Source organism: Pseudoalteromonas sp. S554 (assembly GCF_005930865.1).
GTDB lineage: Bacteria > Pseudomonadota > Gammaproteobacteria > Enterobacterales > Alteromonadaceae > Pseudoalteromonas > Pseudoalteromonas marina.
Map to the genome: position 1 here is coordinate 1 of NZ_PNDV01000029.1, position 45,397 is coordinate 45,397.

At 39.2% G+C, this 45,397-nt stretch carries 39 protein-coding genes and 4 tRNA genes; 17 read left to right on the forward strand and 26 right to left on the reverse strand.

The genetic code is table 11. The features are described 5' to 3' along the window. Positions 1-2: 2 nt before the first annotated feature. The 4 genes from CWB65_RS07115 to CWB65_RS07130 all read right to left on the reverse strand — a co-directional run bounded on the left by CWB65_RS07115 (position 3) and on the right by CWB65_RS07130 (position 490). Positions 3-78 (reverse strand) — tRNA-Thr (locus CWB65_RS07115). 78 nt (positions 79-156) lie between these two features. Continuing rightward, positions 157-232 (reverse strand) — tRNA-Phe (locus CWB65_RS07120). A 49-nt stretch (positions 233-281) separates the two neighbouring features. Further along, a tRNA-Thr gene (locus tag CWB65_RS07125) sits at positions 282-357 on the reverse strand. A gap of 57 nt (positions 358-414) precedes the next feature. Further along, a tRNA-Phe gene (locus CWB65_RS07130) sits at positions 415-490 on the reverse strand. A 339-nt stretch (positions 491-829) separates the two neighbouring features. Here CWB65_RS07130 and CWB65_RS07135 point away from each other — a divergent pair. After that, complete coding sequence (locus CWB65_RS07135) at positions 830-3,604, forward strand: ATP-binding protein (protein ID WP_138740267.1); 2,775 nt, start codon at positions 830-832, stop codon at positions 3,602-3,604. A gap of 63 nt (positions 3,605-3,667) precedes the next feature. On the opposite strand, the gene CWB65_RS07140 is transcribed toward CWB65_RS07135, so the two are convergent. Together CWB65_RS07140 and mutY are read right to left on the reverse strand one after the other, a co-directional pair. Further along, complete coding sequence (locus CWB65_RS07140) at positions 3,668-3,940, reverse strand: oxidative damage protection protein (protein ID WP_006794326.1); 273 nt, start codon at positions 3,938-3,940, stop codon at positions 3,668-3,670. A gap of 34 nt (positions 3,941-3,974) precedes the next feature. After that, positions 3,975-5,036 carry an A/G-specific adenine glycosylase gene (mutY, locus tag CWB65_RS07145; RefSeq protein WP_138740268.1) on the reverse strand — a complete coding sequence of 354 codons (1,062 nt, stop codon included), beginning with the start codon at positions 5,034-5,036 and terminating at the stop codon, positions 3,975-3,977. A gap of 162 nt (positions 5,037-5,198) precedes the next feature. Between mutY and trmB the strand changes: the two genes are divergently transcribed. From trmB to arcA, 4 genes are all read left to right on the forward strand, one after another. Continuing rightward, positions 5,199-5,924, forward strand: a complete 726-nt coding sequence (trmB, locus tag CWB65_RS07150) for a tRNA (guanosine(46)-N7)-methyltransferase TrmB (RefSeq protein ID WP_006794328.1) — start codon at positions 5,199-5,201, stop codon at positions 5,922-5,924. Between the two features lie 45 nt (positions 5,925-5,969). Beyond that, positions 5,970-6,995, forward strand: coding sequence for a methyltransferase (locus CWB65_RS07155; protein WP_138740269.1), 1,026 nt, complete (start codon positions 5,970-5,972; stop codon positions 6,993-6,995). 147 nt (positions 6,996-7,142) lie between these two features. Further along, positions 7,143-8,747 (forward strand): sensor histidine kinase, encoded by a 1,605-nt coding sequence (locus CWB65_RS07160; RefSeq protein ID WP_138740270.1) that lies wholly within the window; start codon positions 7,143-7,145, stop codon positions 8,745-8,747. A gap of 452 nt (positions 8,748-9,199) precedes the next feature. Continuing rightward, a complete protein-coding gene (gene arcA / locus CWB65_RS07165; protein WP_138740271.1) occupies positions 9,200-9,916 on the forward strand; it encodes a two-component system response regulator ArcA in 717 nt (238 codons plus the stop codon). A 7-nt stretch (positions 9,917-9,923) separates the two neighbouring features. On the opposite strand, the gene arcB is transcribed toward arcA, so the two are convergent. Further along, the gene (gene arcB, locus CWB65_RS07170; RefSeq protein WP_138740272.1) at positions 9,924-12,242 is read right to left on the reverse strand and encodes an aerobic respiration two-component sensor histidine kinase ArcB; all 2,319 of its coding nucleotides are present in this window, start codon (positions 12,240-12,242) and stop codon (positions 9,924-9,926) included. Between the two features lie 214 nt (positions 12,243-12,456). On the opposite strand from arcB, the gene folE2 reads away from it, so the two are divergent. The 4 genes from folE2 to CWB65_RS07190 all read left to right on the forward strand — a co-directional run bounded on the left by folE2 (position 12,457) and on the right by CWB65_RS07190 (position 15,843). Beyond that, positions 12,457-13,377 (forward strand): GTP cyclohydrolase FolE2, encoded by a 921-nt coding sequence (folE2, locus tag CWB65_RS07175; protein ID WP_138740273.1) that lies wholly within the window; start codon positions 12,457-12,459, stop codon positions 13,375-13,377. Between the two features lie 106 nt (positions 13,378-13,483). Then, positions 13,484-14,077: a DUF2726 domain-containing protein gene (locus tag CWB65_RS07180; RefSeq protein WP_006794335.1), complete on the forward strand. Its 594-nt coding sequence runs from the start codon at positions 13,484-13,486 to the stop codon at positions 14,075-14,077. A gap of 113 nt (positions 14,078-14,190) precedes the next feature. Further along, positions 14,191-14,898, forward strand: a complete 708-nt coding sequence (gene mtnN / locus CWB65_RS07185; protein ID WP_006794336.1) for a 5'-methylthioadenosine/S-adenosylhomocysteine nucleosidase — start codon at positions 14,191-14,193, stop codon at positions 14,896-14,898. Next, positions 14,899-15,843 (forward strand): cobalamin biosynthesis protein CobD/CbiB, encoded by a 945-nt coding sequence (locus CWB65_RS07190; protein WP_138740274.1) that lies wholly within the window; start codon positions 14,899-14,901, stop codon positions 15,841-15,843. A 67-nt stretch (positions 15,844-15,910) separates the two neighbouring features. Here the strand turns inward: CWB65_RS07190 and tyrS are convergent, their stop codons facing one another. Next, positions 15,911-17,110: a tyrosine--tRNA ligase gene (gene tyrS / locus CWB65_RS07195; protein ID WP_006794338.1), complete on the reverse strand. Its 1,200-nt coding sequence runs from the start codon at positions 17,108-17,110 to the stop codon at positions 15,911-15,913. 323 nt (positions 17,111-17,433) lie between these two features. Here tyrS and CWB65_RS07200 point away from each other — a divergent pair, with 323 nt between their 5' ends. Further along, complete coding sequence (locus CWB65_RS07200) at positions 17,434-18,747, forward strand: peptidoglycan DD-metalloendopeptidase family protein (protein WP_010556536.1); 1,314 nt, start codon at positions 17,434-17,436, stop codon at positions 18,745-18,747. A 148-nt stretch (positions 18,748-18,895) separates the two neighbouring features. Here CWB65_RS07200 and CWB65_RS19860 read toward each other — a convergent pair whose 3' ends face one another. The 5 genes from CWB65_RS19860 to CWB65_RS07220 all read right to left on the reverse strand — a co-directional run bounded on the left by CWB65_RS19860 (position 18,896) and on the right by CWB65_RS07220 (position 23,378). Further along, on the reverse strand, positions 18,896-19,072 hold the full coding sequence (locus tag CWB65_RS19860; RefSeq protein ID WP_170865578.1) for a hypothetical protein: 177 nt from the start codon (positions 19,070-19,072) through the stop codon (positions 18,896-18,898). Positions 19,073-19,084: 12 nt separating this feature from the next. Further along, entirely contained in the window at positions 19,085-20,056 is a 972-nt protein-coding gene (locus tag CWB65_RS07205) for an aldo/keto reductase (RefSeq protein WP_138740275.1), read from the reverse strand. Positions 20,057-20,195: 139 nt separating this feature from the next. Then, positions 20,196-21,326, reverse strand: coding sequence for a sodium ion-translocating decarboxylase subunit beta (locus CWB65_RS07210; RefSeq protein ID WP_138740276.1), 1,131 nt, complete (start codon positions 21,324-21,326; stop codon positions 20,196-20,198). Between the two features lie 13 nt (positions 21,327-21,339). Further along, the gene (oadA, locus tag CWB65_RS07215) at positions 21,340-23,121 is read right to left on the reverse strand and encodes a sodium-extruding oxaloacetate decarboxylase subunit alpha (protein ID WP_006794343.1); all 1,782 of its coding nucleotides are present in this window, start codon (positions 23,119-23,121) and stop codon (positions 21,340-21,342) included. 11 nt (positions 23,122-23,132) lie between these two features. Then, on the reverse strand, positions 23,133-23,378 hold the full coding sequence (locus CWB65_RS07220; RefSeq protein WP_138740277.1) for an OadG family protein: 246 nt from the start codon (positions 23,376-23,378) through the stop codon (positions 23,133-23,135). A gap of 512 nt (positions 23,379-23,890) precedes the next feature. On the opposite strand from CWB65_RS07220, the gene CWB65_RS07225 reads away from it, so the two are divergent. From CWB65_RS07225 to CWB65_RS07235, 3 genes are all read left to right on the forward strand, one after another. Next, complete coding sequence (locus CWB65_RS07225) at positions 23,891-24,064, forward strand: DUF1328 family protein (protein ID WP_006794345.1); 174 nt, start codon at positions 23,891-23,893, stop codon at positions 24,062-24,064. Between the two features lie 51 nt (positions 24,065-24,115). Beyond that, positions 24,116-24,307 carry a hypothetical protein gene (locus CWB65_RS07230; RefSeq protein WP_006794346.1) on the forward strand — a complete coding sequence of 64 codons (192 nt, stop codon included), beginning with the start codon at positions 24,116-24,118 and terminating at the stop codon, positions 24,305-24,307. Between the two features lie 130 nt (positions 24,308-24,437). Continuing rightward, complete coding sequence (locus CWB65_RS07235; protein WP_138740278.1) at positions 24,438-24,905, forward strand: YcxB family protein; 468 nt, start codon at positions 24,438-24,440, stop codon at positions 24,903-24,905. 51 nt (positions 24,906-24,956) lie between these two features. On the opposite strand, the gene csrA is transcribed toward CWB65_RS07235, so the two are convergent. From csrA to CWB65_RS07265, 6 genes are all read right to left on the reverse strand, one after another. Beyond that, positions 24,957-25,148, reverse strand: a complete 192-nt coding sequence (gene csrA, locus CWB65_RS07240; RefSeq protein WP_004587515.1) for a carbon storage regulator CsrA — start codon at positions 25,146-25,148, stop codon at positions 24,957-24,959. Positions 25,149-25,239: 91 nt separating this feature from the next. Further along, positions 25,240-26,457, reverse strand: coding sequence for an aspartate kinase (locus tag CWB65_RS07245; RefSeq protein ID WP_138740279.1), 1,218 nt, complete (start codon positions 26,455-26,457; stop codon positions 25,240-25,242). Positions 26,458-26,463: 6 nt separating this feature from the next. Then, positions 26,464-29,064, reverse strand: coding sequence for an alanine--tRNA ligase (alaS, locus tag CWB65_RS07250; protein WP_138740280.1), 2,601 nt, complete (start codon positions 29,062-29,064; stop codon positions 26,464-26,466). A 19-nt stretch (positions 29,065-29,083) separates the two neighbouring features. After that, the gene (locus CWB65_RS07255) at positions 29,084-29,536 is read right to left on the reverse strand and encodes a regulatory protein RecX (protein WP_006794350.1); all 453 of its coding nucleotides are present in this window, start codon (positions 29,534-29,536) and stop codon (positions 29,084-29,086) included. Beyond that, positions 29,536-30,324 (reverse strand): BPSS1780 family membrane protein, encoded by a 789-nt coding sequence (locus CWB65_RS07260; protein ID WP_008129389.1) that lies wholly within the window; start codon positions 30,322-30,324, stop codon positions 29,536-29,538. Before CWB65_RS07260 ends, CWB65_RS07255 begins: the two co-directional genes overlap by 1 nt. A 77-nt stretch (positions 30,325-30,401) precedes the next feature. Beyond that, positions 30,402-31,025: a GTP cyclohydrolase II gene (locus CWB65_RS07265; RefSeq protein WP_006794352.1), complete on the reverse strand. Its 624-nt coding sequence runs from the start codon at positions 31,023-31,025 to the stop codon at positions 30,402-30,404. Positions 31,026-31,625: 600 nt separating this feature from the next. Between CWB65_RS07265 and CWB65_RS07270 the strand changes: the two genes are divergently transcribed. After that, the gene (locus CWB65_RS07270) at positions 31,626-32,738 is read left to right on the forward strand and encodes an energy transducer TonB (RefSeq protein WP_138740281.1); all 1,113 of its coding nucleotides are present in this window, start codon (positions 31,626-31,628) and stop codon (positions 32,736-32,738) included. Positions 32,739-32,797: 59 nt separating this feature from the next. On the opposite strand, the gene CWB65_RS07275 is transcribed toward CWB65_RS07270, so the two are convergent. The 3 genes from CWB65_RS07275 to CWB65_RS07285 form a co-directional block, all read right to left on the reverse strand. Beyond that, on the reverse strand, positions 32,798-33,310 hold the full coding sequence (locus CWB65_RS07275) for a hypothetical protein (RefSeq protein ID WP_008129036.1): 513 nt from the start codon (positions 33,308-33,310) through the stop codon (positions 32,798-32,800). A gap of 95 nt (positions 33,311-33,405) precedes the next feature. After that, positions 33,406-33,855: a low molecular weight protein-tyrosine-phosphatase gene (locus tag CWB65_RS07280; RefSeq protein WP_138740282.1), complete on the reverse strand. Its 450-nt coding sequence runs from the start codon at positions 33,853-33,855 to the stop codon at positions 33,406-33,408. Positions 33,856-33,876: 21 nt separating this feature from the next. After that, complete coding sequence (locus CWB65_RS07285; protein WP_008129031.1) at positions 33,877-34,383, reverse strand: DUF3087 domain-containing protein; 507 nt, start codon at positions 34,381-34,383, stop codon at positions 33,877-33,879. A 146-nt stretch (positions 34,384-34,529) separates the two neighbouring features. Between CWB65_RS07285 and CWB65_RS07290 the strand changes: the two genes are divergently transcribed. From CWB65_RS07290 to CWB65_RS07300, 3 genes are read left to right on the forward strand one after another with little or no spacing between them, the layout of a single operon-like run. Next, positions 34,530-35,165 carry an energy transducer TonB gene (locus CWB65_RS07290; RefSeq protein ID WP_138740283.1) on the forward strand — a complete coding sequence of 212 codons (636 nt, stop codon included), beginning with the start codon at positions 34,530-34,532 and terminating at the stop codon, positions 35,163-35,165. Positions 35,166-35,179: 14 nt separating this feature from the next. Then, positions 35,180-35,770, forward strand: coding sequence for a sigma-70 family RNA polymerase sigma factor (locus CWB65_RS07295; protein WP_138740284.1), 591 nt, complete (start codon positions 35,180-35,182; stop codon positions 35,768-35,770). Then, complete coding sequence (locus tag CWB65_RS07300) at positions 35,757-36,368, forward strand: hypothetical protein (RefSeq protein WP_138740285.1); 612 nt, start codon at positions 35,757-35,759, stop codon at positions 36,366-36,368. Before CWB65_RS07295 ends, CWB65_RS07300 begins: the two co-directional genes overlap by 14 nt. Positions 36,369-36,421: 53 nt before the next feature. Here CWB65_RS07300 and CWB65_RS07305 read toward each other — a convergent pair whose 3' ends face one another. From CWB65_RS07305 to CWB65_RS07320, 4 genes are all read right to left on the reverse strand, one after another. Continuing rightward, positions 36,422-40,321 (reverse strand): YobI family P-loop NTPase, encoded by a 3,900-nt coding sequence (locus tag CWB65_RS07305; RefSeq protein WP_138740286.1) that lies wholly within the window; start codon positions 40,319-40,321, stop codon positions 36,422-36,424. 294 nt (positions 40,322-40,615) lie between these two features. Further along, positions 40,616-41,992 carry a Na+/H+ antiporter NhaC family protein gene (locus tag CWB65_RS07310; RefSeq protein ID WP_006794362.1) on the reverse strand — a complete coding sequence of 459 codons (1,377 nt, stop codon included), beginning with the start codon at positions 41,990-41,992 and terminating at the stop codon, positions 40,616-40,618. Positions 41,993-42,169: 177 nt separating this feature from the next. Then, positions 42,170-43,822: a penicillin binding protein PBP4B gene (gene pbp4b, locus CWB65_RS07315; protein ID WP_138740287.1), complete on the reverse strand. Its 1,653-nt coding sequence runs from the start codon at positions 43,820-43,822 to the stop codon at positions 42,170-42,172. Between the two features lie 9 nt (positions 43,823-43,831). Further along, positions 43,832-45,007 carry an exo-beta-N-acetylmuramidase NamZ family protein gene (locus CWB65_RS07320; RefSeq protein WP_138740288.1) on the reverse strand — a complete coding sequence of 392 codons (1,176 nt, stop codon included), beginning with the start codon at positions 45,005-45,007 and terminating at the stop codon, positions 43,832-43,834. Positions 45,008-45,397: the final 390 nt, after the last annotated feature.

Sequence of the window (45,397 nt, forward strand, 5' to 3'; positions counted from 1 at the left end):
AATGGTGCCGACTAACCGAGTCGAACGGTTGACCTACTGATTACAAGTCAGTTGCTCTACCAGCTGAGCTAAGTCGGCACACTAAATTATTTGAAAGGCAGTTTTGAACACGGGTCAAAAACAAAAAAGCCCTGCATAAGCAAGGCTTTGTATAAATGGTGCCTCGACCCGGAATCGAACCAGGGACACGAGGATTTTCAATCCTCTGCTCTACCAACTGAGCTATCGAGGCACTTAAACAGTGCTAATTAAATGTTGTTAAAACACTTAATTAAAATAAATGGTGCCGACTAACCGAGTCGAACGGTTGACCTACTGATTACAAGTCAGTTGCTCTACCAGCTGAGCTAAGTCGGCACACTAAACTGTGTGCTAAGGCACTTAATCAATTTTAAAGATTGATAAACTTATAAATGGTGCCTCGACCCGGAATCGAACCAGGGACACGAGGATTTTCAATCCTCTGCTCTACCAACTGAGCTATCGAGGCACTTAAACAGTGCTAATTAAAAATCTTAACCGATTTTTAATGTAACTCCCAACAATATCTACTAAGTCAGCTGTCTGGGCGTGCGGCGTATTAAACGAGTTTTGCCCTTACAAGTCAACTTTTTTTTTATCCTTTACGACTGTTTGAACGGTTTTCAAGCAACTCAGTACATTTTTTATTGATAACGTACATTTTTACCACAAACCAGTCTATATATATGAAATATTATAACTAAATCAGACTAAAACCGTAGTGAATTATTTTTGGTAAATGGTACGATTAGTTCAGATACCTATGCTAATAGCTAAAGTAGCAAAAACACATCAATGGGAACATTCAATGCAGAGTAAATTCTCTTCGCCGGTAAAAGGGTTATTACCACTTTTTTTTATATTTAATATTGCAATTACCGCACTTGCTGTATTTGGTTACTCGTTCTACATCAAAAACGATACACAAACAGTTAAACCTGAGCCATCGGTAAATATTAAAACACTCGCATCTACATTAAATCAGCCTATGATCGACGCGCTAACAATGTATGGCCAAGACAAGGTTAAGCAATTACTCGACTTAACATCCTCTTTAGATGATGAATTTGAATATACTCTTTATCGTTTCAGCGCGACTTCTGATACACAACTCGTTTATAGCAATAGCGAGACCGCACCTGAGTCCATCAAAATTGCACAATATAATGAGAGCACAGGTGTATTGCATCATATTCTCTTGCTTAACGATCAGCCAATTGGTGAGCTAATTATAAAACAAGAGTTAGCTTCACCACCATTAAGCATGCAAGACTCTCAGGTAATTGCATATGGTGTTGCAATCGCAACTGTTATTTCTTTATTTATCTTCGCGTTACTTTTTAACGTATACATTAATGGCCGTTTACGTAAAAGCACTGACTCACTCTCGCAAGAACTTCAGGCTATTACAGAGCAAGGTAACTACAATAGTAATGTTAATGAACAGCTAGATATTGGTTTAGGCTCTGTAGCACAAAGTATAAATGTACTACTTAAGCAAGTGCAAACAGCCCTTAGCGATAACGAGTCGGTACAAAAAGAACTGAAAAAACTACAAAATGGTTTAGAGTCAGAGGTGAAAAACCGCACTATTGCACTCGAGCGAGAAACCTTAAAAGCTCAAAGAGCTAGCGAAACTAAAACTACCTTTTTGGCTACTATGAGCCACGAAATCAGAACGCCTATGAATGGTGTTATTGGTACTATCGATTTGCTTCGTCAAACAGACCTTGATGGTGCTCAGCATCGCTTAAGTACTATTATTCGCGAATCAGCATTCTCACTACTGAGTATTTTGGATGATATTTTAGATTTTTCTAAAATTGAAGCTGGTAAGCTTAACATAGACCCAATCCCTTTTTCAGTGAGCGATACCCTAGAAGAAGTAACTCGCGTTTTATCGTCGGTCGCTAAAAAACGAGAACTTGATTTAGAACTATCAATTGCGCCAGATATTCCAGTAAATCTAGTCGGTGACAGCGTACGTGTGCGCCAAGTACTTTATAATTTATGCAGCAATGCAATTAAATTCACAAGCACCGATGAAAAAACCCAAGGCCATGTGAGAATTTCGGTTGAGGTTGCGCATAACACCGCCGACCACTTTACCTTGCGCTTTTGCGTAACCGATAACGGCAAAGGGATGACACAAGCTCAGCTAAGAGACATATTTAGCCCATTTGTTCAGGCTGAGAGTTCAATAACCAGAGAGTTTGGTGGCACAGGGTTAGGGCTTTCTATTTGTAAGAGTCTAACAGAGTTAATGTTAGGTACTATTCATGTAAATAGCCATGCAGGTATTGGCAGTGAATTTACCGTTGAGCTGCCTTTTAGCACCTCTGGTAAAATAAAATATGCTCATAAAAATGCCTTAGACGGCAAACCAATTATTGTTGTAAGTAACAACCTTCAACGCGAAAAAATAATGTACCGTTATTTATCGTTTATGGGTGCAAAAGTTATTTACGCGCACACAGAAAAAGAAATTGAACAACACCAAAACACAGAGGGTGCTATTTGGGTTGCTGACGGCATAGATAATATTGATGATATTAACTCTTTATTGAGGCGGTTATTGTACTCACTTGAGGATTACAATCAGCAAGTAGTCGTATTAAGCAAACTAGATGAAGCGGCCATTAATCATAAAAACATATTTTACATAAATGCGTCTCCACTTTGTAAGTCAAACTTTATGCTTTCTATTTTGGTTGCCGCAGGCTTACATCAACCAAAACAAATTAAAAAAGCAAAATCGCTAAATAACTATTTAAATATTGAGCAAGCTCGAGAATCAAATAAATTAATTTTGCTTGTTGAAGACAACCTTCTAAACCAGCAAGTTTTAACCGACCAATTGCATATATTAGGGTATGGCGTAGAGGTTGCCAACAATGGCGAAGAAGGCCTAGATATGTGGAGAAAGAACAATTTCTCACTTATTTTAACCGATCTACACATGCCAAAAATGTCGGGATACGACATGGTTGAAAAAATTCGTAACGAAGCTGAATTACTAGAAGCTATAGACGCACAACCTTATATAGTTGCAGTTACCGCTAACGCTCTCAAAGGTGAAAAAGAACGCTGTTTAGCAGTAGGTATTAATGACTTTATTACAAAGCCTATAGAACTCAATGCGCTTGAAGATACTTTAAAACGCTGGAGCGACAAGCAAGCTCCTAAGCAAGCGCTAGCTCCTCAACAAAACACTGCATTGCCAATAGATATGGATGCAGTCGCCAAATACGTAAATGGCGATAAAGCAAAACAACTTCGCTTTTTCAAAATGTATTTAGAGCAAAGTCAAAGTTTAATTAAATCAATAAATTCAGGCGTTATGGTTAACGACCTAGCAGAAATAATTGAGGGTTGCCATCAACTCAGATCTATTTCTAAAACCATTGGGGCAGAAACAGTTGGTAAGCTTGCCGGTGCATTTGAAGATAAATGCAAAGCGGACGAACTAACAACTGATGAATTAATTGATTTACGCGACCAGTTAGAAATTGAATATTCTAAAGCGGCTCAGTTTTTAAAAGAGCAAGTTAGAAAGGCTGAGGAACAAAACGAAGAGTTTTAGCAGTTAATAGCTAAATAATTAGCAATAAAAAAGGGGCTTTTAGCCCCTTTTTTAATAAGTTATTTATTTTTCTGGCGGTCTATAGCCTTCAATTTCTACGTCTTTACCTTCAAACAGAAAGCCAACCATTTGCTCTTCTAAAAATGTACGATGCTCTGGGTCCATCATATTTAAATGCTTTTCGTTAATTAGCATAGTTTGTTTATGTTGCCATTGAGCAAAAGCTTCTTTAGAGATGTTATTAAAGATCTTTTCACCAAGCTCACCCGGGTAAAGTTGAAAACCAAGGCCTTCGGCTTCTTTTTGTAACTTTTGACAAAATACAGTACGTGCCATAATTAATTTCTCTTAAGCGTTAAATGCAAACAGTTTAACCTATTGGTGCAATTTGTTTAACCAACTTTTTAGTTGGTGCAGCCAAACCCACTTCTACTGATTGATCTAGCGGGTACCAAACTAGCTGGCGTTCGTTAATCACATCCGGGATTTGTTTAAGATTTAATATATGTGGGTTAATAGTCAGCTCAAAGTGAGAAAATACATGGGTGAATGGTACCAATGGCTCAAGTTCTGATTTAAAGCCATGTTGAACTAAAAAGTCATTTAGCTGTTTACGCTCAGCAAACTCAAAAAAACCAAACAATCCCCCCCAAATACCAGAGCTAGGGCGTTTTTCCATAAGGACCTTATCGTCACATTTTATAATTAGCTGATGACAGCTTTTTTTAGGCACTGCTTTTTTTGGCTTAGAATGAGGAAATTCTTTAACCTTACTAGCATTAAACGCACCGCAGCGGCTGTTTAACGGGCACGGCTCACAATCAAAGCGGCTACGTGAACATAAGCTTGCACCTAAATCCATCATAGCTTGGTTGAATTCAGTCACATTATTTTTAGGTGTTAATTGCGACGATAAATGCCAAAGCTGGTTTTCTACTTTTTTTACCCCATACCAGCCCTCCACCATAAAATAGCGTGCCAATACTCGCTTTACATTACCATCTAAAATAGGGTGATGCTGACCAAGCGATAATGACAATACAGCCCCTGCTGTAGAGCGCCCAATACCGGGCAAATCCATAACTTCCTCAAGCGTTTGAGGAAACAGCCCGTTGTATTTATCGCGAACTATCTTTGCTGTTTTATGAAGGTTTCGCGCGCGGGCGTAATAACCTAAACCAGTCCAGTGGTGAAGAACCTGATCTTCTTCGGCATTCGCCAAAGCGATAATATCAGGAAAGCTTTTCATAAATTTTTCAAAGTATGGGATCACAGTAACAACTTGAGTTTGCTGGAGCATAACCTCAGAAACCCACACTTTATAAGGTGTTTTACCCAATTGCCACGGCAGTGTTTTTCTGCCATGAAGGTGATACCAATCAACTACTTGTTTTGAAAACCAGTGAGACTGCTCTTTATTTAAGTCCAACATATTATACTTTTACTCATGCTCAATGGCGGGTCAGTCTATTGCAGTGAGTAAAAAGATCAAGCTATAGAGGCTGTAAAACCAGCTAATACTTGTGATTGAGGCCATCGTCAGGGATAATATGCAACCATTTTTAAACACATTGTTTTGTCAGGCCAATTAGATATGAGTGAATCAAGCAATACCAACCTAGAGCAAGCTAAGCAAGAAGGTAAATACATCCGCACCATTCGCAGTTTTGTAAAACGCGAAGGTCGATTAACCAAAGGCCAAGCCGCTGCAATCGAAAAATGCTGGCCAACAATGGGCTTAGAGCATAAAAACGGCATGCTTGATTTAAGCCAAGTATTCGGCAACAACAATGATGTAGTCCTAGAAATAGGCTTTGGTATGGGCAAGTCGCTTGTCGAAATGGCTAAAAATGCTCCACACCTAAACTTTATTGGTATTGAAGTACACCGCCCAGGCGTTGGTGCATGTTTAATGGATGCCGACGAAGCGGGCGTAACTAATTTACGTGTGTTTGAACACGATGCTGTAGAAGTGCTTGCTGATTGCTTAAGCGATGAGAGCCTAACTACATTGCAATTATTCTTCCCAGATCCATGGCACAAAAAGCGCCACCATAAACGCCGTATTGTACAAACTGAATTTGCTGAAAAGCTTCGCTCAAAATTAAAAATAGGCGGTGTTTTTCATATGGCTACTGATTGGGAGAACTACGCAGAACATATGCTAGAAGTAATGCAAGCGGCTCCGGGTTATAAAAACCAATCAGAAACAAACGACTACGTACCTCGCCCAGATTTACGTCCTCTTACCAAGTTTGAGCAACGCGGCCACCGATTAGGTCACGGCGTTTGGGACTTAATGTTTGAGCGCACCAAGTAATTACACATTTATATTAATTTAACACATAGTAAGGCAAAGCCATTTATGAGCGTATTAACCAACCCAAGTTTACTGTTACTTCGAAATAGCGAGGCATTAACGGGTAAATCTATATTGGTGGTCAACTTTGTTCAAGATGGCTTTTTAGCTGAGCTTAAAACGCTGAATCCAAATAGTAAAATTACAGCGTTTAGCTATAACCATGCTAATGGTGAATTTGCTAAAAACACTCATGGCGTTGATGTGAGCGTTAACCACACCATTACCGGTAGCGACTATGACTTAGTTATTCTTTATTACCCTAAGTCAAAACCAGAATTGCTAATGGCGCTTGATAATATACGCGCGGTAATAACAAGCGATGCCGAGTTATTAGTGGTTGGCGAAAATAAGAGTGGTGTTAAATCGATTGAAAAACAATTAGCAGGCAAAGCTCAATATAGTAATAAGATTGATTCGGCTAAACACTGCGTACTTTACTCATTTTCTCAAATTGAGCTTAATGCGCAATTTGATATTAGCCATTACCATAAAACATTTACCGTTAGTATTGCCGATACATCATTTTCAGCTATCAGCGTACCTGGCGTGTTTAACCATGGCTGTTTAGACGCTGGTACCAAAATGCTACTCGAAAACGCGCCTTCACCTAAACAAGGTAAAGTACTCGACTTTGGTTGCGGTGCTGGCTTAATTGCGACCTTTCTGGGTTTAAAAAATACAGCGCTTGAATTTGTATGTAGTGACGTAAGCGCACTTGCAACCTATGCAACAACTCAAACTTTAAAGTTAAACGGGGTAACTGGTGAGACAATTCTCAGTGATGGCCTTAAAAATATTAGTGGTAAGTTTGATTTAATAGTGAGCAACCCGCCGTTTCACACAGGAATTGCAACAGACTACAGCGTTGCTGAAACGTTTTTAGCTAACGCAAAACAACATTTAACTAAAAACGGAAAACTAACCATTGTGGCAAACAGCTTTTTAAAATATCCGCCAATTTTAGAAACACAATTTGAAACTTATCAAACTGTATTCAAAAACAATAAATTTGCCGTTTATAGTAGTTAAATTTTTTATATTTTAAGTTGAGCATTCTGCGTGCTCAACTTAGCAATAAAATATTACCTATTATTTTTATTTTTTTGTACCACAGTGTTTCTTCTTTGCTAGACTAATAAAATAATAAAACTCAATGACTCAGGCGACACTCAAATAATGCCTAGAAAAGTTCATCAAAGCAGTATTCGTAAAGCACTCATAAATCTAATAATGCTTATAACTGCTATTTGCTTGTCATTATCGATTTCTATATCGACCTACCTAAGTGTTAAAGAACAAAAACAATTAATAGTGAGTAAGCTCGTTATTTTGGCGGAAATAGTTGCTTTTGACGCTGGAAAATCAGTTTTTGAAGATGACAGAGAAACAGAAGAGAAACGCCTTAAATACTTTGAAAAAACTCCTTTAGTTAAAAACATACATGTATATTCTATTGTGCAAGCATCTCAAAAACCTGTTTTTTTTATAAGTTTTAATGCAAAAAAAACGCCACCAGTCCCCCTCAGAATCGATAGCATTGAAGAACTAAAAACACCACGTATAACCCACGAAGATATCGAACTAATAAAGCCAATTTTCCATAATGAAAAGCTTGTTGGTCATGTATACATGCGTGGAAGTCTTGAAAGCTTAGACGATTATATAAAACAAAAAATAGTTGTAGATATCTTACTGACTTTACTGATACTTGTTGTTGTGTATTTTATCGCAATAAATGTTCAAAAAAGAATAGCTCGACCGATAGAGCGGCTTAGCATGCTATTACAAGACGTATCAAAAAATCATAACTACGATGTACGCGCACCAGTAACCGACGTAAAAGAAATATCAGCGCTTTCTAACAGTTTAAACATCATGCTTACACGCACCCAAAAACAATTGACTCGCCATGAAAAAGACAAAGAAGAAATTAAACAGCTTAACCAAGGGCTAGAAGAAAAAGTAAACCAACGAACCATAGCCCTTCGAGAGGCAAATCAGGAGTTATTATCAACCCTTGAGCGTATGCATCAGTATCAAACGCAGATTGTTGAAAATGAAAAAATGGCATCGCTTGGTCAAATGGTTGCCGGTGTTGCACATGAAGTTAACACCCCAATAGGCCTTGGTATTACAAGCTCTACTTTGCTGCGCGATAAGTTAGCCGATTTACAAATTAGCTTTGATGATAAAAAACTGACTTCAAATCAATTAAAACGCTTTATTGACGACGGTATTGAAAACCTAGATTTGATTTACCGTAACTTAAACCGTGCAGCCGACTTAATTTCAACCTTTAAAAAGGTAGCGGTTATTCAAGATGATGACGTAACTACCTACATTAATATTCATAAGTTAATAACAGATGTTTTGACATCAATAAGCTCAGAGCTTGAAGAGAAAAAACCGGTTATAAACATAAATTGTGCGACCGATTTAACCGTAGAAAGCAAGTCAGAACCATTACAACAAGTACTTATACAACTAATAACAAACTCACTACTACACGGGTTCGTTGGTAATGAAAATAATGAAATACAATTTGATGTAGAGTTAACAGGAAAAAAACTCACTATTATTTACAGCGATAACGGCCAAGGCGTAGATAAAAAAATTAAACACAGAATATTCGACCCATTTGTAACCTCAAAAAGAGGACAGGGGGCAAGTGGCTTAGGCATGCACCTAGTTTACAATTTAGTAACCCAAGCTTTAGGCGGCCATATTTTAATTGATTTAGAAAAAAAACGCGGTGCGCGATTCATCATAACCATCCCTTAAAAGTGAAGTGACCAAACACATATATTTACTTGTATTCCTTGAATTACTACTTATTGACCCTATTTATGCTTCATGTGGTAAACAAGTGTAATAGTTATCGTTTATATAGCGCAATTTTTTGAACTTTATTACTTTTGCGATATCACATACATTGATGAAAGATTAGATAGTGATATAATTTAACTTTGAATTAGTCTGATTATTTAACAGCTTTGCGTAGTCAGCCGGTCCATAAATTATCAAAGTAAATGAACTTCATACGTGTATTGATCGATTTAACAGTAGTTTTTGCACGGGCTTTTTGAGCAAACTTTGAACTCTTACTGTTTTATTTTTATCCAACTTGTTTTTTCTTGTTAACAATTGGATATAATCCTATAATCTCTAGTAGTCGGATTTATACTAAATACCGATTTTTTGTAAATAAAATATTCCAAAAAGGTTAATTAATAATGCAAACGCCAGTCATTCTAATCGTAGAGGATGAAGACGTAACTCGACTAAACCTCGTTAGTTTATTTGAAGCTGAAGGTTACAAAGTTATTGAAGCCATTGATGGCGATGACATGCATGACAAGCTTACAAATAACGACGACGTTAATCTCGTAGTTATGGATATCAATCTTCCAGGCAAAAACGGCCTTATATTAGCCCGTGAATTACGCCAAAAACGCAAAGTAGGCCTTATTTTCTTAACAGGTCGTGATAACGATGTTGATCGTATTTTAGGGCTTGAAATTGGCGCTGATGATTACATTACTAAACCATTTAACCCTCGTGAATTGACTATTAGAGCGCGTAACCTTATTACACGTACTGGCCTAAGCGATGATGAATCAGCGCTTGAAACTAATGGTGTTATTACATTTAACGGTTGGGAATTAGACGAAAATAGCCGCTGTTTAACTTCTCCTAATGGCGATGCTAGGCGCTTGCCTAAAGGTGAGTACAGAGCACTGCGATTAATGCTTGATTCTCCAGGTCGTATCTTTAGCCGTGAACAACTAATTAAACATATGACAGGCCGTGAGCTACGTGCAAACGACCGTACTGTTGATGTAACTATTCGCCGTATTCGTAAGCATTTTGAAAGCGATAATTCTACATCAGAGCTTATCAGCACCATTCATGGTGAAGGCTACCGCTTTATTGGTAAAATCGACAGCTAATTAGCGTTTATTCTAATTGCTGTAGAAATAAATGAAGGGCACGTTGTCCTTCATTTATTTTATCTGCCAACACCAGCAGCCACTCCTCAAGCACTTCATCACTCTCATCTATCGCGCCATATTCCATTACTTTTGCATGCAGTTGAACATCGTTCAAACCAACAGAACCTGCGGCACCTTTAAGCTTATGCGCAACCGATTTGTACTCTTCCCTGTCGCCTGTATTTAATGATGTAAGCAATTCTTGTTGATATTGCGGATTTAGCTTTTCAAACAACTGACTGCTGCGCCTAAACACAACTAACCCCATAGAGTTAACAAAGTCTTCTATTGTTTCAATATCTAGCAAATGCGCATCAATACTTTTAAGTGCTTCGTCGGTTACTTTTAGCTGTGGCTCGTTGCATTGAGCTTGCTTAATATCAAATAAGTCAGCGAGCATTTTATCAAGCTTTACTGTATTAATAGGTTTAGCTAAAGCGCCTTGAATAGAAATACCTTCAAGCTCTTCTTCTGCACTTCTCACATTAGCGGTTAGTGCAACAATAGGCAGGTTATCAAAGTGGCTATCAGCACGGATTTGCCTTGCAACTTCATCGCCATTTATATCGGGTAGCTGCATATCAAGTAATACTAAATCTAGGTCGTCTTCGGTATCAACAAACGAAAGTGCATCTTCGCCCGTTTCAGCCCATAGCACTTCATGTCCGCGTTGCTCCAATAAATTAGTGGCTATTTCGGCGTTAAGTGGTACGTCTTCAACGAGTAAAATATAAAGCTCTCGGCCAACATAGCTTTGCTCTGTAGGCGCAATACATAAGCTCAGCGGTATTTGCACTGTAAAGCAACTGCCCTCACCCTCTGTACTGTTTACTGTAATACTGCCTTTCATAGCCGTGACTAGCGCTTTAGTTACCGCAAGACCAATACCTGAACCTATTGCATTAGTGCCTTGTAAATCAGGTGCTTTATAGTACATGTCAAAAATACGAGAAAGCTGCTCTTGTGGAATACCTTGCCCTGTATCTGAGATTTTAATAACTAACCATGGGCCTTCAGGGCGATTTTCACGGCTACATTCGAGTGTGACTTTGCCATGCTGGGTAAATTTCACTGCATTGTTTATCAGGTTCCAAACCACTTGGCGTAAACGAGTAGGATCAAGCAGTGCATATATATCAAGCATGCCATTTCGCTCAATATCAAACTCAAGCCCTTTTTGCTCAGTTATTAACCCTGCAAAATTCACAACATCGTTTATAAAATCAGATACATTAATAGAGTTGGCGGCAATATCGAGCTGCTCTCTGTCTATTTTATCTAAATCTATAATGTCGTTAAAAATATTACCGAGCGTTTCAGCACTTGAAAAAACCGTGTTACACCAACTGCGTTGCTGCTTATTTAGATCGGTATCGAGCAACATACGTGTTAAGCCCACAATACCGTTAAGCGGGGTACGCAACTCATGGCTTAACGTGGCTATAAATTTCCCTTTATCTTTATATGCGGTTTCAAGCGCCTCAGCCGCTTCTTTACGGCTCGTAATATCACGCCCAAAACCAAGTAAACCTATGTAGTCGCCTTCATCGTTTATAAAAGGAAGCTTTCGTAACTCAAACCAGCGCGTTGCACCATCAACTTCATAACCTACATCGATGGTGAGTGCTTTGTGAGTTTGCTCTACCTCTTTATCTGTGCGTAATACTTCAGATAAAAAGTCGTTTGGGAATATTTGTTCAACCGTTTTACCTATAAGCTCACGGCTTGATTTACCCATTACTTCTTCAAACATTTTATTGCAGCCAGCAAATACCCCATTGTTATCGCGGTAATAAAATAGATCGGGGGATGAATCAACAATTGAGCGTTGCAACATGCTTTGCTGAGCAAGCTCTTGCTGTGTTTTTTTACGCTCGGCAATTTCTCTACGCAGTTCTTCAATGGCGCGATGCTTAGCATGAAAAGCCATTTTACGTTCATCTATTTCAATATTAAGCCGACTAATATTATCTTTAAGTGTTTGGTTTAATAGTTTTTCTTGTTTAGTTGCGCTATCTAAGTAAGCGTAGGAAGCATCTAACTGACGAATTGAATTAATAAGTACGCTTATAATTAAAGGTGACACAACAGCTGAAAAAAATACCACGGCCAAAATATCTACAAGAAACAATTCGCCTATAGCTACGTAGTAAAACATGCTCGATAAAATAAGAGACGCCGCTAAAAATAAAGCGTAACAAATGGCAGCTGTTTTAAACTCACCAAATCGCGCTATTGAACTTGAAAGCACCCGAACCCAAGGGCTCAAAGAATAATCGGTCATACGTAGTTTTATCTCTTTGCTGTTTGCTTAAATATAAGAAAGGCAATGCTATTTACAGATTTTAGCATTTTTCTATTCGCTATTTTCATGTTGTGCGACAAAAACAGAAAATATTCATATGCAATTTTAGCGGGCAGTAAAGTCCTCGTTTCAGCCATTGATTATTTCGTGTAAAATAACGCGCCTTATCATTGCCAATAACGAGTAACATAGCATGCAAACCAATATGCCCGATATAGCTGACACCGCTCCTGCATTACAAACAGGTAAATTAGACTGGGTTGGCATGGGTGAAATTGAACTGCCATTTATTTTTGAATCGCGTGATTTAAGCCCTGTTACTGTTAATGCCAAAGCCCGCGCATTTGTTAACTTGCACAAAGAAGACGCCAAAGGCATTCATATGTCGCGCTTATTTTTAGCGCTTGATTTACTCTCGACAGAGCAACAAGTAAATCCTCAAACAATTAGCCAAGCACTAAATACGTTTATATCTAGCCATGAAGGGTTGAGTAATAAGGCACAGATTGAGTTTAAGTTTGAGCTACCACTTCGCCGTAAGTCTCTATTGAGTGGCAAAGCTGGCTGGAAAAGCTATCCAATCACACTTACAAGTACAATTGAAGATAATATCATTAGTTACGAGCTAACCGTTGATGTTACCTATTCATCAACTTGCCCTTGCTCGGCGGCTCTTGCACGCCAGCTAATACAAAATGCATTTAGCGAAAAATTTAAGCAAGACACGCTCAACCAAAAAGAGGTACTTGAGTGGCTTGGCACAACACAAGGCATTGTGGCAACCCCTCACTCGCAGCGCTCAATTGCTAACGTAAAAGTTAAACTCAATAGCAACATTAATGAGTTTGATGTAGTTAACTTAATAAATACCCTTGAAGGCGAGCTTAAAACGCCAGTGCAAGCGGCAGTAAAGCGTGAAGATGAACAAGAATTTGCCCGTTTAAATGGGCAAAATTTAATGTTCTGCGAAGATGCCGCGCGTAAAATTAAAGCAATATTAGAAACAGACGGTTACGCAGATTACTGGCTACAAATAAACCATTACGAATCGCTTCACGCCCACGACGCAGTGGCGGTTGCTGTTAAAGGTATTAATGGCGGGTATAAGGCATAAAACACCTGCGTTAACTTAAATCACCATTCGGTAAATCACATACAATATTTGGGCACGGTACTTGCTTTAACAAAACAGTGTCAATTTGTTGTTATGGAGTTACCGTATGGAATTCGCTTTATTGTCGATTTTAGTATTAGTGGTAGGTGCATCAATTGCCGCGTCAAAATTTAGTGACGACGGCGGTAATCCTTATCCTTTTAAACGTAAACAAAGTGTATTTACGCAAGTAGAAAGCGCCTTTTTAAACCTGTTAGAACGCGCTATTGGCGATCAATATAAAATAGTGAGTCGAGTTAAGCTTATTGATGTGATCGACTGTAAAGAAGGTTTATCACCTAAATCAAAACGTGCCGCTATTGCTAAAGCCAAAAATAAGCAGCTTGATTTTGTGTTAATCGACAAAGAAAAAATGACCATCGTAGCAGCTGTTGATTTAGTAAATAACGCAAATAAAGATGGCCACAAAGCCCAGCGCGACTGGTTTGTAAATGGGGCCTTAGAAGCTGCAGGCATTCCACACATTCGCATGAAGGTAAAAGCGGGCTATCGCCCATCAGAAGTACGCGATGCCATTATGTTCAAACTGGGTAAACCAGCACCAACAGCACAGCGCCCATTACGTAACCGAGTTCACAAACCTGCTGTTTTATCTCCCTCACAAGCTAAAGCCCATTCAACAGCATTAGCCGAAATATAATTATCAGGTGACTAAATTTGCATTAAAGCGAGCATTTTAAATGTCTCGCTTTTTTGTTTTTTATTGCTAACTTCACGTATAATCAAGCTATTCAAACTCAGGAATCAAACACTATGAATGTTGGTATTATTGGCGCAATGGAGCCAGAAGTTAAAATTTTGCGTGAAGCAATGCAAAACCCAGCTATTTTAACTAAAGCAGGTTTTACATTTTACACTGGTGAATTAGCGGGCTGCACAGTAACTCTTGTTCAATCAGGTATTGGTAAAGTAGCATCAAGCATTGCAACTACATTACTTATTGATAATTTTAAGCCTGATTGCGTAATTAACACCGGCTCTGCTGGCGGTTTTGATCCATCATTAAGTGTTGGCGATGTCGTCATATCGTCAGAAGTTCGTCACCACGATGTTGACGTAACTGCATTTGGTTACGAAATTGGCCAAGTACCACAAATGCCTGCAGGTTTTGCTGCACACCCTAAATTAGTTGAAGCAGCCGAGCAAACTATTGCACAAATTAGCGAAGTTAAAACGTTAGTTGGCCTTATTTGTACTGGCGATACCTTTATGTGTGATCCTGTTCGTATTGATAAAGCCCGCAGCGACTTTCCTTCAATGCTTGCTGTAGAAATGGAAGGTGCGTCTATCGCGCAAACCTGTCATACGCTTGAAACTCCTTTCGTTGTTATTCGTTCAATGTCTGATATTGCTGGCAAAGAATCGCCACAGTCGTTTGAAGAATACTTAGAAACAGCATCAATCAACTCATCTAAAATGGTTGTTGCTCTGCTTGAAAAGCTAACAGCTGTAACACTGTAAATGCTTAGCAATATTGTTCAAAACCATTTGGACTTTATTGTATTTATAATAGCGCTCCTTGCTGAGCGCTTTTTACCACTTGTTAGTTGGTACCACCCGAATACCGTTTTAGTGGCCGTATTTAGCGCCATGGGCAAACGTATTTATAATAAACAAAATACAAACAGCTACCACTATTTAGCAGCCATACTTGCAAGCGTGCTGGTGCTCAGTGTTATTTTACTAATTGTTACCTTGCTACTTGAATTTGCATTTTACCCAGAGCTACTTGCGGGCCTTATTTTATACCTTTGCCTTGAAAGCCAAAGCCTCAATAAAAAAGCCCTTCGTATTGCAAAGCTCACTAAACAAAACCAAAAGTCAGCCGCACGCGAGCTATTAAAACCACTGCTTGCTCGTGAAGTCAGCAAGCTTTCAACCACAGGAATTATTAAAGCCCTCATTGAAAGCTTAATACTTCGTACTGCTCGTTATTACTTTGTGGTTATATTTGTTTTTTTACTTTTAGGGCCAGTTGCAGTACTTGGTTACCGACTACTTACCTTGATGCAGCAAGCATGGCGTGGTGATATTTCACCAAACAGCGAATTTTTAAGACCATTAAAGCTTGTTTTATTTGTTATTGAGTATATCCCGGTGCGTTTACTTACACTCACAATTGCTGCGAGTAAGGCCACAAAGCAAAGTGTTCACTACATAAAACACTATGGCCAACACTTCTATCAAACAAATACAGGCTGGTTACTCAGTGCATGCTCTGCATCACTTGGCGTGCAACTAGGTGGACCCGCTATGTACTTTAATAAGCGGCATAACAAAATGCGGGTTGGTACTGATAGGTTACCTAACGCTGACGATGTACCAGCGGTTTTAAATCGGCTTAATCAGGCGCGCGCCTTTTGGGTACTCGTTATTGTGTGTATTGAAATTCTAAAAAGCATTTGAGCTTTACTTAGTAAAAATTGAGTATAAAAAAACCAGCCTAAGCTGGTTTTTTTTATTACCCACACACTTAAGCTACGGTAATGTTTGCAAACTTACGTTTACCTACTTGATAAATAGCGGTTGTGCCTTTTGCTATTTCTAGTTTGGTATCGGTGATTTTTTCTTCACCGTTCAGTTTAACTGCACCTTGTTTTATCATGCGCATCGCTTCTGATGTGCTTGCAACTAAATTAGCTTCTTTTAATAAGTTAGCGATTAAAATAGTGTCTTCTGCAATGGTTACTGTCAGCTCAGGAATTTCATCTGGCAGCGCTTTTTTCTGAAAGCGTTGAATAAAATCGTTGTGCGCAGCTTGTGCATCTTCTTCACTATGAAAACGTGCAATTAGCTCTTTAGCAAGTTCAATTTTGATATCGCGCGGGTTAGTCCCCTGCTCTACACGTTCTTTTTGTGCTGCTATTTGCTCAATCGAAAGGCCACTTAGTAAATCGTAGTAGCGCCACATTAAAACATCACTAATCGACATAACTTTACCAAACATGTCATTTGGTGCATCAGTAATACCGATATAGTTACCTAAAGATTTAGACATTTTTTGAACGCCGTCAGTACCTTCAAGTAATGGCATCATTAAAACAGTCTGTGGCTTTTGGCCCTCAACTTTTTGAAGCTCACGACCCATTAGTAAATTAAAGCGCTGATCGGTACCACCCAGTTCTACGTCAGATTCTAATGCAACCGAATCCCAACCTTGCACTAACGGGTATAAAAATTCATGTATTGCTATTGGCTGCCCGCCATTGTAACGCTTTTTAAAGTCATCACGTTCAAGCATACGCGCAACTGTTTGGTTTGCAGCTAATTTAATCATGCCTGCAGCACCCAGCTTTTCCATCCACGTTGAATTAAAAGCAACGGTTGTTTTTGCCGGATCTAGAATTTTGAAAACTTGTTCTTTATACGTTTCAGCATTGGCAAGAACATCTTCGCGGGTAAGCGGTTTACGCGTCACATTTTTACCGGTTGGATCACCAATCATTCCTGTAAAATCACCAATTAAGAAAATAACTTCATGACCTAAGTCTTGAAAAGTTTTCATTTTATTAATTAGTACTGTGTGCCCTAAGTGTAAATCTGGCGCTGTTGGATCGAAACCCGCTTTGATTTTTAACTTTTTGCCCGACTTTAGTTTTTCAACTAACTCGTCTTCAATTAATATTTCTTCTGCACCGCGTTTTATCTCTGCAAGAGCGGTTTGTAAATCCACAGTCTATTACTCCAAAATTCTGCCAACAAAGAGGGCTACTAGTTGTTTTGTATAACCTTAGTTTAACAAGGGCTAAATCAAACTTATATGTGCAACTAACATAACAAATTTCTACCTAATTAAAACAACTTTTTAAGTGATTAATGCAACTAAATAAAATGCGCACAGTCTGAGATAAATTAAGCGCTAAAAAGGCATATAAAGCCCGATTTTAGCGTAATTCAGCGCGATTTAAAATCTACAAAGCACTGGTATTCGCACAATATTAGGTATATCCTGCAATATTATGTATTTATTATCTTGACAGCAGAAAAAGGCACGTTATGGTTCACGTGGTTAATACCCTCCCCAAAAAACACAAATTGCTTATCTTATGTTTGGTTTCTGCTATTGCCGCTTTAACGTTTCTTCCATCTGAGAAAGCAACAGCGTCTAAAGACAACAATGCAAACGCATTAGAGATTGGCAAACGCTACGAGCTTCAAGTGAAAGTCGATGACAACGAAAAACTTACCGAGTTAAATTCAGAGCAAGCAGCAGAAAAGCTTCCAGAGTACGATTTAGTCGACCACAAAGTAAAAACGGGTGACAACTTAGCAATTATATTTAAACGCGCGGGCTTTTCAGCGCAAACGCTTCATAAACTAATCAACACAAACGCAGAAACCCGCAAGCTAACTAAAATTCACCCAGGCGAAGTACTGAGCTTTGCAACAGGTAAAGACGGCGCACTTGAACAATTGCGTTACGTTATTTCTAAAACAGATACGCTGTATGTAACCTTAGACGACGAAGGTAACTACAATACAGCGATAGATAGTAAAGAAATAGAAACCCTGACCAAAACAGCTGGCGGCGAAATTTCTAGCAACTTTTGGACTTCTGCAATTGCAGCGGGTTTAAGCGAACGCCAAATTATGAACTTTGCTGATATTTTTGGCTGGGATGTGGATTTTGCTAACGACATTCGTAAAAACGATCAATTTGGCTTAATTTACGAGTCTCACTATGTTGAAGGCGAATTTATAGGTACTGGTAAAATTATAGCGGCTGAGTTCATTAACCAAGGACAGCGCTTTACAGCAATTAGACATACTGATGGAAACTTCTACACCCCAGAAGGCCGCAGTATGAAAAAAGCATTTTTACGTGCCCCCGTTAATTTTAAGTATATTAGCTCGAGTTTTAATCCACGTCGCTTACACCCAGTTACTGGGCAAGTAAAAGCACACCGTGGTATTGATTACGCTGCACGAACTGGTACGCCCGTTGTTGCATCGGGTAACGGTAAGGTCGTTAAGGCAGGTTACAGCAAGTACAACGGCAACTACGTATTTATTAGCCATGGCACACAGTATGTCACTAAGTATTTACACCTTAATAAAAAGCTTGTTAGAACAGGTCAAAAGGTTAAACAAGGTGATAAAATTGGTACTGTAGGTGCTACAGGTCGTGTAACTGGCGCGCATCTACATTATGAGTTTTTAGTTAACGGTGTTCACCGTAACCCTAAAACGGTTAAATTACCAAAATCAGAGCCTTTACCACGCTCTGAGCTTGCTAAGTTTAAACCTATTGCTGATAACTTTATTGCTCAGTTAGAGCGTAACCGCGAGTTACAACTGGCACTTAAGTAATCAGGCTATCACTGTATTAAAAAGCCCTTGCAGGTTTAACCTACAAGGGCTTTTTTGTGCTTTTTATTTATTAATAATAGTTAGCTCACACAGGGTGCTCTATATTAAAGGCTACTAATCTTAATTTTCCTACAATAGCGATACACGCCTAATTCATTAACACATAAATAAGCTGGATAACTAAAGACCCCATCACTAATGGCCAAATATATTTGCTGTATTTTGTTGCCCCTTCCAGCCCCATTTTGCTTTGATACTTTTCAAGTAATGGGATCAGTATTGCCAATGCTACAAATAAACAAACTAAAATAATAATTACATTCATTGAAAACCCTTTTTATGGTACTTCGCAGCCTTTAGCGCTTTCGTATAAGGCATACCAATGCTCTCGGCTTAAATGAACATTTATAGCCTCACACGATGCCTTAATACGCTTAGCATTAGTAGTGCCAATAATGGGTTGAATCGACGCTGGGTGGCGCAGTAGCCATGCAAGTACAATAGCCTCTGCAGAGGTACCATAAATTGCAGCAAGTTTATTTACTAAAATACTTGTGTTGATATCGGCTTGCGACGCATTTGATAAATCACCGCCGGTATACAAACCTTGGCACAAGCTCCCCCAACTTTGTATTTGAATGTCAAAGCTGCGGCAATATTCAATATTACCAGGCGTAAAGTTAATGTCTTTCCCGTCGCTATTGCCAGCATACAAGCCTTCATCTATAAATTGATGTTTTTGTAAGCTGGCCTCTATTTGGTTAGCTACAATAGGCATATCAAGAGCATACTGCAAAAAGTTCATTTGGTGTTGCTGCATGTTTGATACGGCAAAATGTTTTACTTTGCCACTTTCTTTTAAACAGCTAAATACACGTGCAACTTCATCAACTTCCATCAAAGGATCTGGGCGATGTAACATGAGTACATCAAGGTATTGCGTATTTAATCGCTTAAGTGAGTTTTCTACAGACTGTTCAATCCAATCGGCTGAAAAGTCATATCGCTTAGGCCCTTGTTCATCAGCAAACTTTATACCGCATTTAGACTGAATGTATATGTGCTCTCTCAGCTCTGGGCGCTCACTGAGTGCTTGACCAAATACCTGCTCTGCTTTGCCAAAAGTGTATATATCTGCGTGATCAAAAAAATTAATACCGCCTTCAATCGCGTTATCAATGCACTCGTGGGTTTGTTTAAGGTGCGTGCTGGTAATCGGGTCTTTATTCCAACCGCCTCCCAACCCCATACATCCAAATACAAGTTTACTAACATTAGGTAAGTAGTGAGCTAATGGAGTGTGAAGCATAATGACTATCCTTAAAATTGCGAAGAGCCACCACTTTAAACAAAAACTTCAAAACAAGAAACCATTAACGAACAGAAGTTTCGGACAAAAAAAAGCGCAGTAAACTGCGCTCAATGGTTGGTTGAAATCTAAAATCAATTTAGCCAACAAGTGCCAACAAAATACCTGCGGCAACAGCACTGCCTAAAACGCCCGCCACATTAGGGCCCATTGCGTGCATAAGTAAAAAGTTATGTGGGTTATTTTCAAGCCCTACTTTATTAACTACACGCGCAGCCATAGGAACGGCTGACACACCAGCGGCACCAATTAACGGGTTGATAGGTGTTTTAGATATTTTATTTAAGCCTTTAGCCATAAACACACCTGATGCTGTACCAATACCAAAAGCAAGCGCACCCAGCACTAAAATACCAATAGTCTCTACTGTCAAAAAGTCATCTGCAGCGAGCTTAGAGCCAACCGCCAACCCTAAAAATATAGTGGTTATATTGATAATTTCGTTTTGCGCACTGTTACTTAAGCGGTCAACAACACCCGATTCACGCATTAAGTTACCCAAACAGAACATACCTACTAGCGGTATTGCCGCTGGTAAAAACATGGCTGTTGCAGTAAGTACCATAAGTGGAAAAATAATTTTTTCCTTTTTAGATACTTTACGTAGCTCAGGCATTTTAATTTGTCGCTCTTCTGGTGTAGTGAGTGCACGCATAATAGGGGGCTGAATAATTGGAACTAGCGCCATGTATGAATAAGCCGCTACCGCAATGGCACCTAGTAAATCAGGTGCTAATTTTGAGGCTAAAAATATTGCCGTTGGACCATCAGCGCCACCAATAATAGCAATAGCCGATGCATCTTGAAGGGTAAACTCAAAACCCGGAATAAAGTTGAGTAGAATTGCGCCAAATAAGGTCGCAAAAATACCAAACTGAGCCGCAGCTCCCAGCAATAACATACGAGGGTTTGCTATTAACGCACTAAAGTCAGTTAGTGCACCAACCCCCATAAATATTAATAGTGGAAAAATACCGGTATCTATACCCACATAGTAAACTGAGTACAAAAGCCCACCAGGGTCTGATAGTCCAGCAACCGGAATATTAGTTAATATCGCGCCAAAGCCAATTGGTAATAAAAGCAGTGGCTCAAAGTTTTTAGATATCGCTAAAAACAATAACAAACAGCCTACTGCAATCATTATCAAGCCAGGAAACGTAAAGTTAGCAAGGCCAGTAGCATGCCAAAGGTTTAAAAGACCTTCCATTTACATTTACTCCTTAAGCCAGCGCAATAATTGCGTCGCCCGTGGTCACTGAGTCACCCTCAGACACAAGCACTTCAGCAATGGTACCAGTATGCATTGCGCGAACTTCAGTCTCCATTTTCATGGCTTCCATAATCACAACAACATCACCTTCGTTTACAACTTGGCCGGCTTTTACTTTTATTTTAAAAATATTACCTGCTAAAGGTGCATTTAGCGTTTCACCCGAAGCCACTGAAGCAGACTGAGGTAAGTGCTCAGAATCTTTTAACGTTACCTCTTTAAGCTCACCGCCTTGCGCTACGACAACGTCGTAAACCTTACCGTCTACCTTAACGCTGTATTGCTCAGCCTTAACACTGTTACCTTTGGCTGACACCTTAGCTGGTGACTTACTTGAATTATCTTCTACGCTAGGGACTGGTTCAAACGCATCTGGGTTGTTACGGTTTTTGATAAACTTCAAACCAACCTGAGGGAACAGTGCATAAGTAAGTACGTCGTCAATTTTATCATCAGCGAGTGTTAAACCTTGTTCTTGCGCTTCTTTTAATAGCTCAGCTTCAAGCGTTTCAAGTTCAGGCGCAATATTATCAGCTGGGCGACACGTAATAACGTCGCTACCATCAAGTACTCGCTCTTGTAGCTCTTTATTCATTGGAGCTGGGGTTAAACCGTACTCACCTTTTAATACACCTGCGGTTTCTTTTGTGATTGTTTTGTAACGCTCACCGGTTAATACGTTAAGTACTGCCTGCGTACCTACAATTTGCGACGTTGGTGTAACAAGTGGAATAAAGCCTAAATCTTCGCGTACACGCGGTATTTCAAGTAACACTTCGTTAAGCTTATCGGCAGCACCTTGTTCTTTAAGCTGGTTTTCCATGTTAGTTAACATGCCACCTGGTACTTGAGCCAATAAGATTCGTCCGTCAACCCCTTTAAGGCTACCTTCGAATGCAGCGTATTTTTTACGTACATCTCTAAAGTAAGCAGCAATTTCTTCAAGTTGGTTTAAATCGAGTTCGGTATCGCGTGCGGTACCTTCAACAATCGCTACAATTGTTTCTGTTGCTGAGTGACCGTAAGTCATACTCATAGAAGAAATAGCGGTATCAAGCATATCAATACCGGCATCAATAGCTTTTTGATATGTAGCGGTGCTTAAACCTGTTGTAGCATGGCACTGCATAGCGATTGGAATAGACACCGTTTCTTTAAGCGCTTTTATAAGCTCTTCTGCATCGTACGGTTTTAATAAACCCGCCATATCTTTAATACAAATTGAATGACAGCCAAGCTCTTCTAGTTGCTTAGCTAAAGTTAGCCACATATCAAGTGTATGAACAGGGCTTACCGTGTACGAAATAGTACCTTGAGCATGAGCACCTACTTTTACAGCCGCTTTAATCGCAGTTTCTAAGTTACGCACATCATTCATTGCATCAAAAATACGGAACACGTCAACGCCATTTTTATGTGCGCGCTCTACAAACTTTTCAACTACATCATCAGCATAATGGCGGTAACCTAATAAGTTTTGACCGCGTAATAGCATTTGCTGTTTAGTGTTTGGCATCGCTTTTTTTAGCGCACGAATACGTTCCCATGGATCTTCACCTAAATAGCGAATACACGAATCAAATGTTGCCCCACCCCACGACTCAATTGACCAATAACCTGCATCATCTAGTTTGCTGGCAATCGGTAGCATGTCGTCTAAACGCATACGAGTGGCAAGTAATGACTGATGAGCGTCACGTAGAACCAATTCTGTTAATTTTAATTTAGCCATGTGTGAGCCCCTTATTTGTTATTTAATTTGTACTGAGCAATGGCAGCACTAATAGCAGCGATGTGCTCATTTGGCACACCTTGAGATTTAAATGATGGTGATTTAACTGGAGCCGCAACGTCAGCAGGGCTAAAACGCGCCACCAAGTTAGACATAATTGTAACTGCGCCAATTAATATTGAAAGAAAGACAAACACCCCAACCATTCCTGTTAGCATTAAGCTACCAGCAGTTGCAAGTACAGCACCTATATCCATTCTTCTCCCCTTGAAACCCATATCGAAAAATAAAAAGTCGATTTAGTTAAATATTTATTCACTAGATAATAACAAAACAAATACCTTTGTCTAGCCATTGTAAATTGGTAAAACCAATTAAAATAAAAATAACATATAACCAAATTTATTAACCACAGTAAAAACCCTTACTCATCAACACCCCATAATACACAGAAAAAATACTCACTATATCTATAAGCTATAGGTAAAGTTTAAACAAAGCCTATTTTTGCGTACTCTACTAAACCTACTGTGAGTCATAAAATGTAGAGAAAATAAAATTTGTTAATTGGTCTTACCAAACATAGCTTTTCGGTGGCGATATATTTTTGTGTGTGAATAAGTTACACAACCCAACGTAAAAGTTACCAATCAAGCAAACTCAAAAACACAGAGAAAACACATAAACAACTGATATTAAACAAAAATATATCTTGGCACGCAACTAGCATTAACTATTGTGTACAAATTTGATAACCAAGGAGAAAACAATGTTACGCTGGACAATCACATTTTTAGTTATTGCTTTAATCGCTGCAGTGTTAGGTTTTGGTGGCATCGCGGGTGCAGCAGCTGGCATAGCAAAAATTATATTCTTTATTTTTATAGTACTTTTAGTTATTTCGTTAGTTTCAGGTGCGCTGCGTGGTAAATCGCCCAGGTAGGCATATACTCAACTAACACTACAATTTTATTTATTTACAAGGAATTACACTATGAACTCTACAACTTTAAAAGCAGCACTAATTGGTCTTTTCGCAAGTTTTTTCATCATGGGTTGCCAAGATAACAACGCAGAAGAAGCTGGTGAACGTATTGATGAAGTAGTAACAGATGTACAAAACTCTGTTGAAGATACGTGTGAAGAAGTAAAAGAAGGCGTAAACGCTGAAGAAACTAACTGTTAATAGTTAGTATATTAAAAAAACGGCCACCTGGCCGTTTTTTTGTGCCCGAAATAAATGCACGCATTATAAAGCTGCTCATTTATAAGCGAACTTGCTAAAATATATAAAACGATTTTTAAAGCAAGGCACTATGTCATTTTCAACTACCTACACACTTGATAAACCCTACTTTTATGAATGCTTTGACGAGTCACTTCCTTACAGTAAACGCGCGCAGCCTAAGTATTTTTTACTGGTACTATTAGTTTCGCTTGGTTTATTTAGCATTTACGGTTTAGCTGATCATTATTTAGGAACATTTTTGATCATGGTTGCTGTACTCGAATGCGTTGCTTTTTATTATCGCAGGCCATGGTGGGTAACCAGACAAATGTTTAGCAGAGCATCAGGCTCAGAGGTTACGCTCACTTTTGATGATGAAGGCATTAAATCGGCAAACCATTACAAAAGCTACCAGCTCGCTTGGCAAGACATCACTGAAATAATCGAAACACCACAGGGCTTATTGATAAAAAATAAAAACAACATGCAATATATCTCTAAGCAAATACTCACAGATGAAATGCTCGACTTTATAAACAAAAAAGCCACTCAATGAGTGGCTTTTTGGCTTAGCTAAATAAATTATTTAGTTAAGTATACGTGTTGATTAAGCATTGCCCGGATTAGGGTTAGACTTTTCAGCTTGTATACGCATGTAAATCTCTTCACGATGCACTGAAACGTCTTTTGGTGCATTTACACCAATTCGAACTTGATTTCCTTTAACTCCTAAAACGGTCACTGTTACTTCGTCACCGATCATAAGGGTTTCACCTACTCTACGAGTTAGTATTAGCATTCTCTTGCTCCCATGTTCCAATAAAAATTATAAGATTCCGCTTATCCATATTAATGAAAAATAGACTAAAAAGTAAGTAAAAACTCACTATCTATCTACTTTCCGTTAAAAATACTTTGTGTAATGCACGAACAGCCAGTTCGAGGTACTTTTCATCTATTAAAACTGAAATTTTAATCTCTGATGTAGACACTAAAACTACATTAATATTTTCATTTGCTAAGGCATCAAAAAATAAACTAGCAACACCCCAGTGCGATTTCATTCCCATACCAACAGCAGATACTTTTGCAATGGTTGTTAGCCCGATTATATTTTCAGCACCTAAAGACACCTTTTGCTCGGTTAGTAACTCTAGTGCTTGCGGGTAGTCGTTCGAATGCACAGTAAAAGCATAGTCTATTTTTTCAAAGATATGATTAACTTGATTAATCATATCTATTTCGATGCCGTTATCAGCAAAAAGTTTCAATATTTTTACAAGATTTTGAGTGCCGCTTTGCACACCCTGTACCTTAATTAAGCACTCATCTGTATTAAATGCAATACCCGAAACAACTTTACTTGGCATATCGTCTTCCTCAAACGTAATCAATGTTCCTTCATCGGGGTTAAAGCTCGAAAGCACCCTTAATGGAACATTGTGTTTACCTGCCGCCTCAACAGAACGAATATGCAATACTTTAGCACCTAAGCTTGCTAACTCTAGCATTTCAGCAAAGGTCACTTGGCTCATTCTTCGTGCGTTAGGTTCAACCCGAGGATCTGTAGTATATACGCCGTCAACATCAGTATAGATCTGACATTCATCAGCTTTTATAGCCGCAGCTATTTCTACAGCCGACGTATCAGTACCGCCTCTGCCAAGGGTTGTTATATTGCCTTCAACATCACGCCCCTGAAATCCGGCAATAATAGCAATACGGTTATGCTCAAGTTCATGCTTTAAACGTGTAGCTGCAATGTCTGTAATGCGGGCTTTACCGAACATATTATCGGTTTGAATATTAACTTGATCAGCTAATAGGCTAACGGCTGAATGGCCGCGTTTGATAATAGCCATAGCCAATAACGAAACCGATACTTGCTCGCCGGTACTAATTAGTACGTCGAGCTCGCGGTTACTAGGACGGGAATCTATTTGTTTGGCAAGGTTAATTAAGCGGTTGGTTTCTCCCGACATAGCCGAGAGCACTACAACCACTTGATGACCTTGTTGCCTAGTTTTAACAACAAGGTCGGCGACCGCTTCTATTCGCTCTATTGAGCCAACCGACGTGCCGCCATACTTCTGTACAATTAACGCCACTTAGGCTTAAGTACGCTCAGTTAACCAAGCAGTAACGCTATCAAGTGCAGCAGCAAGGTTTTGTGGCTCAGAACCACCTGCTTGTGCCATGTCAGGGCGACCACCACCTTTACCGCCTACTTGAGAAGCCATGTGGTTTACAAGCTCACCGGCTTTTACTTTACCAGTTAAGTCTTTAGTCACACCGGCAATTAGACTTACTTTTTCACCGCTGGCAACACCGAGGGCAATAACACCTGAGCCAATCTTGTTTTTAAGGTCGTCAACCATACCACGAAGCGCTTTAGACTCAGTGCCTTCAACATTTGCAACCAATAGCTTAACGCCATTAATTTCTACAATCGAATCAAGTAACGATGCACCTGCTGCGCTCGCTAGCTTATCGTTAAGCTGAGCAATTTGCTTTTCAAGGCCTTTAGACTTCTCAAGAAGCGCAGTTACTTTTTCAAGTACTGATGCGCTATCGCCTTTCACAAGCGCTGCTACATCGCTAAGCTGTTGCTCTTGCTCACTTACATAAGCAATCGCATCTGCGCCAGTTACTGCTTCTATACGGCGAACACCTGCAGCAATACCGCTTTCAGATACTATTTTGAATAAGCCAATATCGCCAGCGCGTTCAACGTGTGTGCCACCACAAAGCTCAATTGAGTAATCGCCAATGGTGACTACGCGTACTTCGTCGTCGTACTTTTCGCCAAACAGCGCCATAGCACCTTTCGCTTTAGCATCATCAATAGCCATAAGCTCAGTATTAAGTGCAAAGTTACGGCGAATTTCGTCGTTAACTACACGTTCAATGTCACGAAGTTCGTCTTTAGTTACGGCTTCAAAGTGCGAGAAATCAAATCGTAAACGATCCGATTGAACTAACGAACCTTTTTGGCTTACATGTTCACCTAATAACTGACGTAATGCTTCGTGTAAAATATGCGTAGCTGTATGGTTTTTCTTGATGTTCTCACGACGATCATCATCAATAGTGGCATCCACTTTATCGTTAACACCAATACGGCCTTGTACTGTACCGTGGTGCGCAAATGCATTACCTAGTTTAGTAGTGTTAGTCACATTAAACTCGCCACCAGCCACTGTAATTGTACCGGTATCACCCGTTTGGCCACCAGATTCTGCGTAAAACGGTGTGCGATCTAGTATTACAATGCCTTCTTGGCCATCTTCTAATAACTGTACGGCCTCACCACCGGCAAACACTTCAACCACTGTCGCGCTGTAATGCGTGCTGTCGTAGCCTTTAAAGTCAGTGTGTTTATCTGATTTTAACTGCTCGTTGTAATCGGCACCAAATTTACCAGCTTGCTGCGCAGTTTTTCGCTGTACAGCCATGCATTCTTCAAAGCCTTTATGATCAATGGTCATTTGGCGCTCACGCGCAACATCGGCGGTTAAATCGGCAGGGAAACCATACGTATCGTAAAGTTTAAATACTAAATCGCCTGGGATCACATCGCCCTTAAGGTCGCTTAAGCTTTCTTCTAAAATAGCTAAGCCACGCTCAAGTGTTTTACCAAATTGCTCTTCTTCAATACGCAGTACTTTTTCGATAATTTCTTGTTGCTTAGCAAGCTCTGGGTACGCTTGACCCATTTGCTCAATAAGTGCAGCAACTAATTTAAAGAAAAACGCGCCTTGTGCGCCAAGCTTATTACCATGGCGTACCGCACGGCGAATAATGCGACGAAGTACGTAACCACGGCCTTCGTTAGATGGCATAACACCGTCGGAGATTAAAAACGCACATGAGCGAATATGATCCGCTACTACGCGAAGCGACTTATCGTCCATATCTTGCGCGTTAGTGACACTCGCCGCCGCTGCAATTAAGCCTTGGAATAAATCGATTTCGTAGTTTGAATGCACGCCCTGCAAAATAGCAGAAATACGCTCAAGGCCCATGCCCGTATCAACAGATTGCTTAGGTAATGGCAGCATAGTACCGTCGCTTTGACGGTTGTACTGCATAAATACGAGGTTCCAAATTTCGATAAAACGGTCGCCGTCTTCCTCTGGAGAGCCTGGAGGACCACCCCAAATATGCTCACCGTGATCGTAAAATATTTCAGAACACGGACCACATGGGCCTGTATCACCCATAGACCAAAAGTTATCTGAGGTAGCAATACGAATAATGCGATCTTCACTTAAGCCAATATCTTTTGACCAGTACTCAAATGCTTCTTCATCATCGTGGTAAATAGTAACAAGCAGTTTTTCTTGAGGTAATTTAACAACCTCAGTTAAAAACTCCCACGCAAACTTAATTGCTTCTTGCTTAAAGTAGTCACCAAAACTGAAGTTACCTAACATTTCAAAAAATGTGTGATGGCGCGCCGTGTAACCCACGTTTTCTAAATCGTTATGTTTACCACCGGCACGCACACAACGCTGCGAGCTTGTTGCACGTGTATATGGGCGAGATTCTGCGCCTAAAAATACATCTTTGAATTGCACCATACCGGCATTGTTAAACAATAACGTGGCATCGTTACCCGGAATAAGCGAGCTTGAAGGAACAACTTGGTGTTGCTTGCTGGCAAAAAAGTCTAAAAACTGTTGCCTAATTTGTGCGGTAGTCATGTGCTGCATGTGAAAATCTCACCTGTATTTACTGTGATTGCATTGCAAAATCGATTTGTTCGTAGCTAAAACCTCGATACATTAAGTAGCGCACGCGCTTAGCCTTGTCTTTGTAATCGAGGTTTGCCGGTGTATTTGAATATTTTTTGTTATACGCATCCTGCGCAAGCTCAAACCAGTCTATTTCAAGCTCTTCAACTACTCTTTCAAGTAGCGAACGGTCAATCCCTTTGCCCATGGCCTCGCTTTGAATTCGCTTAAGCCCATGGCATTTAAAAATGTGTTTTCTTACAAAGCCTTCACAGTAACGTTGCTCGTTTATAAAGTTGTGCTTTTCGCACCAATCAAGCAAGTTTTCGATAAACTCATCTGTGGCTTCTTTTTGCTGTAATTTAAAGGTTAACTCACGACGCGAGTATTCTTGGCGCCCGAGTAACCAAAGTACATAATTTTTTAATTTTTGTTTTAACTTATCATCCATTAAGCGTCAAAGCGTCCGCTTGTTTCACTGCTTAGTGGCTTAACATTTTTGTCGTCACTTGGTGGGACAATCGGCATAAAAATCGCCTGATAAGAAACAAAAAAACTAATGTAGCAAATCGGCATTAAAATCAACAGTGGTAAGAACGATAAGAACATAGAAACCGCCATAAATAGTACGCAAATAACGCCAAAAACACTCAACGGAAACAAATTATGATAAAAAACCATAAGCGATTGCTTAAGCGCCGTTAAAATACGTTGCTCTTTATTAAAATAAACAAGCGGTACCGCATAGGCAAAGGCCGTTAAATAAATAAGCATGGCCATAAAAAATAAAATAACACTCGCACCCGAAATACTCGCAATAGTTTGCTCAAGTGCAGCTTGAGGTTCAAGCCCTGGCTGGCTCATAATTGCCACGGCATCGGCAAATAAACCGTTTGCTAATAACGCCATTAAAATACCCGCACCCATTTGGTATAACGCCAAACGTACCAAGCCTAAACGGTTTCCTTTAGCTGAAAATGGCTTAAGAATGTCAGCCAACATTATTTTACCGCCTTGCTGTTTGGTCAGCACTGCTTGGTAAAAGCCAGCAGTTAAAAAAGGCGTAGCCAGTGCAGCAACCACTTGCAGTAAAGGTAAAAACAACGACAGTAAGCCCACAATGCCAATAAATAAATGCATAAAAATAAACGTCATTGGCTGGGTTTTAAAAATAAGCCATCCCGCTTTTAACCACTTTAGCCCGGCATCTGCTTTAAATACTCGTAATTGTGTAGACATACTTGCTCTTAATTTATAACGAAACACGCCAAGTATAACTTGGCGTTGGGTGGGATCACAGAGGCAGACCAGTAATATTAAGGTTTTTTAATTTTTTTAATATCTAGCATATGTGCGCCATGCTTTATTTTGGTTTCTAAGTAGGCTTTATTACCTGCTACACCCGCCTTTATGTGTGCGTGTGTACCAATAACTGTATCAACTTCAATACCCGCATCTTTCAAAGCATTGAGTTTTTTAGGATTGTTGGTCATTAATTTAACGTGCTTTAAGTTAAGCGCATTAAGCATTAATACCGCATCCGAAAAGTCGCGTAAGTCGTCTGCAAAGCCTAAATGGTTATTGGCCTCGTAGGTATTCATACCTTGCGATTGCAATACGTAAGCATCAATCTTATTGTATAAACCAATACCACGGCCTTCTTGGCGTAAGTAAAGCAAAATACCGCCTTGCTCGTGCATCATTTCAATACATTCGTTTAGCTGTTCGCCGCAATCACAGCGTGACGAATGAAAAACATCCCCCGTTAAACACTCCGAATGCATACGGATAAGCGGTACATCTTGCTCGGTATCGGCGTTGTTAAACACCATAGCAATATGTTCTTGGCCATCTTTTAGGTCAGTAAATGACACTATTTCTGCAGGGATATCACTATTTTTGCCAACATTAAGTTGGACTCTTGCTCTTACTTGCGCCACGACAAATCCAAATATTTAAATAACTACGACACGACAATAAAGTGATAATATCACAAAGGAGTAAAATTAGATCGTAGTACAACATTGTTTATCGCAATTATATGGCGACGACAGCGCCTGTTTTCAATGACTAACCTTAATTAACCCGAACTCGGGATAATAAACCTATCTCTAGCAGCTATTTTCAGCGCTAACTGCGTTGAATGTACTTGCAATAGGCCAGCTATTGACACGTAAACTCGCCTTGTTTTCATTGAAAACACCTGGCTAGAGAAAAAACCTAAAATATCACTACTAGTCAATATTTTAACAAGTCTCTTAACCAGCGTTCTTGTTAAGTAAAAAACACATTAAATCAACATATAACATTGGCTTTTCGTACCTATTTAATGACAATAACTATCATCTGTAGTAAGTTGTTTTTAGTTAAATTTATCTGAATTTTAAATAAAACGTTTAATATCACGAGAGTAATGACATTTAAGTCTACTGCTTTTTAACCAACGCTTTTAGTGAATAAAATTTAAAGTTAGCGCTGTAATTACCACTTAGCATAGAGTTATTATTCAAAGTTCAGGTTCACAATTAATAAGGATCATTATGAAGCCACAACACCTTGCCCTATTTGTTGGATTAAGCTTATCTGCCTTTACAAATAATACACTTGCTAGCCAAACTGACAACGCTAAAGCGGCTTTTTCAACTGCCTATCAAAGTTACCTAAACGCAGTAGAAACAAAACACGATATTGAGCAAGCCGCAAAACGAGCTTACACTACAGGCCTTACTTTTTACGGCGATAAAAGCGACAACACAGCAAACCTTGCTATTAATTATGCTAAAGCCATTACACCGCCAAGCACAACAAGCAACAAAAAAAACATAAGGCAGCAGCGTTATAGCCTTTACTCGCAAGCGTATACAATCTTAGCTGATAACCACGGCAAAAATGCATTACAAACGCTCGACGCACTTTTAGGTAAAGCCGAAAATGCTAAATCAGCGTCTTTGGCAGAAGATCATCTCGAACGTATAATCGATATTGCTAAAGCACAAAATAAACCAAAATTTGTTGCCGATATGCAATTTGAAGCCGCGTCGTTGTTAGCAAGTAAGTTTGCACATAAAAAGTTTCGTGCAGCGCAAAAGTTATTGAACGAAGCCGATGAGTACTACCGTGAAAATTTAGATGAAAACACGGTTGAGCGAATCAAAACAGACTTTTTAGTCGCCTCGTTTGCGCAAAGTAAGAGAAAATATAAAAAAGCGATTGAGCGTTTAAATCATGTTGTTTCGGTATTTGATAGCAACCTAAGCTTTGATCATAACGCCGAACTTACCGCGCACTCAAAACTTGTAAACCTTTACGAAAAAACAGGTCAAAGCGAACAAGCAACTAAACATTGTTTAGCTATTGCCGAAATGGTGCCATGGAAAGACTCACAAGAACAAACACCGGTATACCGCCAACCACCTAAGTACCCAGTAAATAAAGCACGCCAAAATACAGATGGTATTGTTGTTCTTCAGTTTGATGTAGACACTGCCGGATTTGTAAAAAACTCATCAGTAATAAGCTCAGAAGGTGGCCACGCATTTGAAAAGTCAGCATTAGAGGCACTTAAAAAATGGCGTTACGCACCCAAATTTGAAAACGGAAGCCCCGTAGTAGCAAGCACCCAGGTGCAAATAGATTTTAAAATAAACCGCTAGCGGTTTTACAAATAAAAAAGGCGCTATTTAGCGCCTTTTTTATTTTTACTCACGACGCCCTAAAATTCGTAACTAATACGAATAGCACCATCGGCTCTTTTTTCGTTACTGTCACTTGTTTTACCATAGCCCGCATCAAGTATCAGTCTAAAACCACTATTATTTAAGCCGTTAAAGTTATAACTGTATGTAAGCCCAATACCATTTGTGGTTTCATCATCAAATATTTGCCCTAGCGCACATCCAAAAATATTACCTAGCTCGCTAGCAATGTCGTCAGTGTTTGTGCTTTCACATGGTTGGTCGGTATCACGTGCGCCAATAGCCCCAACTAACACACCCAATGCGTGTTTATTGTTATCACTAACTGCGTGTTCAAAACCCACTGAAAAGCCATCATCTAGGCCAATTTTATAGTTTGCGTACCAGCGTTGAGAATTGTTATCTGCCGATAAAGACACTTCAGGTACAACCAAGTAAGGGTAGCCACCCCCAATCGAAAAGCTCACATCATTAGCAAAAGCAGAACCCGAACCAAGTGATAAAACCAGTAGTAATATTTTTGTATTCATAATATTCCTTTTGAGTAAGGATAAATCGTACTCAATTAAGGAACAAAGGGCAATAAAACAAATGTTCGTTAATGTAACAAACTGATAAGAGGCGCTTACATTTTAGCAAGTATGTTATCGCTGGCCGCTTCTATTAAATCAAGTACGTTTTCAAAGCCGTCGTCACCACCGTAATAGGGATCAGGTATGGCACGTGTGCTTTGCTCCCCATACTCTAAAAACAACGCTAACTTATAGTGTAAATGCGTTGGGCACTGCTCTTTTAAATCTGTTAAATTTTGTTTGTCGGCTGCTAAAATTAAATCAAACTCGGTAAAGTCGCTGGTGCGAACTTTACGCGAGTGTATTCCTTTAAAGCTATAGCCGCGCTTTTCACCCGCCGCCATTGAGCGGCTATCGGGCGATTTTCCTTCGTGATAGCCAATTGTACCTGCAGAATCGACCACCACCTTTACACCCAAGGCTTTTGCACGCGCTTTTAAAACCGCCTCAGCAGTAGGTGAACGGCAAATATTACCTAAACATACAATCAGTACTTTTTTCATTGCGGCTCCTTAAATTAGGCTTTAAAACTGTTTTAATATGCTCTCTTCGTAATCGTCAGCATTTAGCGTTAAATTAAACTGCGCGGCAACCGAATCTAACTCAGCTTGCTTAATGGCTAGGTCTTCCATTGTTATGAGGTTGTCGTCTAGCTGCCACAATAAACGCGATCCCGCATAACTGTAATGAATGGCTAATAGTGCAGCAGGGTTACCTTCGCGCCCAGCAGCTTTTAATTTTGGCATTTTACGGGTTATTTTATTAAGTGCCTGTTTTAGCTCCCATACATAAACCACTTCGGTCATATAAGGATGAGTGCGGTATTTATTTAACAACCACCCTATGGCTAAACTTGTAATAACCACACCAGTTAAGTTCCAATGAAAATGGCTTCCGCTTTCATCCGGAAACAACGCAATCAGCGTTTGCGATATAGCTAAGCTCCCCGCCGCAAGCGAGGCTGCACAGCCCACAATGACACGATTTAAATGCTTACGATAACGCGCTTTATTTATTTCAATGAGTTGCATAACAGCCTAAAAAGTTAATAAGTAAAAGAATGCGAAACGCTATTGTAACTAAACCCCGCATTTTTTATAAAAATATTTCACCCCTTTTTGATTTGCCACCCGTTATAGCTATGAAAACCACATAATGAGTTAACTAGGAGCGGCTTATGCACACACTTGAAACCCCAAATAACCCAACATTTATAAAAACATCAACCGCCGTTATTGGTGGTGCAGCAATGACCTTTGCCGCCTTTGCATTTATGCAATACCTAATCAGTGGCGACCAACGCGCACCACTAGACCCTGGCAAAGAAATAACGGTTGAAATATTTAAAGTGCCTGAAGATTCAAAAGTAAGACACATAGATAAAATGCCAGAACCACCTACACCAAAAATGCCGCCTAAAGCGCCACCGCGTGTAACACCGAGTGCCGACCCAATTATGGCAATCAACACGGCGCCGCCATTAATAATGGATGACTTTGGTGACGGTATTAACAATACCCTTAACCGCCCAACGGGAGATGCCTCACCCATTGTGCGCATAAATCCAAAGTACCCAACCACCGCTGCGCGTGATGGAATAGAAGGCTGGGTACAACTTAGCTTTAATATTTCGCCCACTGGCGAAGTAATAGACGCGGTAGTTTTAAACGCCGAACCAAAACGTATTTTTAACCGCGAAGCACTACGCGCTATTAAACGTTGGAAATACCGCCCAAAAGTAATTGAAGGTGTGGCACAATTACAAACAGATCAAACGGTTCAACTTGATTTTAAATTAGATAACTCTATTTAACGGACTAAACGCCTATGCTAATGAGTATTAAAACCTGGTTATTTGAAACGCCCAGCAAAGACTGCATGGCGCGTTATGCAAAAAGTGGAGAAAACCGTTACTTAGAGCAGCTTATTGCCCTCTACAGTAACGATTTATACCACTACCTAGTTACGCAATCTAATACTCACTTAGCATACGACGTAAGCCAGCAAACATGGCTAAAAGTAATTGAAAAGCGCCACCTTTACCAAGCGCAAACCACGCCTAAAGCGTGGTTGTTTAAACTCGCACGTAACACGTTAATAGACGAATACCGCAAACAGCAACACTTTGTGGAGCTTGACGAAAACAGCCTACAACCTTTGCAAAGTGGCAATCAAAGCGAATTAGCACGTAGTGACTCGCACATAGGTGACACACACATTAGTTACGAAGCATTCAACACGGCGCTCAAGCAACTGAGCTTTGTGCAGCGCGAAGCCATCACCTTACAACAAGAAGGTTTTAGCCTTGCCGACATAGAGCTTATAACGCAAAGCAACGCCCAAACCATAAAAACAAGACTGCGCTACGCCAAACAAAACCTAAAACAATTATTAGGAGACAATAATGAACAAGCCTGATGAGCAGTTTGATGAAAAGCTTACAAACCACTTTAAAGCGCGTAAAGCACGTACCACCCTTTCGCATGCTCAACAACAGGCGTTAAAACACAGCGTAGCTCAAAAACAGCCTAAAAAGTTAGGCTTTGCCCTGCAACTCACAAGCCTTACCTGCGCTCTGGGCTTACTGGCCTTTATAGTGCTCGACAGCAACAACGTAATAAATACCGCCCCTAAAACCGTATTAAACACCATAGATATACACGACTACTCGTTTATAACAACGCATGAAATAGATCAAACAGGCAGCTACGCAAGCGCCATAACGCAACAAAAACGCGCGCTCGACACCCAATTAGCAAACGATTTACGCCGCCACCAGCAACGCCACATAGAATACGGCACACTAGTAAAGGTCGACAACGACTGGTACATAGCCAGCTGTCATGACGAGGTGCTAGTGCAAATTAAGCAGTCGCTATTGAGTGATTTAAAGGGAAGGCACGCAGTTGAAAGTAATATCAATACCGGTGATATGCTGGCCATGGCGCATAACAGCAAAGGGCAGATTGTAGGACTTAAACATGCCGGAGTTGGAGCGAAGCAGTGCGAGGCTTAAGTGGTTTGTGCGGTGGTAATTTAAAAATTATTACCACCAAGTAGCTTGTTATTTTATGAATTATTTAAATAAACTCTAATTTTATCTGCTGTAGTGATTTTTTTTCTTTTAATCAATTTTTTATCTAAGACCAATGAAGCAAAAACATCATACTCTTCAGAGTTTGGTAATTCAAAGTGGGTTTTAGCTGTATTAATTTTTGCAATCTGCTCTGTAGAAAAACCACAGATTTCTTTCACACCACTCTCAGATAATAAATCTATTTGACAGGATAGAAACTTTATTAAATCATAATCAGTATCTAGTTCTGAAGCTAACTTAATTATGTTAACTTCTTTGACTCCATCAAACTGCATCTCACAAGCTAAGGAGCTTAAATAAATAGTATCTATTTTAGGACTTTTAAATTCTTCATCATTTAAACTAGCAATTGCTGACACCTTGTTTTCATCGCTGACTTCAGCACTTTCAAAAATAAGTATTCTGCCTTTTAGGGAGAAAAAAGGAATACAATCAAAAGTCATATTTTCTACAAGATAGATTGCATCAAACTTATTATGCATTGCACGAATTAAGGCCTGACCTTTCTTTGATTTGGGTTCTACATACTCAACTAAATGCCCAAACAACTTCTCAGACACCTTATCAGAAGGCTGAATTATTAGTAAATCAGCAAAACAAGAAGATAATTCATCAGAAGAAAAGAAACTACTTTCATTTAAGCTTTCAAAAATGGCCAGTATCTCAGCATTACTAAGAATCTCTAATTTAGCAATGGAGCAAAGCATTTCGTCTTCAAGGTCAGAAAAGTAATTTGTTTCTTCAAACTTATCCTTATTGCACGAAATTAATAATGGAAGAAGAGCTAGTCTATTTTCCTCAAATTCACTTTTAAGTGAATCAGAGTAAATTACTAAACGTTCTTTAATTAAGTACTTATACTTCTCATCAGTTAAATTATCTAAATCATAACCGCTTATATGCTCACTCAGAAGATCTATTAATGACTGGAATGTAGCTTGTTTTTTAACATTAAATAAAATAACACCTGTAAAATCAAAGAGTAGCTCGTCATTGTCCAAGTTTTTAACCGCTAAAAGTAAATCTTCAAGATTAGCTGAAACTACTCTGTCTGCTTCTATATTAAAATCTTCGAAGAAATCACTATCATGATCAATATAAGCAAACATAGTGACTAAATTCTCAATAGAAGGTATGACTTTATCTTGTCTTGAGAGTTCCAAATGAGTTGTGTCATCTAGTTTAGAGCTAATTATATGTTGAAGTTGAAAAGGTATATTGCTTATTAACTGCTCTTTTATTTCAAAGGCGATATCAGACTTTAGCACCTGAATTATTGAGTTCTCGTCCTCAATATCCTCTTTAGTAGTCTCTATCCAATACTTTTCAACTAACAGCTGGAGTGTGTCAGTATCAGCAATACCTATGTTTAGCAGTTCATCTTCAGTTTTAAGGATAAAAGCTAAAGAAAACTTCTTTCTTTTATAAACACATTTAAAATAACTATATAAGCTACCTGAGTTAAGTCTTATGCACCTAGCTTTAAACATAGTTGTATAAACTTCAATCTGGTCATCGTTTTTATGATCAAATTCGACATACTCGAACAAAGGGTCAAGAGAAAGTATATTTCCTAAAATCACTTCTCTCAGCCCCTTTGGTTCGCCTGCTATTTCAACAACAATTTTGGGATTTTCATTTAAATGATTCGCCAAAAAAAGATAATGATTAAAATCTACATCAGAAAAACCTTTACTCTTACATAGTTTAAAGCACCACTCCCCAAACTTATCGGTATAACTCTTGCTTAACTCTAAAAAGTTAAGCCTATTGAATACTAGAATTTCGAGCATTGATGATATATCAATTAACTTACTACTTTCTAACTTATCGATAAACTCAATAAGAAGCTTAGGGTTGTTATCTAATATGCTGCAGATTTGTTTTAAAAATGAGTGATTTTCGGATATTAAATATTCAAAAAGATCAAAGTTTAAAATAGCGGTTTGCGAAAAGCTATTTTCATCCAGTAATTCAGCAATGCCTGCTGGATTATTTAGGGAATATTCAAAATTAGGTTTCTTTCCATAAACAATATTGTTTCTAAAGGTAAAGTCATTACGAGTTAATTTGCCTTCATAGAATATTGAAATATATTTTTGATAGCCCTCATAGATATATCCTTCACGCAACAAGTAGTGAATAATATGATCTGATTTATAGCCTGTAAGACTTTCTCTTTCGCCCTCAAAAAGAGAGCACATTTCCTTGAGTGAAGCACTCTCAACTTTACTTATTAATATTGAAATTTCATTTATTTTACGATTAAGTTGCTCAACTTTTTCATTCGGCTCATCTAGCACATTTAGCTTTTCTAAGTAACTTTGAATCTCCAAATATTCATCATTTTCAGCTAATGATACTAATGTGCCATAGTCAGAGAGCTTTAATTCAAGACCTTCTCGTAAACTTACTAAAACAGAATCATAATCGCTATTATCAATAGTCTTTTGTCCAAATTTCCAACCACGCAGCCCAGGGTATTGACTTGTAATTATTTGAAGCTTCCATCTTATGAGGACTTCATACTCAACATCAGTAAATTTTATCGCATTTTGAATTTTTTCAATTTGCTCTTCGCACCCACGAATGATTGCTTTTTTACATTCAACTACTTCTTTTTTTATTTTTGATGTATCAAAAGCAGAAAATATACTCCCACTATTTTGTTGAAGAAGCTCAAATTCATCGGGGAACATGTTTTTAGATAAAACTAGTGAAAATAAGTTATCGTCGGATAAACTTTGATCATGATTAACTAGCTTTCTGTAGAAGTAGAATTCGTTAACTATGTTTTGCAAAACCCTCATATCTGAAATAAAAACAGTTACATCCCTTAAAAAATTATGAGATAGGTTTACACCTTTAATTGTGGAAATTAACTCTCGTATTTTTTCATATGAATTATTTGAGTGAATAACTGGAATTATGGGTAGTATAAAGTCGAAAAACTTAGTTCTTTCTGTTGCTGAGAAGCAATCATCTTTAGTTACATAAATAAACTTAATTCCATTCTTATGCTTACCTTTCACTGCATCACTATTATTCAAGATGATGTTTATTTCACGGAGTTTCGTGAATATCTCAGGCTTATTTAACCTCTCTAAGTCTTCAAATATCACCTTGTTATAATTTGAGCTAGAAAAAAAGTATACTAGTTCATCCAGAGTTCTATTCAAAACTGAATCTGATTCTGAAAAGAAACTTACTTCCACATTTGTGGGATTTAAATAACTTATTTTGGATAGTGGTAGATTGTTTTTCAAATATTTGATTATAGATGCAATACCAAACAGGCAACCTGAAAGCATAACTAAAGATAAAGCAATGTTAAAAAACTCTAAATATTTCCCAAGTATTGGCCTAATAGGATCAATAAAAATATAACTTTTTGGATTAAAAATATAAAAAATAGACAGAAGCCAAAGCGAAGCAAGTATGTAGCTCTTCCACTTGGTAGTATCTTTGGAAGTAGCTAATTTACTAAAGCGAGATTTTGGAATTGTTGAAGAAGGCACTTTATAAATAATTTGTTGGACAATGCTTTTTTCTATATCTGCAAAGTCAAAAACCTCTGGCTTACTTGATTTATTATTCCCACCTCCCACTTCATCAACCTGAAAAGCAGCTAGTGAAACATCAATTGATGTATTAGAAAACTCAGTGTTCTTCTTTTTATAAGAGCTCACAAAGCTAGATTTACCAGATGAATACGGGCCTGTGATAGCAATATTGTATGCTTTATCAGATGCAATAACTTGGCCAAAAACATTTGAGACATCACAATCTATCTCAACATCATCTGTTGCACTTAGGAAGTATGGCGTATATCCATCACTCTTTTTTTCAGCTGGAATATCTTCAGCAATCATCGAATAAAATCCTTTTAAAATAGCTTAAAAATCCAAACCCAGCATATCTCAGTTTTTAATATAACAAAACTATAGTTATTTAATTAAAATTAATAACATATTGATTGAATGCGTAAAAATAATCTAACCCGACGCGCTAGCAAGCTAAGCGCCTACAAAACAGTGTATCTACTCGGCTTTAAAGCTGTGAAATAAATTGGCGTTCCGTTGGGCTTCGTATAACTCAATCCAACCTAAGTGAAAACAAAAAAGCCTGCGATTAAGCAGGCTTTTAAATATTTGAGTTCCGAGTTTTTACAACACAATAATGCTAATAACCAAATAAGCAATGAAGGTCAATGCGCCACCAAATAACGCATATGGTAGCTGGGTTTTAACATGAGTGAGTAGGTCACACCCCGATGCAAGTGCCGACACCGCGCTGGTGTCGGATATAGGCGAACAGTGATCGCCAAATATACCGCCGCCCAAAATAGCACCTACAACCAATGAAGGTGGTAAACCCAGTGCTTGTATTAGCGGTACGCCAATAGGGATAAGTATGGCAAACGTGCCCCACGATGTGCCTGTAGTAAACGACATAACCGCCCCTGTTAAAAACAGCACGGGCACTATTAAGTAAATAGGTAAGTAGTCGCCTACTAATGAGGCAACAAACACACCCGTACCTAGCTCTTTTAAGCTTGCACCTAGCGTAAGCGAAAGCAAAACAATACTTACCAATGGGAGTAATTCGCCCATGCCTTTAAAGCCAGTATCAACCAATTGGTGGTGGGTAAATTGGCGCGAACTAATCATTAGTAAGTAAGCAACCACAATCGCGAGCACAGTTGCATATAATACCGATTTAGAGCCGCTACCTTCTGCCAACACACCGTTACCAGTGTAAAACATAAAGCCTACCATGCTGGCAATTAGCGTAAATAATGGCACTAACATAAAGCGCGCTTTAGAACCTTTTACTTCTTCTTTTAGCTCGTTTGTTTGTAGCTCTAATTTTTGTTCGGCCTCTTTCATTGGACCGTGTACTTTATCAAACGCAATAGTGTAAAAAACAATAACCAAGGTAATTATGGCGTAAAAGTTATACCCAACGCTGCCCCACAATACCGATACCGCCGATTCGCCCAATTCGTAATTACCTAATAAACCCAGCACAAATGCGCCCCAGCCGTTAAGTAGTATTAAAATACACACAGGTGCGCTGGTACTATCAATAATATAGGCAAGGCGTGCACGGCTCATTTTAAATTTGTCGAACAGGCCGCGTGACAAAATACCCGACGTAAGCACGCTTAGGTTTGACTCTATAAACACTGCAACGCCGGTAAACATAGTTAAAAAGCCAACTTGGCGCTTACCTTTTGCAACCCCTTTGTTCATTAATAAGTTAACCGTTGCTGCTACACCGCCAGATTCGCGTATGTAGGCAAGTAAAGCACCTATTAAAATACTAAATATGAGTATGCGGCTGTTACCCGGCGAACTTGCCACCGAAATAATACGCTCTATGGTATTTAAAAATGTTGTAAATACGCTATTTCCTTCCCCTTGTAGGGCAAGTAAAAACTCAGAAGACGCCACGGCAACTAGCAGCGCCATAATGACTTCTTTGCGCCAAAACACGATAGCAATCGCAATTAGCGGCGGTAAAATAGAATACCAATGCATAAAAAGTTAACCTTAATTATTAACAACCCGCGCTTAAACGCTTATATGTTAAGCCTAAAACTTAAAAAGTGGCCTAATGGAGTAAACCGCTTAGCTTAATGGATTGATGTTGCCAAGTCACCTGCAAATAAGCCATTGGGCGTAACTGTATTAGCCCATTTTAACCTATACGATAATTTATTGATTTAACAACGCTTCGTAAACAAGCGATACCACAGATCCGTATTGCGCGGTTTCGAATTGTTTGCCTGTAAATTCATAACGTTTTTGTGTGCCTTTAATTGCAGTGTGGCGCGCGTTAGTAAGCAAAACAATGGCCAAGTCGTAAGCGGGATCGATTACTGTTACGGTGCCTGTCCAACCGGTATGGCCATACGCTTGCGAGCTGGCATAAGGCCCAAAGTGCCAACGCCGTGCTTGGTTATTGCCTGCAAGCCTAAAACCTAGGCCGTACGTTTCGTTAGTGCTTTGCGGCGTTAAAAACTGCGCCAAGGCACTTGCGCTAAATAATTGTTGGTCGCCGTAGCCACCATTATTTAATAATAGCTGGCAAAGCACAGCTAAATCGTGGGCGTTACTAAATAACCCGGCATGCCCAGCAACGCCGCCAAAAGAGTAAAATGCGCGTTCGTCATGAACTTGGCCTTGCAACACATGTGTTCGAATATTATCAAAAGTTATACGCCCATCGCGGGTGTTACCGCTAAGTTCGGTGGCTGCAAATTGACTGCGCTCAAAGCCTTTTTTAAGTGGGTTAAATAGCGTGTTACTCAGTGCAAGAGGTGTATAAACGTGCTGCTCTAAGTACTCGTCTAGTGGCTGCCCTGTTATGCGCTCAACCAATACACCTAAAATCATGTAATCAATATCAGAATACACATGTTGCATTGGTTTTTTGTTATTAAGTGGCACCTTGGTGAGCAAAAGCTGTTTAGTGGTTTGGCTATTTTGAGAATAAAATGCATCGCCTTGCTGTGTATCTTTTCGGTGAAAATCAAACACGGGTGGGTAGCCTGCGCTATGAGTAAGTAACTCTTTTACTGTGCGTTGCTCTCGCCCACCGCCTGTGTATTCTGTTAAATAACTTTGCACGGGGTTGTTTATATTGAGTTGCCCTTCGCTTATTAGTTTCATGAGTGCAAAGTTAGTAGCAAATATTTTAGTGTTTGAGGCTAAGTCAAATAGAGTATTCGTTTGCATAGGCTCTGGGCGCAGTAGCATTAGATCGTTTTGCTGGTACTGCTTTGCATCACCATAAGCTGTAAGTTTTATTAGCTCGCCATTTTTAACAACCGCCAGCACCGCACCGGGAAAACCCGCTTTAATATCACGCTCAATCAGTTCATCAACGTCAGTAAAATCAACTGGCTTGTTAGGCGTTAAATTTAATGTAGGAAATGCAAAACGCAGCGTTAAGCTTGCGCCTTTAGGTAAAATATTTTCTACCTTAAATGTGTTTATACCATTATGAGTATGCGCCGCTAAGCTGTAATTATAAAGCGTATTAGTGGTTAACGTATTGGTAGCAAGTTTTTGATTGTTCATGTAAATATCGGCACTTTCGGCGCTGTGGTTTTGTATTAATAATTGGCCGCGCCCTTTATACGCTTTAAATGTGCCACGGTTGTTTACATAAAACCGGCTACTTGGATTTGGCTCAGGAAAGCTGGCTACAACTTGTGCGTTTGGCAGCTCTATTAGCTGACTTTTAATCAGCACTGGCTGCGATTTTAATGAATTATGTGTAGTACTGCAGCCTACAATAATTAAACTCAAAGCGGCTAACCATGCGTTTTTTATGGAGCGAATATTTTCTAAAATAAATAACATGGTTAAGCCTTACTCATATAACAAATAAGGCGCTCGTTGCGCTTTAAATTGTGTAAGACCGCTTTGCCAGCTTTGCTTTATTTGCGCAGCCGACTGCCCTGCCTCTATAGCTAAACGCAGTTTATTAGTACCTGCCAATTTATCCATAAATCCAGCGCGTTCAAAAAAGTCGACGTTATGTTTATTAAGGGTGGCGTAGGCGTTTATTAAGTACGTTAAATTTAGCCCTGTGGCGTTTACTTGTCTTAAATCAAGGGCATGTACCGTTGTATTTTTAAATTTAGGATTTAAAGCGGCGCCTTTAATAGCGCGCGGTGTAAAATTAAAATCCCCTAATTTTACCGGCGAATAACCAATAACCTGAAACGCAAAACCGGTGCCGCGGCCAATACTCACAGGAGTTGCTTCAAAAAAGCACAGCGACGGATAAAGCGCGATTGATTGATCGTTTGGTAAATTAGGACTGGGTTTTACAGGTAAGCTATAACGAGTTGTGCGTGTGTAACGATCAACGGGGATCACGGTGAGCTTTAGATCGGTGGCTTTATTGATCCAGCCCTCGCCTTTGATCATGTTAGCCAGCTCGCCTACCGTCATTCCATGCAATACAGGGATTGGGTGCATGCCTACAAACGATTTAAATTCGTGCTCAAGAACTGGCCCATCAATATAGGCAATATTGGGGTTTGGCCTATCAAGCACTATAAATTCAACACCTTGCTCAGCCGCAGCCTCCATCATGTAATGCATAGAGCTTATGTAAGTATAAAAACGTACACCCACATCTTGAATATCAAAAACAATAACATCTACATTGCTAAGAGCTTCAGCGCTTGGCTTTTTATTCTTACCGTAAATAGAAACAAGCGGGATACCGGTTTTGCTATCTATGGCGTTTTTAACATGAACACCGGCGTCGTGATCGCCTCTAAAGCCGTGCTCAGGTGCAAAAATTTTAGTAATGTTTATGTTTTTAGTCAGTAGGCTGTCAACCAAGTGTGCTCGGTCAACTAAAGAGGTTTGATTTACCACCAATCCAACACGTTTATTTTGTAATTGCGGTAAATACATTGCCGGTTGTTCAGCCCCGACGGTTACTGAATGCTTTGCTTCATTCGCGTGTGTGGTAACAGTAAAAAGCGCACTTAAACTCAATAAAAATATAAAAAATACGGTTTTAAACATACAGCAAGATCCTTTTAAACAAGGTGTTTAAAATACCACAGCTTAAGTTAAAGAGCAGCGAATGCTTTTGAGTAGATACATAAGTAATTAGAAGCTACGCTTCTCACGTGAGCAAGCTCTACGTCTACGACGATTTAAGCTTCAGCGTTTAATTACTCATAGTGGTTTTGAACTACTCATTTACTCCTCTTTTATTTCTCTTTGTGCAGTTATGTTTAAGAGCGTTATTCACAAAGAGGTTTAGAGACGCTGCGCTTTTAGAGAAGGACTAAATGGAAGATTTGGCAGTATGTATCATTAGGTTTAACTGATATCTGAAAGCTTTCTCAAATTTCAGGCATAAAAAAAACCGACTTAGCATCGGCTTATGTATGAAAGTGGTGGGCGCAG

Coding starts and splice junctions, on each gene's coding strand:
- arcA (WP_138740271.1), top strand. CDS start 9,200: ATGCAAACGCCAGTCATTCTAATCGTAGAGGATGAAGACGTAACTCGA.
- CWB65_RS07305 (WP_138740286.1), bottom strand. CDS start 40,321: ATGATTGCTGAAGATATTCCAGCTGAAAAAAAGAGTGATGGATATACG.
- CWB65_RS07190 (WP_138740274.1), top strand. CDS start 14,899: ATGCTTAGCAATATTGTTCAAAACCATTTGGACTTTATTGTATTTATA.
- CWB65_RS07260 (WP_008129389.1), bottom strand. CDS start 30,324: ATGTCTACACAATTACGAGTATTTAAAGCAGATGCCGGGCTAAAGTGG.
- arcB (WP_138740272.1), bottom strand. CDS start 12,242: ATGACCGATTATTCTTTGAGCCCTTGGGTTCGGGTGCTTTCAAGTTCA.
- CWB65_RS07280 (WP_138740282.1), bottom strand. CDS start 33,855: ATGAAAAAAGTACTGATTGTATGTTTAGGTAATATTTGCCGTTCACCT.
- CWB65_RS07205 (WP_138740275.1), bottom strand. CDS start 20,056: ATGCTTCACACTCCATTAGCTCACTACTTACCTAATGTTAGTAAACTT.
- CWB65_RS07285 (WP_008129031.1), bottom strand. CDS start 34,383: ATGCAACTCATTGAAATAAATAAAGCGCGTTATCGTAAGCATTTAAAT.
- CWB65_RS07180 (WP_006794335.1), top strand. CDS start 13,484: ATGGAATTCGCTTTATTGTCGATTTTAGTATTAGTGGTAGGTGCATCA.
- CWB65_RS07235 (WP_138740278.1), top strand. CDS start 24,438: ATGTCATTTTCAACTACCTACACACTTGATAAACCCTACTTTTATGAA.
- CWB65_RS07310 (WP_006794362.1), bottom strand. CDS start 41,992: ATGCATTGGTATTCTATTTTACCGCCGCTAATTGCGATTGCTATCGTG.
- folE2 (WP_138740273.1), top strand. CDS start 12,457: ATGCAAACCAATATGCCCGATATAGCTGACACCGCTCCTGCATTACAA.
- CWB65_RS07320 (WP_138740288.1), bottom strand. CDS start 45,007: ATGTTTAAAACCGTATTTTTTATATTTTTATTGAGTTTAAGTGCGCTT.
- CWB65_RS07295 (WP_138740284.1), top strand. CDS start 35,180: ATGCTAATGAGTATTAAAACCTGGTTATTTGAAACGCCCAGCAAAGAC.
- CWB65_RS07155 (WP_138740269.1), top strand. CDS start 5,970: ATGAGCGTATTAACCAACCCAAGTTTACTGTTACTTCGAAATAGCGAG.
- CWB65_RS07160 (WP_138740270.1), top strand. CDS start 7,143: ATGCCTAGAAAAGTTCATCAAAGCAGTATTCGTAAAGCACTCATAAAT.
- pbp4b (WP_138740287.1), bottom strand. CDS start 43,822: ATGTTATTTATTTTAGAAAATATTCGCTCCATAAAAAACGCATGGTTA.
- CWB65_RS07220 (WP_138740277.1), bottom strand. CDS start 23,378: ATGGATATAGGTGCTGTACTTGCAACTGCTGGTAGCTTAATGCTAACA.
- CWB65_RS07140 (WP_006794326.1), bottom strand. CDS start 3,940: ATGGCACGTACTGTATTTTGTCAAAAGTTACAAAAAGAAGCCGAAGGC.
- CWB65_RS07225 (WP_006794345.1), top strand. CDS start 23,891: ATGTTACGCTGGACAATCACATTTTTAGTTATTGCTTTAATCGCTGCA.
- CWB65_RS07300 (WP_138740285.1), top strand. CDS start 35,757: ATGAACAAGCCTGATGAGCAGTTTGATGAAAAGCTTACAAACCACTTT.
- alaS (WP_138740280.1), bottom strand. CDS start 29,064: ATGCAGCACATGACTACCGCACAAATTAGGCAACAGTTTTTAGACTTT.
- CWB65_RS07275 (WP_008129036.1), bottom strand. CDS start 33,310: ATGAATACAAAAATATTACTACTGGTTTTATCACTTGGTTCGGGTTCT.
- CWB65_RS19860 (WP_170865578.1), bottom strand. CDS start 19,072: ATGAATGTAATTATTATTTTAGTTTGTTTATTTGTAGCATTGGCAATA.
- CWB65_RS07135 (WP_138740267.1), top strand. CDS start 830: ATGCAGAGTAAATTCTCTTCGCCGGTAAAAGGGTTATTACCACTTTTT.
- trmB (WP_006794328.1), top strand. CDS start 5,199: ATGAGTGAATCAAGCAATACCAACCTAGAGCAAGCTAAGCAAGAAGGT.
- mtnN (WP_006794336.1), top strand. CDS start 14,191: ATGAATGTTGGTATTATTGGCGCAATGGAGCCAGAAGTTAAAATTTTG.
- CWB65_RS07210 (WP_138740276.1), bottom strand. CDS start 21,326: ATGGAAGGTCTTTTAAACCTTTGGCATGCTACTGGCCTTGCTAACTTT.
- CWB65_RS07230 (WP_006794346.1), top strand. CDS start 24,116: ATGAACTCTACAACTTTAAAAGCAGCACTAATTGGTCTTTTCGCAAGT.
- mutY (WP_138740268.1), bottom strand. CDS start 5,036: ATGTTGGACTTAAATAAAGAGCAGTCTCACTGGTTTTCAAAACAAGTA.
- CWB65_RS07255 (WP_006794350.1), bottom strand. CDS start 29,536: ATGGATGATAAGTTAAAACAAAAATTAAAAAATTATGTACTTTGGTTA.
- CWB65_RS07200 (WP_010556536.1), top strand. CDS start 17,434: ATGGTTCACGTGGTTAATACCCTCCCCAAAAAACACAAATTGCTTATC.
- csrA (WP_004587515.1), bottom strand. CDS start 25,148: ATGCTAATACTAACTCGTAGAGTAGGTGAAACCCTTATGATCGGTGAC.
- CWB65_RS07270 (WP_138740281.1), top strand. CDS start 31,626: ATGAAGCCACAACACCTTGCCCTATTTGTTGGATTAAGCTTATCTGCC.
- CWB65_RS07290 (WP_138740283.1), top strand. CDS start 34,530: ATGCACACACTTGAAACCCCAAATAACCCAACATTTATAAAAACATCA.
- oadA (WP_006794343.1), bottom strand. CDS start 23,121: ATGGCTAAATTAAAATTAACAGAATTGGTTCTACGTGACGCTCATCAG.